Here is a 57,671-nt window from a genome sequence, read left to right on the forward strand (position 1 = left end):
TTCTTGACTCAAGCATTAATGCAGTACGATCTTCAAAGTTAAGATGATGGTATGACAATTTTATATACTCCATAAACCCTTTAAATTAATTAGGTGGTTTATGTCGCACTTCAAGTTTTACTCTGCCGGTTCTTGGTAATTTCGCTGTTAATACACCATTTTGTAGTTCTCGAACATAGAACCAATCCTCATGTAACGAGGAATTGTAGTTGTATAAGTGCGCTATAGTTGGGTGGTTTTTTAAGAAAGACTCAAAGCCATTTTTAATATGTAATCCACCAGTTAAAATTGACTTTGTTTGACCATTTCCAATCGGTTGAGTGGCAAACTCACCATCAATAATATGTTTTAAAGCTCTCTTAGATAAATAATATTTTTTCCCGTTTACTGCATCAAATTCTAAAGTCATAGTTAATATAAAGGGCTGAATAATCAGCCCTTTATACTACAAATTTGATTAAATTAACAACACATTAAAGCGCTGCAATTTGCTCCATATTCGCTTTAATTTTCGCTAACTGGTCAGCAAACTCAGCAAGTTTCACTTTCTCACCTTCAACTACAGCCGCAGGTGCTTTAGCCACAAAACCTTCATTAGAAAGTTTGCCTGCAATGACGTCATGTTGCTTTTGCACTTTGTCCAAGTCTTTCTGTAAACGACCTAATTCTGCTTTCGGGTCAATTAAACCTTTCATAGGAACAAAGACAGACGCATGTCCAACCACAGAGGAAGAAGACAATGGAGGTTGTTCGCCATTCGCCAAGAACGTAATGCTTTCAACTTTCGCCAAGGCTTTAAACAACGCTTCAATACGTGTGATCTGTGCTTTCTCAGCTTCCGTTGTGTTTTGTAGAAGCACTGGTAATAGACGTGCATTACCTAAGCCCATTTCACCACGGATGTTACGTACCGCACCAATCAAACCTTGAAGCCATTGCATATCTGCTTCAGCCTGTTCGTTTACACGCTCAGGGTTAGCAACAGGGTATTGCGCCAGCATGATCGTTTCAGCAGAAATACCAAGTTTCGGTGCAAGCGTCTGCCAAATTTCTTCAGTCAAATACGGCATGATTGGGTGTGCAAGACGTAAAGAGGCTTCCATCACCGCAAGAAGTACACGACGAACTTCAGCTTTACGCTCAACCGATACATTTTCATCGTTCAGAACAGGTTTGGTCAGTTCGACATACCAGTCACAGTATTCATTCCAAATGAACTCGTAAATTGCTTGTGCAGCCAAGTCTAAACGGTAAGTTGCAAAGGCTTGTTGTACCGCAGCTTCGGCTTTTTGCAGACGGCTTACGATCCACTGTTCAGGCAATTCCCAAAGGTCTTGACGAACTTCAGTGCCAATCACTTGCTCTTCACAGTTCATCATCACGAAACGGGTTGCGTTCCAGATTTTGTTGGCAAAGTTACGGTAGCCTTCAACACGCTTCATGTCGAACTTAATGTCACGACCGGTGTTGGCAAGTGCGCAGAATGTGAAACGAACTGCGTCCGTACCATAGGCTTGAATGCCTTCTGGGAACTCTTTACGGGTTGATTTTTCAATCTTCGCCGCTTGTTTCGGGTTCATTAGACCTGTAGTACGTTTTTGTACCAAAGTCTCAAGGTCAACACCGTCAATCAAGTCAAGAGGATCAAGTACGTTGCCCTTAGACTTCGACATTTTTTGACCTTCGCCATCACGGACTAAACCGTGAACATAGACCGTTTTAAACGGAACTTGTGGCGTGCCATCTTCATTTTTCATGAAGTGCATCGTAAACATAATCATACGAGCAACCCAGAAGAAGATGATGTCAAAACCAGTCACCAATACATCCGTTGGGTGGAAGGTATTGAGGAAATAGTTTTCCGCATCGATCGAAGCATCGCCAGTCCAACCAAGAGTTGAGAAGGTCCACAGCGCAGAAGAGAACCATGTATCGAGTACGTCTTCGTCTTGGCTAAGCGTAACATCAGCAGGGATGTTATTTTTCGCACGGACTTCAGCTTCGTCACGACCGACATAGATGTTGCCTTCAGCATCGTACCAAGCAGGGATACGGTGACCCCACCAAAGTTGGCGAGAGATACACCAGTCTTGAATGTTGTTCATCCATGCCATGTACATGTTGCTGTACTGCTCAGGGACAAACTTGATGCGACCGTCTTGAACCGCTTCAATGGCAGGTTGCGCCAATGGTGCAATTTTTACATACCATTGGTCTGTCAATAATGGCTCAACGATCACACCTGAACGATCACCACGAGGTGGTTTCAAGGTGTAAGGTTGAATTTGATCTAACCAACCTTCAGCTTCAGCTTGTTCAACCAGTTTTTTACGTGCTTCAAAACGCTCTAAACCAATATAGTCCGCAGGGGCTGGGATGGTTTTCGAGATTTGCTCACCCGCTTTCGCGATATATTCAAACTCAGCCAACACTTCTGCATTTTTATTGAAGATATTGATAATTGGCAATTCACAACGCTTACCGACTTCATAGTCGTTAAAGTCGTGCGCAGGCGTAATTTTCACACAGCCTGTACCGAACTCTTTATCGACATATTCGTCTTTAACGATTGGAACAGCACGACCTGTAATTGGTAGAATAATGTTCTGACCCACAAGGTGCGTATAGCGTTCATCATCCAGTGCCACAGCAACAGCAGTATCACCGAGCAAGGTTTCAGGACGAGTGGTTGCGACAACAATGTGGTCTTTACCATCATGGGTACGTAAGTTTTTATCTTCAAAGAAGTATTTGAAGTGCCACAGTGAACCTGCTTCTTCTTTATCCGACTCAACTTCGAGGTCAGAAAGCGCAGTTTGCAGTTTTGGATCCCAGTTTACCAGACGTTTGCCACGGTAAATCAAGCCGTCTTCGTGCAGTTTAACGAACACTTCTTTGACCGCATTGGATAAACCTTCATCCATCGTGAAGCGTTCACGCGACCAGTCGACTGATGAACCTAAACGACGGATTTGACGGGTGATGGTGTCGCCTGATTGCTCTTTCCATTCCCAGATTTTTTCGATGAATTTTTCACGACCAAGGTCATGGCGGCTGACACCTTGAGCACCCAACTGACGCTCAACCACCATTTGCGTGGCAATACCCGCATGGTCTGTACCCGGTTGCCATAAGGTGTTTTTACCTGACATACGGTTGTAGCGGGTTAAGGCATCCATAATGGCATTGTTAAAACCATGACCCATGTGCAAGCTACCGGTGACGTTTGGCGGCGGAATCATGATACAAAATGACTCACCTTTTTCAGAGGGCTTGAAATAGCCACGCTCTTCCCAAGTTTGGTACCATTTTTTCTCGATCTCGGTCGGATCGTAAGTTGTAGCGATATTTTGCGCTGAATCAGTCATAGTTCAAACAGTTCAAAAGTAGATAAAAAATTGCATCTATTGTAGCAAAGAAATCGCAAATGGGGGCATGTAAAGCAAATGCGTTGATCTAGCAATTGCGACATGATGCAGAGCGCTTTATGATGTGTCTAACCTAGAGTGCGCTTTGTTCGCAGTAAAAATCAAAAAAAGGGGGGATCATTATGACTTATCAAATATCATTAAAATTAAAACCTGAAACTCACCAACGCTTTGCTCACATTCATCAACAGCTTAATGCTGGCGAAAGCCAAAGTCTTGCCAAACCCTTGGGTGAGGTTTTAGCGGATATTTCATGTGAAGTGATTGATCAAGTCTTTGGCGATCTTGCACGCTTGTCTACCTCAGGCGATGGGGAGTCTGAGAAAATTATTCAGCACATTGTGGACACGATGCGTAAGTATATGCCGTGGTCCGTGTCTTTTTTTTCAAATGACCGTTTAATTCCAATGGTGAATTATCTAGAGCAAATGATGTATGACACCGAGAGCACACATTTTTTAAGCTATCCGGTCGAAAAAACCTTAGTCACCGAACTTTTGGGTTGTGCGGAACAGATGGAAAAGGGCAATAACAGTTATGTTGCTCCAGCTTTGAAGGTGTTTACGCAAATAGTCGATCAAGGGGTGACCAGTCTGGTTCGCGAACCCAAAAAGATGCTTAAATTTAATCTGGTGGTCGATAAAACACTGAATGGGGTAATTAACTTGACGACCCAGTTGGGCTATAAACGTTTTGATAAATTAGGGCGTATCTATGATGCGCAGATGATGAGTCAATATTTCGATCATTTCCTGACTTTTTTAAATGATCAATCTGCAAATAAAACTTCGGTATGAGGCAATAAGGACATGGCACAGTTAAACAGTTTAGACGCTAAAGTGGTATGGATTACGGGGGCATCTTCAGGGTTAGGAGAAGCACTAGCCAAAGAATGTGCTTTACAGGGGGCAGAGGTGGTCCTCACGGCAAGACGTTTTGACGAACTCGAAAAAGTTCGTGTCGGGCTGCTCAATCCAGATCAACATATTTCCATTTGTGCCGATATTACCGACGAAGCTCAAGTTCGTCATGCCTATGAGCAAGTGCTACAGAAAAAAGGTCGGATTGACTGGTTAATTAATAATGCGGGTTTAAGCCAACGTGCCTTGATTGCTGACACCAGCATGCAGACTGAACGTGCGATTATGGAAGTGGATTATTTCTCACAAGTGTTTTTAACCAAAACCGTTCTGCCGACATTTTTAGCGCAAAAATCTGGCCGTATTGCTTTTGTTTCGAGTGTTGCGGGGTTGTTGGGGACGCAGTACCGCGCCAGCTATTCAGCAGCCAAGGCTGCCATTCATATGTGGGCAAATAGCCTGCGTGCCGAAGTGGCCAATGAGGGTGTGGACGTATCGGTGATTTTCCCAGGCTTTGTTAAAACCAATGTTTCGTTTAATGCTTTAAATGGCGAGGGTAAACCACAGGGTCATCAAGACGAAGCGATTGAAAATGGTTTAGAACCCGATATTTTTGCGCAAACGGTGGTGAGTGCTTTGCTTAAAGGTGAAGAATACATCGTAGTCGGTGGACGTAAGGAGAAAATGGGTGTTCTGGTGTCTCGTTTATCGCCTACAACGTTGTATAAAATGATTCGTAAGATGAAAGTGAAGTAAATTTAAAAAGGCAGGAGGAACGTCACTTCCACCTGCCTTGTGGGATCATGATGTTCCCATATCCCATCCCCCCATGCATTGATAGGGGAGCCGCACTGCACTACTTACTGATTTTATTTAAATAGTTTAAGAACATTCCGCATTTTTCCCACGCACTTGCCAAGACATACAACGCACACCACCGCTCATATGACAGACATTAGCAGACTGTACTGGAACAACAGTACGTTTGGTTATGCTACGAATTTGCTGTAACGCGACAGCATCCTCTTTAATGCCAAACTGTGGGAAGTAAATCCGTTCAGGCGTCACCAGCATATTGGTGTATAAGCCACATGCAGAACCAAATTTTTCATCGTAGATTTCGCTGCCATCATAAGGGGGGATGATTTCACGAATTTTAACATTCGGAATGCTGCGCTTTAAATCGGCTTTAAGTTGCTTGGCATAGTCGGGATGGGTAAGCGTTAATCACCAAGGTATTTTGGTCGACAAAGCTGACCACACCATCGGCATGTTCCAAGCCCCCTTGTTCATCGGCCTCAATGAAGGCAATCTGCTTTGCACCTGTTAGAGCCATGAGTTTCTTACGGGCTTCGCTTTCGGTGAGCTTGTTATCCGCTAGGAATTTGGTGCTGAGGACGAGATTGCCATAACCATTTTCAACCCAGTTTCCGCCATCATTCAATAGCTTGCTTTGAGTAAACTGTAAGCCTGCTTTTTGACTATAGTATTTAAACTCATCTTGCACTTCATCAGAAATGGTCTGACCTTTTTTAGCGCCACCTTGTCCTGCGGCAGTGTAGCGGAACATGACGGGTTGAGCTGGATTAGCGCTGCTGAAGTCGTGCATCCAAATGTCATGCATCGGTGCGATTGCCACATGCTTTTTGCCCAAGGCTTTGACATAGTCGGGGTAGAGGCCTTTGTCCGTCAGAACAACGACATTGTCTCCATTTTTAATAATTTTTTTTGCATAATCGACGTGAAAATCAAAAATACTATCAATCATTTTTGCATAGTAAGCATCATTACTTTGAGGCGATGCCAGTACAATTAATTCAGCTTTGGCTACAAGTGGAATCATGCTGAGTACAGCCATACTTATTTTCAGGGTTAAAGATTTCATTATCTGTGACCTATTTATAGTGTAGGTAATGTCCATTTTTATTGTGTTCAGTGGAGAGAATTATGCTCTAGTGAGCAATCTGCCATCCGAATGTACGATAGAAGGTGAGGGAGCATGAGCTATTTTGAATGTTCATGCTGTTTGAGTTTAGTGAATGGATGATTGGTCAATAGTCGCTGTTTAAGGACTTTGAATGGCGGTCCCATAAGCAAAGACTTCGACCATACCACCTTGCATGCCCATTTCGGTAGTCGCCAGTCTTATGCAAGCGATATGCGTTGCGCCGTGTTTTTCCGCTTCAAGTTTGAGTCGGACAATCGCTTCGCGACGGGCACGATCGACGACACTTTCATAGCTGGTGAGTCTACCCCCAAAAAAGTTTTGCACGGTCGCCAATACATATTTGAAATAGTCATGAGAAATCACAACATTGCTGCTGATCATGTGCCCAGACTGTTCGAAGCTTACTTTGCGTAAATTACCCACGGTAATGTAGGCAAGACGCTTCTCATTCTGTTCAAGCTCCGCCAAATGTTTACGTTCATTGTAGCGACCAAAGCCAAAACCGACGCTAAAGAGCACCGCAAAGATCAGCAGTTGGAAAACTAAACTTTCCATTGCTTAGGCCTGTGTTGGAAATGGATCGGGGAGATGGTTGTGTAACGGTGTGACACGGACTGCAGTGCCATAAACAAATAACTCAGAGGCACCTTGGGCAATATTTGAGGTTGAAAAACGAATACCTACAATGGCATTGGCCCCTAAGCCTTGTGCTTTTGCAATCATACGATTCATGGCTTCTTGGCGGGATTCTTCTAAAAGCTCAGTATAGGCAGTGAGTTCACCACCGACAATATTTTTTAACCCTGCCAAAAAGTCGCGCCCGACATGTTTACTTCGAACCGTACTGCCATAGACCACATCCAGTTGTTGAGAAATGGTATGTCCAGGAACAGACTCAAGGTTACTTAAAAGCATAATGTTCAATATTCAAATGATTTGATTATCTTTGAAGATAGGAAAAAGCCCAGCAAAAAGCAATAAAAAAGCCCACCGGAGTGAGCTTTTCATAGTGCAAACTTTAGTTTGCTGTTTTGTTGTATTTCACATCTGAAGATGAAGGTTGTTTCACCACTTGATCAGACGTATTGGCTTTTACGCCGCCACCGAGGGTTTTATACACTTCAACTTGGTTGTTTAAGTTTGCTTGTTCAAGCAATAACAACCCTTGTTCCGCCGAGTACGATGTACGCTGTGCATCAAGTACAGTCAGGTAGTTATCGATACCTGCACGAAAACGGGCCGTTGAAAGCTTATAGGTGGTGTTGGTTGCATCTACCAGACGACGTTGCGCTGCTAGACGGTCACCAATATTTTCACGTACTGCCAAGGCATCATTCACTTCACGGAAAGCGGTTTGAATGGTTTTTTCATAATCTGACAACGCAATTTTTTGGTCAGTTTCTGAAATCTTCACATTGGCACGACGTGTACCCCAGTCAAAGATTGGAATATCCAAGCTTGGGCCAAGTGACCATACAAAGGCACCTGATTTAAACAAATCGCTTAAATCTGTCGATGCATAACCTGCCGTACCCGTTAAGCTGATAGTTGGGTACAACTGTGCTTTTGCCGCACCAATGTTGGCACCCGCAGCAGACAATTGATATTCCGCAGCACGGACATCAGGACGGTTATTTAACAAGTCGCTTGGCAAGCCCGCTGTCAACGCCGTACTTTGGGTAATGCGTTTCACAGGTTGAGGAGACAATAAATTTGCAGGAACAGGCTGACCCACCAGTAGGTTGAGTAAGTTCTGTGCTTGTGCAAGTTGAGTCTTGTAGTTCGCAACGTCATTACGCGCAGTTTCAACCGAAATTTGTGCTTGACGTACAGGGACTTCGCTGTCGATACCCACATCAAAACGTTTTTTGTTTAGATTGTACGACTCAAGCTGCGCTTTTAAGGTTTGGTCTGCCAGTTTTAAATTGGCATTAGCAAACGAATAGCTCAGCCATGCTTGCGCAACCTGACCAATCAACGAAATTTGTGTTGCATCACGTGCACTTTGAGTCGCTAAATAGCTGTCTAAAGCATTGTCTTTTAAGCTACGAACACGACCCCAAAAGTCTAACTCATACGCAGTTACGCCAAGGCCAACATTATAGGTTGTCATGGGTTTGTTGCTGCTGAGTGTATCTTGGCGAAGCACACTACCACTTGCACCAATGGTTGGCAGTTGGTTGTTTTCGCTAATTTGATACGCTTGCTGAGCACGTTGAATATTTAAAGTCGCCGTACGGAGGTCACGGTTATTGGCTAGTGCTAACTCGATGACTTGGATTAAACGCTGATCAGCAAAAAAGCCTTTATAGCCTTGTTCTGCAACAGATGGACCTGTCGTTGAACCAATATATCCTGTTGGGATATCCGCTTGAGCGACGGGTTCTGGACCACGCATGCTTTGACATGCAGTCAAAGCAAGCGCAAGTGCAGATACCGCAATGCTACGACCTGAAATAGACCATACTTTTTGCATCACGATGTTTGCTCCTGATTATTTTGTTTCTTAGGTTTGTATTTGAAAATACTACGAATCCAAACAAAGAATACTGGAATGAAGAAAATACCCAACAGTGTAGAACTAATTACACCACCAAGGACACCAAAGCCGACCGAGTGTTGGCTACCTGCACCAGCACCTGTTGAAAGGGCAAGCGGAAGGACACCAAAACCGAATGCAAGGGTGGTCATGATAATTGGGCGTAAACGCATTTTTGCAGCATGAAGGGTTGCATCAAACAAGTCTTCACCTTGTTCTTGCAACTCTTTTGCAAACTCTACGATCAAGATCGCATTTTTCGCAGAAAGACCAATTACGGCAACAATTGCAACTTGGAAGTAGATGTTAAACGATAAGTTTGGATCGCCCTTAATGATCATACCTAACCATGTCAATGCAAATGCACCAAGAATACCGAGTGGTACAACTAGCAATACTGAAACAGGGATAGACCAGCTTTCATACAATGCGGCAAGACATAAGAAGACGATAAGCATCGAAAGAACAAGGAGCGGACCTGTTTGATTGCCCGAATCACGTTCTTCTAAAGATAAACCTGTCCATTCATAGTCGAAACCTTGTAAGCCCATAGACGGTAACTTGCCAATAATTTCTTCCATCGCGAGCATCGCATCACCCGAACTTACGCCCGGTGCTGGAGTACCTTGAATGTTTACAGAAGATACACCGTTATAACGCTCTAGACGTGGTGAACCATAAGTCCATTCGCCTGTTGCAAATGCTGAGAAAGGAACCATTGTGCCGCTACTATTACGTACATACCACTTGTTCAAGTCTTCAGGCATCATACGTGCATTTGCTTCGCCTTGCACATAGACTTTTTTCACACGACCACGGTCTACGAAGTCATTAATATATGAACCACCCCAAGCCATGCTCATGGTTGTATTGATATCCGCAATACTGACACCCATTGCGCCTGCTTGTGCTTGGTCAATACTAATTTGATACTGAGGTGTATCTTCTTGACCATTGGGACGCACACCTGTAAGGCGTTTATCCTGTGCTGCCATACCTAAAATCGCATTACGTGCAGCAATCAGTTTTTCATGACCTTGACCACTCGCATCTTTTAATTGGATGTCAAAACCAGCAGATACACCTAATTCAGGCATTGCAGGTAACTGTAATGGCATGATGTAAGATGCGTCTTTCACAATCATATTCAATGCCATACCACGTTGGATGATGGCACCAATTTGCGACTCAGGTGTCGTACGCTCACTCCAGTCCTTCAGCTTGATAAAGGCAAGACCTGCGTTTTGACCAACACCTGTGAATGAGAAACCAGAAACAGTAAAGATAGACTCTACATGTTCTTTTTCTTTATTCATGAAATAGTCTGTCATTGTGGTGATGACTTTATCGGTACGTTCAAGGCTTGCGCTTGGTGGAAGCTGAACTAAAGTCATGACGACGCCTTGGTCTTCGTCAGGCAAGAATGAGGATGGTAAAGCTTTATATAGGCCAACTAAGCCTGCAATCACCAGTAAATAAACCACACCAGAAAATACTTTATGATGGGTCATACGGTTGACACCACCTTGGTATTTTACGGATAGCTTTTCAAAGCTGCTGTTAAACCAACGGAAGAAACGCGCAAAAATATTATTACTTTCTGCTTTATTCGGATCGTGTTGTTTTAACAAGGTTGCACACAGGGCAGGAGTGAATGTTAATGCCACGATCAGTGACAAAATCATTGCGGTAACTAGCGTAATCGAGAACTGACGGTAAATAACACCCGTTGTGCCTGCAAAGAATGCCATCGGTACGAATACCGCAGTTAATACACTGGTAATACCGACCAAGGCACCAGAAATCTGTTGCATTGATTTTTCGGTCGCAGCTACAGGGTCGAGGTGTTCTTCTTGCATTACCCGTTCGACGTTTTCCACCACAACAATCGCATCATCGACCAGAAGACCAATCCCTAAGACCATCGCAAACATGGTGAGCGTGTTGATTGAGAAACCGAAGATGTTAATGACAGCAAATGTGCCCAATACAACCACTGGAACAGCCAATGTTGGAATAATCGTGGCACGCCAGTTCTGTAAGAATAAGAACATGACAATGAATACCAACACGACAGCTTCAATCAACGTGTGTACAACACTTTCAATCGACAGCTTAATAAACGGTGTGGTGTCATAAGCCAGTTGATCTTTTAAACCATTTGGGTAGTTTTTACGAAGTTCACTCAGGCGCTTTTCTACAGCCGCTGCTGTATCTAGTGCATTTGCACCAGTTGCCAGTTTAATCGCAACACCGCCAGCAGCCTTACCATTAAATTTAGAGTCGAACTGATAGTTATCTGAACCGAGTTCAACACGAGCAACATCGCCTAAGCGAACTTGAGCACCTGAGGCTGTATTTTTCAAAAATATATTTCTAAACTGCTCAGGCGTCTGCAACATACTTTGCGCATTGACCGTAGCATTCAGAACTTGTCCCTGAATTGATGGAGCACCACCGAGTTGACCCACAGCAACTTGTGAGTTTTGCGCATTAATGGCAGTTGCAACATCACTTGGAGTAATTTGTAAGCTGGTCATTTTCGCTGGATCAAGCCAAATACGCATCGCGTATGAACCACCAAAAACTTGGACTTCACCCACACCTACAACACGGCTCAGCGGTTCAGAAATGTTTGAGTTTACATAGTCTTTAATGTCGGCAGCAGATAAGCTTCCATCTGGAGAGTAAAATGCAAGAACTTGCATAAAGCTCGCACCAGACTTGGTGACTTTTAGACCTTGACGTTGTACATCTTCAGGTAAAAGCGCCGTTGCCGATTGTAGTTTATTCTGTACTTGAACTTGAGCAATATCAGGATCGATGCCTTGTTCAAAGTTTAAGTTAATAGACGCTTGACCGTTACCCGCACTGTTTGAAGAGATATAACGTAGACCATCCAGACCATTCATTTGTTGTTCAATGATCTGAGTGACTGTGTTTTCAACAGTCTGTGCAGAAGCACCCGGATAAGTTGCAGAGATTGTCACCGAGGGCGGTGAAATCGTCGGATATTGGGCAACCGGCATTTTTGTCAGCGTGATAATACCCGCCAACATAATCACCAGTGCAATCACCCACGCAAAAATGGGGCGATGAATAAAAAATTGAGCCATTCAGTCTACCCCTTATGCGTTTGAAGTAGCTTTTTGTTCAGTTTTCGCACCAGCTTCTGTCTTTTTAGCATCCGTTGTTGGAGCTTGAGGTGCTGCTGCTTTAGGTTGATACGGTTTCGCAACAACTTTCTGTTCAGCTTTAACTTTCGCTATTCCGTCAACAATAACTTTTTCACCTGTTTTAAGGCCTTCAGTTACAATCCAGTCTTGGCCTTGAATACCAACTGTAGTGATTTGACGAGGCTCTACTACGCCTTTGTCATTCACAATCATTGCCATCGCTTGACCTGTTGGTGTGCGAGTCACTGCAATTTGCGGCACTAACATCGCATTCGGGATTACGCCTTGAACGATTTGTGCATTGGCAAACATACCAGGAAGCAACAAGTGATTCGGGTTCGGGAACACCGCACGAATCGTCACTGTCCCTGTATCTGGGTTGACACTGGCATCAGAGAACGCTAAGCGGCCTTCGATTGGATAGTCACTGCCATCTTCAAGTTTCAGTTTCACACGGGTGTTGTTACTGCTGTCTAAGCTACCTTTACTCAATTGTTGACGTAAACGAAGAAGTTCAGAACTAGATTGGTTGATATCAACATAGATTGGGTCTAAACGTTGAATTGTCACCAATGGCTCTGTTTGGTTTGCAGTCACCAAAGCACCCGCAGTAACTGTAGAGCGGTTGGTTTGACCTGAAATTGGTGAGCGTATGGTTGAATAACCTAAGTCCACTTCAGCATTTTTAACTTGAGCACGTGCTGCGGCCACTTGTGCCTCAGCAACCTTTACTTGACCCACTAAGTCGTCATAGTCCTGTTTCGCAACAGCGTTGCTTGAAACCAGTTGCTGATAACGATTTAGTTTGGTTCTGAGTGTGCTTAAATTCGCTTCTTGTTGTAATAATGCTGCTTTGGCATTATCAAATGTTGCGCGGTTGGTACGAGCATCAAGTTCATAAAGTGCTTGACCTTCACGTACATAACTGCCTTCCGCAAACAAACGTTTTAGAATGATTCCACTCGTTTGTGGGCGAACTTCAGAGATTTCAAATGCCGTGGTTCTGCCAGATAACTCTACAGATTGTTCTACATTTTGTGGTTGTGCAACAATGACACCGACTTCAGTAGGTGGCGTTTGTTGAGAAGCGCCAGCTTGCTGCGCATCTTTTGGGTCTTTGCTACAACCAACAAGTGCAATACTCGTTGCTAATGCGCAAGCGGTAAGGGCTGGGGCCCAAAGCTTTGCCGACATCATTGTTCCACCTCGATTAGATTCTTATCTAAAAATAATGTGTATTTAATTGGGTATATCTGCCGCACAAGATGTAAAGCAGTGAAATCCAGATAATACTAATGCTCCAACCTGCGAGAACGTCGGACGGAAAATGTACTCCAAGATAGACCCTTGAAATTCCCATCATCAGCATCCATAAAAGAGCAATGCATACAACATAACGATGTGCAGGAAATGGTCGACTTAAGAAAATGGCAAGACACGCCAAAGTGGCAGCATACATACTGTGCGCACTCGGAAAGGAAGCACCATAGCTCGTTACTAGGTGAAACATTTCTGGTGGGCGTGGTCTTGAAATTAGAAATTTAAGTAGCCAAGCAGAAGCAATACTTCCAACAACGCCTAAACCAATAAAAACAACATCTCTATACTTTTTATACCATGCACGATGGAAACACCATAGAGTGGTTAGAAATAATACAAACGGCATGCCACCGAGTGCTGATAAAAGTATTGCAAGTTTATCTATAGGCTCAGTTCTTAATGTGCTGAAATATTCGACCATCGCCAGATCTAAATCGGTGAGTGGTTGAGTGCTTAGAGCTAATACACTGATTATAAATAAAATAATACCGATAAAAAGCAACAAGTAAGGCATGCTGGAACTCGTGTCATTTCAACCGATTTAAGCGCGGTTATTTACTGGGTTAAAGTGTACTCATCAGTACACTTTAATTCAAGTGTTGATTAATCATGTATAAAATTTTGTTTACAGTGTAACAAGAGCTCAAAATCGGTACAAAATCATTTTGTATGGTGTTTTGTATTGTTCGAACTTTCCTCAACTTCAAGAGGTACTTTCGGTGGCCAAAAGAAGTCACTTGGTCGCGTTAGAAAATGGGTTAAAACCAATTTTGCTAACGGTTTCCACTGTTCAAAACGGACCCGACGTGCGCGTAAAGCCACAATAATCGTGAGGGTAAAACTAACAAATAAGTTCGTCAGACCAATAGCGAGTACCCCGAGGAAAGATACAATAATCAAGCCAATCTCAGGACTACCATTAATATTCATCAGGCCTTGAATGAAGTTTGCTGAAGCAAAGGCAATATGGCGAATATCTAGGGGTAAACCAAAAATATAACCAATGGTTCCCATACTTCCTAACATAATCCCGAACAGAAAATTACCCGCCAACGCACCTAAGTTACGCTCTATATAGCCTGCAAATTTGTCGAGTCGTTCTTGTCGCATGATGGTTTTGAGACGGGGGTGTGCTTTTAAGCGAGGACCAACTTTGCGGTAGACTGCCATATTATCGAAATATCCCGCCAGCAGACCTGACAAAAATAAACACACGCCAGCAATAGCAGCATGGGGAATGGCTAAAGAGGTAAATGGATTCAGGTCGTGTAGTGTTTTGCTGGCTTTTGCATGTGTCATCAGAGGTTCGTGTAGCCCCGTTGCCCAAGCCCATGCAATAAAGGCTGCAACGGGTATGGCAATCGAGATATTTCCCAAAATAGCAATGAACTGGGTACGGATAATATTGATAATCAATGCTGCTAATTCAGCAATTTGCGCTGTTTTTGAACCTTTGCGCTGTTGTACCGTTGCCGCGAGTGCCGCTGCTGTCATCGCTGGTTGCTTTGTTGCTACGGTAAAGTGCAACACATGGATCAACATAAACCCCAATGAGTAGTTCATGCTGTAAACAAAGGCTTGCATGAGCGGTGCCATGATCATCCGTGCAGACAAGATTTTCAGGGTGGCCATGGTAGCAATGATGACACCTGCACCCGCTGCGGACTTATACATGGCTAAAAAGCCTTGTTTGTCTGTACTTACATAGTGTTCGCCCGTTTTACTGGCATTTTCAGTCACCTGTAAAGCAATCAATTCACTATTGGTCGTCAATAAAGAGCGCACACTCCGTTCACTATAAATCGCAGCGGTAATGTCGACCAAGAGCAGACTCACCGCTTCATAGTGTGCTTCGCCTTCTTCTACAATTAAATTGAGCAACAGTTCGACGCGGTCTAAGCATTGCTCAAGTAAGGAAATCAGATAAGTTAAACTGACACTGACCCCAATACGTTTGGTCGCACGACGAATTTTCAATACCACATCACGACACTGCTCAATCATGACCAGTGCTTGAGAGGCGTCGGGTGGGGCAACCACACTCGAGGTTTCAGCTTCTTGATGTGCCTTTTTATACTGTTGAATGAACTCGATAATTTCGCGGTTCTGCACTAAAAAAGGCGATTCATATTCGGTCAGCTCAGGATGCGCATTAATAAACTCCGGATATAAACCAATACCACTAATCCGATAAGACAGCACCGTAATGGCTTTAATCACTTCACTGCGAATTTTGACTTTTTCTTTTTGATTGGCATGCCCGTGATTGAGCAGGTTCAACAGTTGTAGCCAGTCACTGTCTCGGATGTTATCGAGCCAATATTTATCACTTCGGTTGCGGAAAACGCGACGGACTAAATCTTGTAGTTGAGTTTTGTCATTAATCAGCGGGAGAAAATGTGCCCCTAAACGCTGCGACAATTGATTCCAAAACCCATCTAAAGACAAGATGCCTGTATCGGCATAAAGACTGGTTTGTTTATATTGGGAAATAAGCCGCAGCACAAAGCTTTGTAAGGTCGATGCGGCATCGGGAGTGATGAGTAATGCTTGAATGAGCGCTTGAAATTTTTGATGGATTTCATCGGTTTGATACGCATCTATTGGACGAATACGCTCCACCAACTCAATTAAAAGTTGATCATTTAAAACAGCTTGAGGTTGCTCAAGCTGTTGCTGCATTTGAGAGAAAAGATCATTAAATTTTATATGCATAGGCAAGTTAAAAACATTTTAAAGCATCATTTGTTATTGAATTCGATGTAAAGCCAGTTGGGTTAGATTGACCAGTGCTTGACGATATTGGCTGTCAGGTAAAGCCTGTAATGCTTGAAGTGCGGCTTCGGTTTCTTCATGCGCCCGTTGTCGACAGTAATCTAGTGCGCCAGAACTGTTTACGATAGCAATGACTTGATCAAGATCTGTTGTTCCACCTGTCGCAATACTTCGACGAACAATGTCATGTTCTTCACCCGTTGTATTTTTCAATGCTGAGATTAACGGCAAAGTCGGTTTGCCTTCCATTAAATCATCGCCAATATTTTTACCTAATGTTTCAGCATCTGAGGTGTAATCCAAAATATCATCAATGATTTGAAAGGCATTGCCAAAGTGGCCTGCAAATAAACGTAGTGGTTCACGGTACTGCGGTGTGCCTGAAAGAATGGCAGCCCCTTCAGTTGCCAGTTCAAATAAACGTGACGTTTTACCGTGAATAATATCTAAATAAGTTTGTTCTGTGGTTTCAGGTTGGTGCTGTGCTTGAAGTTGTAGCACTTCACCTTCGGCAATTTCACAAGTCCCTGTAGAAAAATCTTTGAGTAAGGTCATATCGCCAAGATCGACCAACAGGTCAAAAGCACGTGAAATCAGAAAGTCACCCACCAGTACAGCGGTCTGATTGTTCCAAGTCGCGTTGGCCGTTGGGCGACCACGTCGTAAGCCAGATTCATCGACCACATCATCATGGACTAAGGTTGCGGTATGCAGCATTTCAATGATGGCAGCAAGTTTGCGCTGGCGCTCCAAATCTTCTGCACCACAGGCTTTAGCAGCCAATAAACACATAATGGGACGCATGCGTTTACCACCTGCTTCAACCACATGTTTACTCACCGCCATGACTAATGCCACTTTAGAGGTAATGCCTTCATTAATAAATGTGTCCATCGTGGCAAAGTCTTGAGCTACAGGGGCGAGAATATCTTGCTTAAAGTCGATGGTCATTTGAAGAGCGGCCTCATCTATATAAAGTGATAAAAATCAGCATTACCAGTATTGTGTAAATAGGGATACCTGTCTAAATGATTCATTTCAATCATAAATAAGACTCGCTAGTGTGCGAGGTTATATTTTACGAAAGACAGTTCCTTATTTCCCCAATGTATAAGCGTACTGCATTTGTAGGCTTATTTACATTTTAAAAAATCAATTCATCCATACTATAGCGGATTGATTTTAAAAATCTATTTCATTGTAAGCAAAGTCAAGCAAGAGTTGAACTGTAATTTGTTGATTGAGTTTTTCTCGATTATTAAATAATCGTTAATTTAGTCTAATAAGTTCGGCAAATCTCTTGTTGTTTGAGTCAATATCACTTAAAATCCTTGCCCTTGATTAACCCCAGTGGCGTTCGTATTAAGATCGATATCTTCCTTTATCGGCACGACGACACGGGCATGTTTGGAGTACATTATGTACGCAGTAATCCAAAGCGGTGGTAAACAGCACCGTGTTGTAGAGGGTGAAACCCTTAAAGTTGAATTGTTGAAAGCTGAAACTGGCGCAACTATTACGTTTGATGACGTATTAATGCTAGTAAATGGCGACAGCATTCAAATCGGTGCTCCAGTTGTTGCTGGTGCTACTGTAACTGCTGAAGTAGTTAGCCATGGTCGTCACGACAAAATCCGTATTGTAAAAATGCGTCGTCGTAAACACTACCGTAAACAACAAGGTCACCGTCAATGGTTCACTGAGTTGAAAATTACAGCTATTTCAGGCTAATCACGAGGAGTAATGAGACATGGCAACTAAAAAAGCCGGTGGTTCGACTAAGAACGGTCGTGATTCGAACCCTAAAATGCTTGGTGTTAAAATTTACGGTGGTCAATCTGTGACTGCTGGTAACATCATCGTTCGTCAACGTGGTACAGAATTCCACGCAGGTCAAAACGTTGGTATGGGCCGTGACCATACTTTGTTTGCAACCGCTGACGGCGTAGTAAAATTCGAAGTGAAAGGTCAGTTTGGCCGTCGCTACGTAACTGTTGAAGCGTAAGTTTTAATAGTAAAAAAACCCACAGTTTTGTGGGTTTTTTTTCGTCTATTCATATGGTTAGCTTATTTTTCTTGTGTTTTTGTATTTTGAGATAAAGCACTAAATAACAATAAATAGTGATGTGCATCACAAAAAATAGGAGTGTAATAAAAAAACAAAACTAAAAGAAAGGCAGACAGATATGAACAAAATAGATACAAATGTCTTGGGCAATCCAGACAGCCAGATAACGAAAGTCTCTGGTCAGAACTTAAAACAATAACATACTCATATTAGTACTGCAGTTTCTGCTGCAATGAATCTACAAACACTTAAGCCAAACCATTGTCTACAAATAAGCCAAACCATTGTCTACAAAGGTTTGCTATGAACGTGCTTGTTTTAAGTGCGATTTTAATGACAGCGAATACAAATGTTTTTGCAAGTTCGTGTAATTCTAATCAAGACACAGGTAGTTGTCCCGGAAGTGGAATACCAGGACCCGCAGGACCTGCAGGGGCTGATGGTGATAGTGCTTATCAGGTAGCTGTGAACAACGGTTTTATAGATACAGAGGAGGCATGGTTAGAGAGTTTGCAAGGAACAAATGGTGTGGATGGCATTAACGGAACCAACGGACTTGATGGTGTGAAAGGAGATACTGGAGCAACAGGTGCAACTGGAGCGACAGGATATAATGCTTATCAAGTTGCGCAGGTTAATGGTTTTGACGGTACCATTACTGAATGGCTCGCGAGCTTAAAAGGCGATATGGGTAATACAGGGATGACAGGTGCAACAGGTTTTAGTGCTTATGATGTTGCAGTTGGTAATGGCTTTGAGGGTAGCATTACTCAATGGTTGGCCAGCCTTAAAGGTACAAACGGTACTAATGGTATTTCTAAAGAAGTGATGGATGCTGCTGACACCTACATCCTGAATGAAGCAAAAACTTATGTGAACCAAGTTGGGCAACAAACTCTCAACCAAGCAAATGCTTATACCGATAGCCGTGTAAATGCCTTGAACAGAGACATGCGAAAACTTGAAGATCGAACCTATGCAGCAGTAGCATCAAGTATCACAATAGCATCTTTACCGCAACTGACAGATGCTGGCTACAATATGTTTAGTGCCGGCGTGGGTACATGGGAAGGTGAGCAAGGTTATGCTTTTGGTCTCAGCGGTGTGACTGAAAGTAACAAATATGTATACAAAGTAGCTGTGACAACCAATAGTGAAGGTGATTTCGGTGCAGGTGCAGCAATTGGTTGGCAATGGAAATGACAGTGATAATTCTTAACCTCAGTTAGAAAAGCCTCTGCACATTCAGAGGCTTTTCTATATGTAAAGAGCACATCTGATCTTCATCATGATGGATATTTCACAACATTAAGCACCAATAAATATACAAATCTTCTTATATTCTCAATTATTAGCCATAAAATTTGATTTAAGATAGCTCATCTAACAAATTGCGACTGCGCAAATTATAAAAGGTGAGATTATGAAAATGCTTCGTAAGACTTTATGTGCAATGACAGTAGGTGTAGTAACACTTGGCCCTGTTATGAGCAGTACAGTATTTGCAGCTCCGGTTGCAGCATCGGAGCAACAAGCGACGACGAGTTTAGTGAAACAGTTGAGTGGTATTCAAAGTATCAGTTCTAACTTTGAGCAAACCACCAAAGTCACAAATTCATCTAAAGCACCGAAGAAACAAGGTTTATCTGCCCAGCACATGAATCAGACCTTTAAAGGGGTGATGAAAGTTGAGCGTCCAGGGAAATTCTATTGGGAAACCACAAGCCCTGCGAAACAAACTATTGTAACTTCGGGTAAAACGGTATGGATTTATGATCCAGACTTACAGCAAGCGGTTCGTCAAACTTTAGATGAACAGGTGGCGAATACACCTGCACTATTATTGTCGGGGAATACGGAACAGATTCGTAAGTCATACCGTATTACGCAACCAAATCAGAGCAAAACCTATTATACCTTGTACCCAAAAAGCGATGATGGTGCATTTCAAAGCTTAACGATTAGTTTTGGTGCGAAAAATGCACCAACGCTAATGATCTTAGAGGATTCTTTGGGACAAACAACCTATGTACGTTTTAATAACACCAAGGTAAATACCAATATTCCAGCTTCAACCTTTAATTTTACTCCGCCTAAAGGCACAGACATTATTGACCAATAAAATGAGTCTGTTGTTTAAAACTACCTTCGGGTGGTTTTTTATTAGATCAAGTTCAGTTACATAACGTGGTGGGAAGTTATGGCTGTGCTTTGTATAGTCTGTGCTATTGAATACTTAACTGTGGGTAAATCATGATATTACTTCATAACAATAAAATTGGATCTGTCTTCGCAATGATGTTGTGCGTTGGATTGCTCAGCGCATGCCAGCCACAAAATGACAGTAACGCTGCAAAAAATGAAGAGACAGCTAAACCAGCTCAAGTCGTAAAGACCTTGCCACTGATTGAGGCGAAAGTTCGACCATTACAATTGGCGCGTTCTATTGCTTGTGATGAAGAAGGGTGCACCAAATACCAGTTGTACAGCTTGGACACCAATGTCCCATGGATCAATCAATATTTTGATGAGCGGATGAAAAAAGCCAATCCTGTGGCGTTTGAAAGCTCAAAGCAAGCAAAGCCACAAATCGAAGAAAACATGCTCAGTGAAACTTTGTCTGATGTCCGTTATGTGGCGCAGCGTGGAAAATATGCTGATTTTGTTTTGATGTCTTATCACTACCCAGCGCGTGCCGCACATGGCATGTATCACAACGAATACATCACCTTAGATTTGGCAACGAAAAAACGGGTTGCGCTGAATGACATTGTGGTGGACAAGACAGAGTCTCAATTATTAGATGCATTGTATAGTGCCAATAGCATGTGGCTGTCCGATCATAATATTTCACGCGAGCAATTGAAGCTGACCGATAATTATTATATGAGTGCCAAAGGTGTGGTGTTTGTCTATCCCTTATACGAATTAGCGTCTTATGCAGAAGGGATGTCTGAATTGGTTTTACCGTATCAACAAGCCAACGGCTTAATTAAGGCGGAATATTTGCCGAGTTTTGTCGATTATGCAGCTGAACGAGAAAAAGCGAGCAAAGAAAAGCCATGAAAATTGCTGTAATAAGCCACAGCTAGTGATCGCGTGACTGTATTTTTCGGCTTGAAGCGCTTACACTATAGCCAGTTTTTTTCTTTGCAAAAGATTGGCTATGATCGACCCGAAATTACTCAGAAATAATATTGAGGCTGTAAATTTAGCCTTAGCAAAACGTGGTGTACAACTGAATGTTGAAGAATGGGCATCACTAGAAGCTCGCCGTAAAGAGATTCAATCCAAAACTGAATCTCTTCAGGCTGAACGTAATTCGGGTGCAAAACAAGTTGGCCAAATTAAAAAAGCTGGTGGTGATGCATCTGAAATTATGACGCGCATGTCAGCGATTGGTGATGAAATCAAAGCCGCGGAAGTCGCTTTGTCTGAATTACAAGCTGAACTTGAAGCAAAATCACTCAGCATTCCAAACTTGCCAGATGAGTCTGTTCCTGAAGGAAAAGACGAAAGCGATAACGTGGAAATCCTCACATGGGGTACGCCGCGTACGTTTGACTTCGAAATTAAAGATCATACTGACTTAGGTGAGTGGATGGGCGGTCTTGAGTTTGAAACTGCGACCAAATTGACAGGTTCTCGTTTCAGTGTGCTCAAAGGGCCACTTGCCCGTCTACAACGTGCGATTACCCAGTTCATGTTGAATACGCATACTTTGGAAAATGGTTATACCGAAGCTTACGTGCCGTATTTAGTTAATGCTGACTCACTCCGTGGTACAGGCCAATTGCCTAAATTTGAAGAAGATTTATTCAAATTACAAGGTGAAAAAGAGTATTACCTCATTCCAACTGCGGAAGTTCCTGTAACCAACTTCGTGCGTGATGAAATTATTGATGCAGACCGTTTACCATTAAAATATGCAGCGCATACGCCATGTTTCCGTAGTGAAGCAGGTTCATATGGTCGTGATACGCGTGGCTTGATTCGTCAACACCAATTCGACAAAGTTGAAATGGTGCAAATTGTTAAACCAGAAGACTCAATGCAAGCGCTTGAAGAGCTTACAGGTCATGCTGAAGGGATCTTGAAAGCACTTGGTTTACCGTACCGTAAGATCATTCTTTGTGGTGGTGATATGGGCTTTGGTGCAACTAAAACTTACGACCTTGAAGTTTGGGTACCAAGTCAAAATACGTACCGCGAAATTTCTTCATGTTCAAACATGGGTGACTTCCAAGCGCGTCGTATGAAAGCACGCTACCGTGCAGACCAAAAGAAAACTGAATTTGTACATACGCTGAATGGTTCAGGTTTGGCTGTGGGCCGTACTTTACTTGCGGTCATGGAAAACTACCAACGTGCTGATGGTTCGATTGAAATTCCGACCGTGCTTCGTCCTTATATGGGCGGCGCTGAGTACATTGACTAATAAAGTCGATGTACTGCACAGTTTTGTGCACAATAATTGCTTTAAGACAGTCAGATAAAACTCATTGAGGTCGTGTGTGGATATTTTTCCAATCTCTTTAAAGTTGCAACAGCAACCTTGTCTGATTGTCGGTGGTGGGCATATTGCTTACCGTAAGGCAGTGTTGTTACATAAAGCAGGAGCGGTGATTCATATCATTGCTCCTGATATTGATGCAAATTTATTGCAACTGGTTGAAGAAAGCCAAGGGCAATATATCCAAGCGTTATATCCTGCGCAGATTCAACTCAATGACTATCGTTTAGTGATTGCTGCAACAGATGATTATGCGGTGAATACTCAAGTCTTTGAGGACTGTGAAGCGCTGAAAATACTGGTCAACAGTGTGGATGATCCACCGCATTGCCGCTTTATGGTTCCTGCCATTGTCGACCGTTCGCCTTTGGTGATTTCAGTTGCCAGCAATGGGACATCTCCCGTGTTATCTCGCCAAATTCGTACCCAGCTTGAAACCAGTATTCCACATGGCATGGGTAAGCTGGCTGAGTTTTCAGGAAAATGGCGTGCAGCGGTGAAAGCGAAGATTTCCAATCCTGACGAGCGCCGTGTTTTTTGGGAAGACTTATATGCAAGTCCCCTGAAAGAACAGGTTTTTCATGACAATCTTACAGAAGCAGATCGTTTAATCGAGCAAGCTCTGTTGGAGTGGAAAACGCCGAAAGGTGAGGTATATTTGGTTGGTGCAGGTCCAGGTGATCCTGAGTTGCTGACCCTCAAAGCATTGCGTTTGATGCAACAAGCCGATGTGGTGATTTATGATCGTTTGGTTTCTCCTGCGATTATGGAACTCTGCCGTCGCGATGCAACAAAAATTTATGTGGGTAAAGCCCGTTCTAACCATGCTGTACCGCAAGAAGGCATCAATGCCTTACTAGTGGAATATGCCTCAAAAGGTCAACGTGTTTGCCGTTTAAAAGGCGGCGATCCTTTCATCTTTGGTCGTGGTGGTGAAGAAATTCAAGAACTTTTTGCCGCGGGTGTACCATTTCAAGTGGTGCCAGGGATTACTGCCGCTTCAGGGTGTTCGGCTTATGCAGGCATTCCGTTGACACATCGCGATTATGCACAAAGCGTGCGTTTCCTTACGGGGCATTTAAAAGAAGGTTCGCCTGAGTTACCGTGGGATGAGTTGGTTTATCAAAATCAAACACTTGTGCTGTACATGGGCTTGGTTGGTTTAGAAAAAATTTGTGAAAAGTTAATTGAGCATGGGCAGCGCCCAGACATGCCCGTTGCTTTGATCTCGAAAGGTACCACGCCAGAACAAAAAGTGCTGGTCGGAACCTTAGCGGATATTGCATCAAAAGTTGAAAAAAATCATATTCAAGCGCCTACATTGACCATTATTGGTGATGTAGTAAGCTTGCGTGAACAATTACAGTGGCAAGATTAACTTTTGCCATATTGAAAGAGTAGAGAAAAGCTGTGATCCATGTTGTTTTATACGAGCCCGAAATTCCTGCAAACACAGGCAATATCATTCGTTTATGTGCCAATACTGGAGCGCAGCTGCATTTGGTTAAGCCTCTCGGCTTTGAACTGGATGATAAAAAACTTAAACGTGCAGGTTTGGACTACCACGAGTGGGCGCGCATGCAAATTTGGGAAACATTCGATGAGTGTTTAGCAAATTTAGCCCTAAAAGGTGTCGATATAAACGCGATTTATCCTCTAACCACCAAAGGAACGGAAACGCCGCATACTTCGGATTTGAATCGCCCCGTGGCTTTACTCATGGGACCTGAGACGCGTGGTCTGCCTGAGCAGATTCGTATGTTGTTTCCAAAAGAGCATTGGATTCGTCTACCTATGGCTGAAAACTCGCGCAGTTTGAATTTATCCAATGCGACCGCCGTGATTGTGTATGAAGCATGGCGTCAGCAGGGTTTTAAGCCTTTAGCCTAATCAAATTGCTGTAACAGAGCCCGCTTAAGCGGGCTCTGTTTTTTCTAGCTTTTGATCGAATCCAGCTCTGGATTTTAAAACTTTAAGCATATTGGCTTCGACCCAATCTTTCATTTGATAGGTATTTTGAGCAAAGTCTTTGCCAATCTCGGTTAACGCATATTCCACGCGAATCACATTGTCTTCATGAATGGTTCGCGTCAAAAAACCATCGCGCTCTAAGATCTTTAATTTTTGTGACAGCACTTTAGGGGAAATACCTAAAACATTTTTCTTGAGCTCATTAAAATGTTGCGACTCTTGATCCAGCGTATACACAATCAATAAAATCCACTTGTCTGCAAATTTTTCAAAAAAAAGACGAGCAGGACAATCTGGATGAAAAATATTAAATTTCATTGGCTTATTCATTTTTAACCATGCTCCTTTTACGTTCTATCTTCATTTGAAACAATCAATCAGACCAGTTACCAGGTGGTAACTAATTGATACTAGGTTTCATAAGTGTATCATGAATACAGACTTAATGCAGCGCTGTCATCAGACTACGCTTTCGCAAGATATTGGCAATTGGATGGATCACATGATGAAAGTTTCAGAGGCTGTTGTTTTTATTACGGGTGCAAATCGTGGTTTAGGACTTGCCATCGCTCGAGAGGCACGTCGTCAGGGTGCTAGGAAGATCTATGTGGGTATGCGCCAGATCGGTAACTTTCAGGAAGAAGGGCTTACCCCGATTCAACTCGATGTAAATGATGAAGCATCTATTCAGCAGGCAGCAGAACAGTGCGCAGATACCACGATTCTTGTGAATAATGCGGGCATTGCGCTTTTGAATGAGCATCCTATCGATGCCAGTATTATCACGACTACGCAAAAGATTTTGGAAACCAATTTGTTGGGCTTGATGCGAGTGACGCAAATTTTTGCTCCGATCTTGCAAAAGAACCAACAGGCTTATGTGGTCAACATTCTATCGGATGTGTCATGGGAGCCAAGCACTGTTTTGACCAGTTATGCCATTTCCAAGGCAGCAGCATGGTCCTATACCAACTCAAGTCGTCAGTGGTTGTCTCAATTTAATATTCAGGTCATGGGAGTGCATGTGGGTTTTATTGACACCGATCTGACTCGTTCATTACCCATTCCGAAGATTGCGCCAGAAACAGTAGCTCAAGAAATCTTTCAAGGCATCGAGCAAAATGCGTATGAAGTTTTGGTCGGTGAAAAGACCCAGCAGTTGAAGCAGGGCCTAAGCGATGAAGTTGCAAGTTATTTGAAACTTAAGCCCGATCAGGCAAGTGTTTAAGATATTTCATACTGTTTATTTTTAATGGTTTACGTGGCACAGCATCATGATTGACGCAGCGATGCCAATCAACTAATTCAAAAGAGGAAACTAAAATGTCGAATATTTCAGTGGTTTTTTATTCAGGTTATGGTCATACCAAAGTGATTGCACAAACTTTTGCGCAAGAAATTGGTGCAAATCTGGTGGAGATTGACCCAAATGGAGACATTCCAGAGCAAGATTGGCTGACACTGGATCAATCTGATGCAATTGTATTTGGTGCACCAACTTATATGGGCACTGCGCCGTGGCAATTTAAAAAGTTTGCCGATGCATCTTCAAAAAAATGGTTTACTCGCGCATGGCAAGATAAAATTTTCGGTGGCTTTACCAATAGCGCAAGCTTAAATGGTGATAAGCAAGTGACCTTAATTCAACTACAAACACTTGCATCGCAGCATGGCGGTATTTGGGTAAGCTTGGGTTTATTGCCTGCCAATAGTAAAGCGGCAACCCGTCAAGATGTAAATAATTTGGGTGGTTCTGTAGGCTTGTTGGTGCAATCACCAGCGGATGCAAGTACGGATGAAATCCCAGCCGGGGATCTCGAAACCACAAAAGCCTATGCACAGCGTATTGCTAAAATGACTAAACAATTTAAGGGCTAGTTTTTTAGCTCTAGTTTAAAAAAGAAAAAGACGCACTTGGCGTCTTTTTCTTTTTGAATGAAAGATTAGAGCGGATCGTCAAATTCATTATGTTGTGGTGCAGGTTGCTTAAAGCCTTTGGTTTTATAACCTAAGTATAAAATACCAAACATTGCCCACCATAAACCGAATTTCAACGCGGTTTCTTCAATCTCTAGCCACATGGCAAAGATACTGAGGAATCCACACATTGGAATTATCACAAAGCTAAAGATATCTTTAATATTCTTTGTGCGGCCATCACGCAGTGCATATCTTGAAATCACCGATAAGTTTACAAAGGTAAATGCAGTTAATGCACCGAAGCTGATCATCGAAATAACGATGTCTAAGTCCATGAAACCAGCTGTTAATGCCACAGCACCTACAATTAGGATGTTATAAGATGGTGTGAAGCTTTTCGGACTAATATGACCAAAAATCTTCTTGTTAATCACACCATCGCGGCCCATCACATACATTAAGCGTGAAACGCCTGCATGTGCCGAAATACCCGATGCCATAACAGTTACAATTGCGAAGTACAACACCACCGTTTTAAACGCAACGCCACCGACGGCTTGTAAAATGTCAGGCTGTGTTGCAGCAACATCTTCAAAGTAAGTCTTTGGATCGTTCGGGAAGTAAATCTGCATGAAGTAGGTGCTGATAATAAAGATCACACCAGCCAAGAGTGCCGTTAAGAAAATCGCTTTAGGTAGTGTTTTCTCGGTATCTTTTGTTTCTTCTGCCAGCGAGCTGAGCGAGTCAAAACCTGTGAATGAGAAGCACAGCAAAGTTGCACCTGTAATCAGGGCACCCAGTGAAGTAAGCTCATTCCAAAATGGCTCTAAACTCCATAACTGATATTTCGCATTGACCAAAGTACCATCTGCGTTGACGCCACCAGCAAGTAAGCTGTAAACCATCCACGTGAAGTAAGCAATCACACCTAACTGTACAAAAACGATCAAACCATTAAAGTTTGCAACGAAGCGTGCACCACGTAAGTTGACCGCGGTCATAAATGCAGTTAAACCAACCACCCAGACCCAATGGTTTACATCAGGGAATAAGGCTTCAAGGTAAATCACGGCAAGAATGATGTTGACCATTGGAGACAATAAATAGTCTAACCATGATGACCAACCGACCATAAATCCGACATTCGGATGGATGGACTTTTGCGCATAGGTATAGGCTGAACCCGAGGAAGGGTAGCGACGAATCATGTGACCATAACTGATCGACGTGAATAAAATTGCAATTAAAGCAATGATATATGACGTTGGCACATGATAATGACTTTCTTCTGATACTAAACCGAAAGTATCAAATAATGTCATTGGTTGAATATAAGCTAAACCAATAATAATGATGTGCCAGAGACCTAGCGTTTTTTGCAGTTTAGCTGCCGATTGAGTCCCAGAAATATTAGTCAACGGCGTTATCCTCTTAATCGTTGATCAAGGATCAGTCATGTTTAATAAGGATCGTTTGAGACGAACGATCCCCCCTGTGTTTAATTTCAAAAGTGCGCCAATCTACATTAATTTGGCCGCTTTTGTCAGTAACTTTTTCAGATTTTTTAGCAGTTTTTATGCCAATAGGTATAAGGAAAGTATTATTCCTTATGGCAAATAAAAGCCCGATGTTTAAAAAAGCATCAGGCTAAGATTGTCGCTATATTGGCTGATTTTTTATGAATTACCAAGCTTTTTCTAAAATTGCTTTTAAATCTTTTAAGCTGGCTTCTTTCGGATTATAAATGATCGAACCATCGTTGAGGGCCTTTTCTGCGACCTCATCCAGTTGTTCTAAGGTTACTTTTCCTGTTTCACTCAAGGTACGGGGTAACTTGGTTAGGGTAAATAAGCGATCACGCATGGTGAGTAATGTGCTGATGGCTTTGTCTGCACGTAAGTGGGCAGGAGTCTGCGCATAAATGTCTGGCCCTGCAAGCGGTAACAGGAGCTCTGCAATCTTGTCACCATTCACTTCCTTGTTAAATTCAAGGACATAAGGGAGGAACAGGTTCATGCATAGTCCATGCGGCAAGTGTGCTACGGCACCTAAGGCATGTCCAAGTGAGTGAACAAGGCCCACCATCGAGTTTGAAAATGCAATGCCAGCCATGGTCGAAGCTTGAGCCAATTCTAAGCGGCTGTTGGCATCACTTGGATTATCCAGCACATTAAACAAGTGATTGCTGACTTTCTTAATTGCAGCCGTAGCATAGGCATCTGAAATCGGATTGTGTGCCATGCATGTATAGGCTTCGACGGCATGAGTCATGGCATCCATTGCGGTCATCGCGGTTAAGTGCGGTGGCAGGGTTTGGGTCATGCGTGGATCGAGAATCGCAGCATGCGGCATTAAATAGTACGATGCGAAAGGTAGTTTGACATTTTTCTCTGGATCAGACACCACTGCAACCATGGTAACTTCAGAACCTGTACCTGATGTGGTTGGAATCACAAAAAAGGGTTTGAGTGGTTTAGGTAGGTTGTGTGCCCCAGAGTATTTGAGTAAGTCATCACCACCTTCAGATACCAAAATATTGGTGGCTTTCGAGGTGTCAATCACCGATCCGCCACCGACAGCAATAATTGCATCGCACTGATGTTCACGATATAAATTGGCCGCTTTACGCACCGTCTCTAAGCTCGAATCGGGTGGAACATCATCAAAAATTGCACCAATCACCGCATCGGTAGACTCAAAAGCCGCTTCAATGGGTGCAAGTAAATTGTTGGCACGAACACCTTTGTCGGTAATGATTAAAGGTCGGGTTGCGCCTAATGTTGCCAGTTCAAACGGAATGTGTTCTAAAGCAGCATGACCAGCGATCACTTTTACAGGACAGAAAAATTCGTAATAAGGCTTCGCCATGTTATGCACTCCGTTTTAAATATGATTGGGCTACTTTGAGATAAATATTTGCAGCACCAGTGAGTTTTTCTTTTAAGCCCAATTCAGTTGGGTATTCTTTGACTGCAAGTTCTGCAACCATTTTTGGCAAAATCAAGGATTCCATTTTATTTAGACAGCGGACGAGGCGAATTGCATAGGAAATATCGCCATCTGCGATCATACGATCATGTGCAAATGCTTGTGCTGTACTTTCTTGAAATGAAAATACTAAAAAGGCATGACTTAAATGTTTAAAAGTAATCGTTAAATCTGCTTTTAGGCTGCCAGGTGTCAGCAGTTCAAGTTGATGGTCTTCGGTCACTTTGGCTAAAAAAGCCGGGCCGTTTGGAAAGACATTCATCGATAAGGTGAAATTGGCTGGAAATTTGGCAACTTCTTGCTGAATTTCACTATCGACTTGGCTGGCCATGACCAATCCTCGGCCAATCACATCCATCATAAGTTTGACATAGGTCAATTGCAGAGCGGGTTTCACTGAATTTACGTTAATCACTCGCTGTTGTCCTTTCTAAAAATAATTATTAGTTTAGAGTAAATACTCTAATTTATTTTTCCATGAAAAGCAAAGCCTTTATATATGCTGTACTTGAACTTCTTTAAAGTAACCGCTGTGCTGTAAAGTTTCAATAATGTCAGCACATAAGTTTTCAAAATGCGGGTAGTCTGATTTGAGGTCTGAGATACGTACCATTTCTAAGCCCGCATAGCCGCACGGATTAATGGTCTGAAACCCAAATAAGTCACAGTCAATATTTAAGGATAAACCGTGATAACTGCGCCCTTTACGAATTTTAAAACCCAATGAGCCAATCTTGCGTCCATCGACATATACGCCGGGTGCATCAGGTTTGGCATAGGCTTCAATCTCATATTTTTTGAGTAACTCAATCATCAGATTTTCAGCATAAGACACCAAGGTGCGGACGTTCCAGCCAAGTCGGTTGAGGTCAAACATAAAATAGGCAACCAACTGACCGGGACCATGCCAAGTGACTTGCCCCCCGCGATCCGTTTGTACCACAGGAATGTTGCTGCTCATGAGGATATGTTCAGGTTTTCCAGCTTGACCTTGGGTGAGCACGTCATGATGTTGCAAAATCCAAAGTTCATCTGGTGTGTCTGCATCTCGTTGTTCAGTCAGTGCTTTCATTTCTACAAAGCGGTCAGCATATGAAGTTAAATTATCAAACTGGCGAATAATGAGTTGTGGTTTGAGAACGGCATCTGACACGGCACTTGCGTCCTTATAAAACAAAAAGTATGTCTGAAATTATAAAGAAAAGATCTAGAGCGTAGGGGGATTTCTTCAGTGAATAAGCTGAATTCAATAGATCAAAAATTTAGGCACAAAAAAACACGCTCGTAAGCGTGTCTCATTGATACATCATTTGAATTACAGCGCCGTTTTAATTAACGGACAAGCCGCAAGGTCTGCATACAGTTGATGAACTTGTTCTAATTCTTCAAAACGCAATTGAGCAGTTAAAGAATGGTATTTACCTGTGCGTGATGGCTGGACTTGGATCGATTCACCATCAAACTCAGGGAAATGTTTGACTAAAATCTCAACCACTGCAACATGTAACTCAGTGCTGGCAAAGCCAATGAGTTTGATCGGGTAGTCCATAGGGAATACCCAAAGATGTTCTTGTAATTCACGTGATGGTGTACGGTCTAACATAGTCATGAGCGTCAGTCCCCCTTATTTCAAACGCCTGCGAAACTGCAGGCGTTAGGTGTTGCTCTTAAATACTTAATGGAGACTCGAGATTAAATTTCAAGTCTCCAATGTATCGGTATCAATTAGTCGTTTTCTAGGAATGAACGTAAGTGTTCAGAACGAGAAGGGTGACGTAATTTACGTAGTGCTTTCGCTTCAATCTGACGAATACGTTCGCGCGTCACGTCAAACTGTTTACCTACTTCTTCCAAAGTATGGTCCGTTGGCATGTCGATACCAAAACGCATTTTCAAGACTTTCGCTTCACGTTCAGTCAAGTTTTCAAGCACTTCACGAGTTGCTTCTTTTAAGCCTTCAGACGTTGCAGCATCGACAGGTGAAGTGATGTTGCTGTCTTCAATGAAGTCACCCAAATGCGAATCTTCATCATCGCCAATCGGTGTTTCCATCGAAATTGGTTCTTTAGCGATTTTCAGCACTTTACGCACTTTGACTTCGTCCATTTCCAAACGTTCACCGAGTTCTTCAGGTGTTGGTTCACGGCCCATTTCTTGCAGAAGTTGGCGTGATACACGGTTGATCTTGTTAATGGTTTCGATCATGTGTACTGGAATACGAATGGTGCGTGCTTGGTCGGCAATTGAACGAGTAATGGCCTGACGAATCCACCATGTTGCATAAGTCGAGAACTTATAACCACGACGGTATTCAAACTTGTCTACCGCTTTCATCAAACCAATGTTACCTTCTTGGATCAAGTCCAAGAATTGTAAGCCACGGTTGGTGTATTTTTTCGCAATCGAAATGACCAAACGTAAGTTCGCTTCAACCATTTCTTTTTTCGCGCGGCGTGCTTTCGCTTCGCCTACAGCCATACGTTTTGAAATCTCTTTGATGCCTTTAACATCAAGGTCCAAATCTTTTTCTATGTCTGCGATTTTTTGTTGGAACGCTAAAACGTCAGGGCGTACTTTTTCAAGATAGCCTTTTTGGTCTGGCGAAGCTTTCGCAATTTGTTCATCTAACCAAGCAAAGTTTGACTCTTGACCTGGGAAAGAGGTACGGAATTGAGTACGATCCATACGACCACGACGTACTGCATAGCGCATTACTTCACGTTCAGAGGTACGGATTTGTTCATGTGTACCACGAATCATTTCAGAAATAATGTCAAATAAACGTGGTGTAAATTTGAACATCATAAACACAGTTGCAAGTGACTCTAAAGCGTCTTCTGCTTCTTTGCTTGAACGACCATGTTTCTCGATGATGGTTCGGGTGTTTTTCCAAGCAGCAGTCAGTTCGTCAAAGCGCGCTTTGGCAATTTCAGGATCTGGGCCAGATTCACCTTCAGAATCATCATCACTTTCAGACTCTTCTTCTTCCTCGTCGTCATCCAATTTCACATCTTTGGTCGACTTGGTTGAAGAATCATCTTCTTCATCAATTTCAGACTCTTCTTCAAGAACTTCTGGAATCGCTTCATCCGTTTCAGGGTCTAAATAACCTGAAAGGATGTCCGCAAGGCGACGTTCACCTGCTTCATAATCTTTGTATTCTTGTAATACCACTTCAACCGCATTTGGCCAGTAAGCAATCGAGTGAAGAACGTCACGAATCCCTTCTTCAATACGTTTTGCAATACTGATTTCGCCTTCGCGCGTTAACAGTTCAACAGTACCCATTTCACGCATATACATGCGGACAGGGTCAGTGGTACGACCAGGCTCATTTTCTACAGAGGCAAGAACAGCAGCGGCTTCTTCTTCAGCAACTTCATCGGCAGCTTCATTACCACCTTCAAACATTGCATCATCAGATTCAGGTGCACGTTCGTGCACAGGAATACCGACGTCTTGAAGCATTTGAATAATGTCTTCAATCTGTTCGCTTTCAGTGATCGAGTCTGGGAGATGATCGTTAACCTCAGCGTAAGTTAGGTAACCTTGCTCTTTGCCTCGGCTAATCAGAGCCGCTACTTGTGAAGTAGGGGAAGTCATATCGCTCATCTTTGCTTACTCTTCGTTGAATCTGTGGCAGTGGAAAACTGTGCGTCTAGGCACAATTCGCTTCATAAACTTATTTGTAAATAACTGCGTATTCCATCAGGGATAGTCAGCCAAAAGCTGCCTGATAAAATATTAAAAATATAAATTCAGTGATTTAGATGGGGGTGAATTTGTTGTTTTCAAGTTCATCCCTAGCGTGCTCAAGTTCAAAACCTAAATTTGAAATCTGAAAGATTTGAATTTTATGTGACCATTTAAAGTCGTAAACTACAAAGACGCAGGGTGGATTATATCATGCCATAAAAATTGGTTAGAAATAAAGACTAAAAATCAAATTAATTGCTCTAAATGCAAATAAAACTTGACAAGGTTCTGGAACCCATATAAATAGCGGCTAAGACCCTTCACATTTTTTCACTATGAGGTAGTTTTAGTGTCTTCTACAGATTTTGAACTAGATGATAACTACGCTGATGATGATGTTAATTTTGATGAGTCATCAAGTAAAATTAGTGCGAAAGAATCATTAGAAAAACGTCGCCTGATTGATGACCTTCTTGCACAGCGCCGTTTGGAACGTGAGCTTAAAGATTTTGATTACGACATCGACGATGACGACGATTTTGACGACGAAGAAGACTAAAATCAGATGTAGCATCGTGTCTGAAAATGCTATGCTAATGCCCTAATCAGTTTCTGAATTTGGATTTGAAATGAGTGCTTTAGATTTAGACTTATTGAGTGAATATCTAGATGGTGACCAAAATGAGTATGGTCTAGATTTTGCAGCGACTCATGGTTTCTTGTGTGCAATTGCAGTTGGTCCTACTTTTGCAAAATGGTTGGATGAACTTTTTGATAATAATCAAAAGAAAGTGCCTGCCGAGATCATCGCGCAAGTGAAAGCTTGGCTTGAGTCTATTCGTCAAAACCTTGCCAATGAAGAAGGGATTGAATTTCCTTTTGAAATTGAAGAGGCAGATGTTGAGTCAAGTCTAGGGGATTGGAGCGTTGGTTTTGTCGATGCAATGTTCCTCAATGAAGATGCATGGTTCATGCCTGAGTTTGAAGAGCAATTGGTCGATCTTACTTTACCAATTATGGTATTTAGTGGGATTGATGAAGAAGATCCGCAAATGGAAACTTTCCGTCGTAACGGTCAGTTAATGGATGAGCTTGCAGAAGAAATTCCAGAGAACTTAAACGAACTTTATCTCATGTATCATACGCCAGCATAATTGTTCTTGTGTCGTGACATCAGCGAAGCAGGCATTGGCAAGCAAATAAAAAAACGTCTCTAGAGGACGTTTTTTTATGCCCAAATTTTAGGGTTTAAACGCAGGTACCACTCATGCTTAATTTGTGAGAAATAAGCAAAGTCCTAAAGTTGCGAAGTACGGTACCGATGACACGGTTAATGCTCACTTGTTTACGTAAAATTTTATTTCGGATCACTGGGGTAGAGCAGAATAGTGAAATGAGCAAGAACCACAGTAGATGACTGACCGAGATAAACATGCCATAACCGATTAAATGTGTTAGACCATGATTGCCTCGCAGTAACTGTGCAAAGATGCTCATCACAAATAGCGTAGTTTTGGGATTTAAGCTGTTGCCAAGAAAACCTTGTATAAATGCTTGCCGTGGATGCAGTAAAGTATGATTGGCATGGTCACTAGCTGTTGGGTAAATGTTTTGTACCCGATATACATCAGGTACAGCGCACCAATATACTGAATGATATGCAATAGGTTCGGAATGTAGTGCTTTAAGAAACTGAGCCCCAGTACGCTATAGCTAATGTGTATCCATACAGCACAGGCAATACCATATGCGGTATAGATCCCTTGTTTACGCCCATACAGATAACTATTTCGGCTGACCAAGGCGAAGTCAGCACCAGGACTGATGACTGCAAGTAGGGTGATAACTACAATCGCTATAATTTCATTCACTCATTGATCCTTGTTCGGATTGAATTAAAGGATTTATATATTTTTCATATATTTGCTATAGTGAAAATCGATTTTAATTCTTTCCTATCGATGAGTTTTTGGAATGATTGAGCGTGTGTCACTGAATTCTCTTAAGTTTTTTTATTATGTCGCCCGTTATGACAGTGTAACCATCGCTGCTGAAAAACTCTTTGTCACTCAAGGGGCGGTCAGTAAGCAGTTAAAAAATTTGGAAGAGGCACTGGGGCGTCGTTTATTTATTCGTGACGGCAAAAAGTTACAGCTGACGGGGGATGGTCTAACACTGTTTGATTGTTGTGAGCAGGTCTTTCCTCAGATTGACCAATGTCTCGTACAGATGGCAAAAGAAAAGAAGAATGAGAAGAAGGCCTTAATCTTATCCTGTGAACCGACCATCGCCATGAAATGGCTGATTCCGCGCTTGGTTCAATTTAAGCTACGTTACCCTGAGATTGATATCAGTTTGTTAACAGCGGGTGGAGAAGCGGATTTTAAAGTGCAAAACATTGACTTGGCTCTCAGACGTAATGATTTTGACTGGGGCAAGGCCATTTATAGTGAAAAAATGGCGGATGAGCATATGGTTTGTGTATCGCGTCATAAGCATTTAGCCCCGATGTCTCAGCTGTTTATTTCAAGCTCAAGACCTAAAATTTGGACACAATTTAAGGATGCATATAAAGCGCAGTTTAAGCACTTTCAAAGAGTAGCGTTGGAACATTTCTATTTGTGTATAGAGGCTTCTTTAGCAGGGTTGGGTGCAACAGTAGTTTCAGCTTATATGGTTGAAAAAGAGCTCGATTTTCAAATGTTAGACATGCTTACCCCGATTGTGCAAGATGGCTCTGCTTATTATTTACTTTCCGCATCTCCTTTTGAGGATGATCCGCATAAAGTCATTTTTAAAGATTGGTTGATTGAAGAAATGAGAGCCAGCCAAACAAAGTTAATGGTACTTTCCGCCCAAAAGCACTAATCACGTGCGGCATTTGATTGTTATCTATCAAGCATAAAAAAAACACCTCAAATGAGGTGCTTTTTTATGGTAACTTTTTAAAACAATAGTCTGCGTACCAACCATAGGCAATATGAAAAATAGCGCCATGAATCGCGACCATACACAGCATAACGACAGCGGTGAGTCCAATACCAGCATTATCGACTGATTTCATAATCGCTTCAGCATTGGGGTTCATTAGCACTAAAAATAGTACAAAGAAACTACCAATGATAATTGCGACAGCACTTGAGCCCCAAACCAGTTGAATTTTTTCATGATTGTTTGGAACACGGTGTTCTTTTTTCACAAAGTGTCCGACACTAATCAGTGCACAAGCCACTAATGTCGGAATTAAGGTTAAACCTCCAAGGTTTAGACCAAAGACCAGTACAGTGATTAACAGCACCAAAGCAATGCTATATACCGCCGCAAAATGCAGTAAATAGTGTTTCATGTATTTCCCCAAAATAAATAAATTAGCTGCGTGTTTTACGCAAATGCCTGCGATATAAAAACCAAAGGATAATCACAGCGACAATGGCAATAATGACATAACCGACTTTGCTAAAAATTTGATGCATCAGTGCTTGGTTTTCACCAAAGTAATAGCCAACTGTTGCTAAAAATGTTGTCCAGATAATTGTACCGAGTCCACTATAAAACATGAACTTCCAAAAGGGCATACGGCTCATCCCCGCAGGGATGCTAATCAGTGAACGCACTGCAGGAATCATACGACCAAAAAATACAATACGGTGACCATACTGCTCAAACCAATCTAAGGATTTTTTCACATCGGCAGATTTGATAAACAGATATTTACCATAGCGGTCGACCCATCTGAAAATATGCTCTTGTTTAAATTGATAGCCGATCCAATACAGCACTGCTGCGGCAAAGAGTGAACCAATACATCCTGCAATAATGACCCCAATTAAAACCAACTCGCCTTGTGATGCGGCATAACCTGCCGAAGGCATGATAATTTCAGAAGGAATGGGCGGAAAAACATTATCAAGAAACATGAGTAAGGCTATTCCCCAATAACCCAATTGTTCCATGACGGAGATGATCCATGCAGTGAGGTTCATATAGACCATAAAAATAAATGCGATAAGTTATCTTAAGGACTTATCGCATGTGGGTAAAGAATTGAAATGTATTGTTTTCTATTCATCGAAACGGGTATGGGTTAGCGTGTGAATATAGACTTTACGTAAGCTATAGGCCAGCGCAACTGGGATTAAACTGAGCAATGTATAATTTAAAAGATTTGAGCTTAGATGGTAACCAATGCCGAGCGCGATACTTGAACCAATCAACATGCCCAAAACCACGATAAATAAATGCGTGCGCTGTTCAAGCTTGGCTTTGATTTGGTTGAAGCTGGTACTGTGATATTGCTCGATCCGGTTTGCTGCGGCATTGCGAATCAGTGTGCGATGGCGTGGCATGATTATTTTATGCATGGCAATCATCCTATTTTCGTCGTTTAGGTATCTCATTTTTATTGTTATGTGGAGACCTTCAGGGCACCACTTTAGCTTATTATTTATACAGTATGACTCAGATTGAGTTCAATATTGTGACAAAATTGTTAAATATTTTTAAAAAACGCGAACTGCATAAAAGAATAAGCCCTCAAATGAGGGCTTATTCTTGACTTAAATCATCTGAATGATTTTAAAGGCGTTTACGTTTAGCCGCAGCAATTTGTGACTGGCGCATACGGAAGCCTTCTTTTTGTTTTTCTGTGGTGTTGTCGATACAGTATTTGCATGACACACCATGTTCATAGCTAGGTTCTTCTGCTTCAGCAGGAAGAAGTGGCCAACCACAAGCATGACACTTAATGTTAAGGCCTTCCTCAACACCATGAGTGACAGCAGTACGACCATCAAAAACGAAACATTCGCCTTCCCACATGCTTTGTTCAGCAGGGGTTTCTTCTAAGTATTTTAAGATGCCGCCTTTTAAGTGATAAACCTCGTTGAAACCTTCTTGAAGAAGAAGAGAGGTCGATTTTTCACAGCGGATACCACCTGTACAGAACATCGCAATTTTTTTATCTTTGTGCTGTTCAAGGTTTTGTTTAACGTATTCTGGAAATTCGCGGAAGCTTTCTGTTTTCGGGTCAATAGCACCCTTAAATGTTCCGGCTTTGTATTCATAGTCATTACGAGTATCGATCAAAATGACGTCATCACGAGCAATCAGGTCATTCCATTCTTTCGGGTCAAGGTAGTGACCGACTAAATCACGTGGCTTTACTTCAACGCCTAAAGTCACGATCTCTTTTTTAAGTTTGATCTTCATTTTACGAAATGGTTTGTCTGCACTGTCAGACTCTTTATATTCCATTTCGTTAAAACCTTCATTCAGAAGGAATTGTTGAATCATATCGATCGCGGCACGGTCGCCTGCAACTGTACCATTAATACCTTCGCCCGCTACAATCAGAGTACCACACAGGTTGATGGTTTTTACCAAGTCTAAAAGACGTTGTTGAAGATCAGCAGGATCTTGAACTTCTTTGAATTGATAAAGTGCGGCAACAACCCAACCAGTCGTCGCTTGCTGTTCTACAGGTGCAAGCTGTTCTACAGTAGCGTTCATGGAGTACTCCAATGTATTTTGATAGATAATTTTAAGGCGCACATTTTACATGGAATTGAATCAAGATGCGAGATAAGTAAACATTTTAAATGGCTTCTCAAGTGGTAGGGGAGCGTGTATATTCAGTTGCCAAAGACAAAATCCGTTTTGTTTTGGTGCGTTTATTAACAGGAGTATGTTTTGAGTACAGATCGTCGAATTGCCTCTTTGACCCCATGTGCAGGGCGTTGTTCAACGGTATTTGGTGATTCTGTGTGTCGTGGTTGTCGTCGTTTTAATCATGAAGTGATTCAGTGGAACACCTACACTTCGGAGCAGCATCGTTCAGTTTGGCAACGCTTAGATGCACAACTAGATCAAATTTTAGTGCCTATGTTACCTTTTGCTGATGTGCAGCAGGTAGAAGCTTTTGTTTTATCTAAACGCGTTCGTTTACGTCCCGATGCATCAAAAGGGCGGAAGCTTTATCATGCGTTAAAAGTATGTGAAAAAAATAAGAACTTTACCGAAGAAAGTGGTTTAGGCATTCAAGCGCAGCAAGTGAAACCGATTTGGCAAGAGTTTGAACGCCGTGTTCTTGCACTTGCTACAGCCAGTTATGATTTGGCATTTTTGCGTGCTGACGCAATTCGACAACATCTCATCCATATGGAAGAGGACGAATAAGTCCTCTTGGTTTGATATAGAAAAAGAATACTCCGCATACCTAAGCTATTTGCGAGAGTGACTGGGGGAAAGGGTTTTTTCGATGGTGAATGTATTTGAGCTGGTGTTGTACTGTACGGCTGTGGTGGTCATGATTGCAACACCTGGCCCAGTGATGTTGTTGGTTGCCAGTGCAGGTCTAAAAGGTGGGTATAAACAAGCCTTAAAAACCATTTTTGGGACGAATTTAGCCTCTTTGGTTCTTATTATATTGTCTGTACTCATCTTAAAAGGCTTTTTAAACATTGCAGAGCATTGGTTAAATGCGATCAAGATTTTAGGCTGTGTATATATTGCCTATCTTGGTTTTCAAATTTTAAAAGAAGCCATTGCACAAGAAACAGAAACATCGCCTGTGCAACTAAAGCCGGTGCAGGGGGGCTTTAAGCAAGGTTTCTTAGTGGGTATTTCGAATCCGAAGGATATTATTTTCTTTGCCTCATTTTTCCCACAATTCATTGGGGTAACCAGTGATGTCGATATCAGCCTTGTACTGTTGACCATTCTCTGGATTATTCTAGACTTCAGCACGTTGTCTTTGGTTTATTTGGGTTTTAATAAACTATCGCAGTCCGCTTTGTACAATAAGTTGTTAGGCGTTTGTGGTGCGATATTGGTCAGCATTGCACTCTACGGTATCTATACTGTGTTTGCTTGATGCTGATGGTGCTGCATCAAAAAGCCTCCAACATGGAGGCTTTTTGATCGGGAGCCTAAAAATTAGACTCCGTGTTTAATGCGATACTGCACCAATTCTTCAATGGTGATCACAGTCAACTGATGCGTTTGTGCATATGCCAACACTTGAATGCCAGAGGCCATAGTCCCATCGGCATTGGTCAGTTCACACAAGACACCTGCTGGCTTCAAGCCTGCTAAACGTGCTAAATCAATAGTACCTTCGGTATGACCACGACGGGTGAGTACACCGCCTTGGCGCGCACGAAGAGGGAATATATGACCAGGGCGGTTTAAGTCGCTGGCAATTGCCCCATCTTTAATCGCTGCTTTAACTGTGGTAGTGCGGTCTTGTGCAGATACACCTGTAGTCACGCCTGTTGCGGCTTCAATGGTCACAGTGAATGCTGTTTTAAACTGACTTGAGTTATCTGACACCATAGGCACAAGGTCTAAGTGATCGGCCAGTTCATCGGTCAGGCATAAACAGACAATGCCAGAGCCATCACGAATCATGCGTGCCATCGTTTCGACAGTGAGAGTTTCGGCAGCCACAATGAGGTCGGCTTCGTTTTCGCGGTCAAAGTCATCCATCACCAAAACAGGTTTGCCTTGGCGGATATCTTCTAAAGCTTGTTGGATACGTTGTTCAGCTGGAGAAAGGGCTGAAAAGAAAATTTCGGGTTGAATCAAACTAGACATTGAAACGCTCGCGTAAAATTGAAGTACGGTTGAACATTTCAGGACTTTGAAAAATTGGCGTAGCAATAAATCCTCACAGGTTTGCACCTGAGATTCTATTGGTCACGTCGTCTTCTTTCATCCGGACTATACCGTCGGCTTTGGAATTGAACCAAATCTGCGAGCCAAATAGATGATTTCTGCTTGGCTGGCTCGTGGGCTGATTCAGTCTGAGTCATTCAACTGAACTTACCACCGGTGGGGAATTGCACCCCGCCCTGAAGCGATGTAACTCCATTATAGTGCTAAATATTTAGAAAAACAGGGGGCGTTTTAGAATGATCAGTTTTATACATAGAACAATTTTTGCTATAGCTTTGCTAAAGATCAACAATCTCTTTGCATGATTTAACTTAGTATAGGTATAAGGTTTCAAAATGAATGCCCAAAATAAAGGGCATAACTTAAATGAGTATAGCCTTTCTAGGTTGAATCCTTTTAAATAATGAAGATAAAAATAAGAGTGAGGAATTGGGATTGATCAAAATTCAACAATATGATTATCCTTGGAATGCTGAATCCTTCATAAAGCATCTGCAAGTTTTTGGTTTTACCCTCATCGCGGTCAGTATGTTGTATTTGGTTGCTGCTAATTGGTTTATGTTGCCACAGAATATTCAGCTGGCTATTCCTCAGTTGTTATTGTTATTTAGTGCGGTTTGCAGCTTGTGGCTGACAAAACATGATTTTCTAGTGCAATGTTTACATAGTATCTGTGGTTTGATGATTGGTTTAAGTCTGGCTGTGATTGGTCAAATTTATCAAACGGGTGCTGACAGCTATTTATTATTTCTATTTTGGTCTGTGCTGCTTTTACCGTGGTTATATCATCCGAATATCGGTGTATTTTTCCTTTTATGTATTACCAGCCAATTGGCATTGTTTCTATTTTTTATCCAAACCTTTTGGGGAGATCAATATCCAGATCTTTTCTTAATCAGTATTCATGCATTTGCACTGATTCAATTCTATTTCTGCAATAAATATTATTCGAAACTCCGTTACTTATTCTTGCTGTGGTTTGCCATTCTCTCGGTTTGGCATATGGCGATGTACCTCTATGCGGATAAAAGCATTCTTTATTTCACAGTGTCTTTTCTCTTGTTGGGCATTTCACTGGCTTACTATTATCAAAATAAAGATCAGTTGTGTAGTGCACTTTCAGCCGTTGGCTTGGGCATTAGCTTTACCATGATCATTGTGAAGGCGGTGACGGAGTGGTTTGGTCAGAATGAAATTTTTGAATTATTTTTTATCGCACTGATTATTTTTGCGTGGTTTGCTTTCATCACTTACATGTTGATTAAATTTATTCCGCATAGTCGGTTCAATGCTATTCCACTTGCTGTGGGAGCTTGGATTGCGGGTATCGTCTTTGCAACGCTGATGTTGACCTTTTGGGGAAATTTCTCTTTGCTTATGGGCCTTGTTTTTGTGGCTTTGGCGGCTTACTTGTTGAAAGCTAAAAAAAGCTTGTTTTTAAGACAATTTGCTTATTGTCTCTGGGTTGCAGGACAAATTGCGGTGATTTTTCACACCGTTGATTTGATGAATCAAATTATACCTATTCTATTTTTACAATTGGTGATGCTTGCACTCGCCTATTTTATGCGTACACATTGGTTCTTTGTTTTTGTTCAAATTTTGGGTTTATATGCAGCAGGTGTGGCGTGTATTTGGGATATTAATGCACATCTCAGTTGGCGTAATATTGTTGAAAATTTTGTTTATCTAGCACTTTGGAATTATGTTTTTTATCTGGGAATTTTGGTCATAAAATTCATACAGCCAACTGAATATCAACGCAGTTTATTACTTTCTGCACTTGGGATTATTCTATTTTCTATGGGTTTTTATACTTTATTTGGGAAATACGAATTAGCGAAAATTGAGCACATTCCTATATTGGCTTTTGGCCTACCGATTTTATGGTTTGTACTTTTTGTCTTTTTACATATTCAAAAGCAGTTTCATTTATTTGCGCATTTTATTTTGACTGCTTTGGCAGTAGGGCTGATTTTTTATGGTCATTTCGATATTTTTATTTGTTTGGCCATCATTTCATGGGCATTAAAAACACAAGATAAAGTGATCTATGGATTTGCGTTGGCAACTTTCGCTTTAATTTTAGGATTTTTATATTATTCCCTTGACGTGACCTTTCTAATTAAAAGTTTAAGTATGTTCTTGTCAGGTCTGATGTTGCTCTTGCTGACATTGAGCTTGATGCTATTTAAGCAAAAAGAGGAGTTCGACATATGAAGAGAATGATTACTCTTGCTTTGGCATTACTCAGCATCGCGGTATTTTTAGGCTTAATTTTTAAAAATGAATGGCACTTAAACAATAGTCAAACCATGTATGTGCGTTTGCAACCTGTAGACCCGCGTTCGATTATTCAGGGGGATTATATGGCGCTGAATTATCAACTTTATTTTGCGCCTCAGCATTTGAGTCCAGAAAGTACCAGCCAAGCCAACAGCAATCAAGAAGATCAGATTTTTTCAGGTCATTATTTTGATGAAGTGATTAAGAACAAATCTTCGGTGCTCACTTATGTTGAACTCGATTCACAGAGGCGCGTGATACATAGCTATTTTGAGTTGCCGAAAAATGTTCGTACAGCTCGACTGATTTTACAAAACCCGAATAATCGCTATAGCGGGCTTTATCCTGCGTCGAGAAGTTTTTTGTTTGCAGAAGGTTTAGCGGATTGTTATCAGCAGGCAGAATATGCTGAGTTTAAAGTCGATGAGCAGGGCAATGCGATACTCACGGCATTGAAAGGTGATCAGCTACAAGATTTAGGCTGCGAGAGCAAACGAGATTGGTTGAGCGGGTTTCGTGCTACTCAGAATTGATCCAATTGCATTATTCTGCTCATAAAAAAATCCGCACGCAGCGGATTTTTTAATCTATTGGGCTTAAGCCACTTGTACCGGAATACAGTTTGCCATGTGACTTACAGTATTGTCTGGATTTGCATAAACTAAACGTGGTTTATGTGCATTTGCTTCAGCTTCTGTAAAATCACCAAATGTCGCAATAATCATTAAATCGCCTACATCGGCCTGATGTGCTGCACCACCATTGACTGAAATGATGCCAGAACCTTCTTCACCACGAATTGCATAGGTACTGAAACGCTTACCATTAGTCACGTTCCACATGTGAATTTCTTCATATTCGCGGATACCGGCTAAATCCAATAAAAGACCATCGATTGCACATGAACCTTCATAATGAAGTTCAGCTTGAGTAACAACACAACGGTGGATTTTTGCTTTTAATAAACGAGATAGCATGGCTAGCGTCTCCTGAGTGGACCTAAGATCGTTATCTTATGGTTGAATCAATCTGAACTTGCTGGATAAGCAATCAGGCAAGCGCATTTTGCCTTTAAAATGACAGTATGGCAAGCAGCATGGTTCAACATTTTTTTGACTTATCAGTTTGGTTTGTAAGCATTGATTTGATTCATGGCAGGCTGAATCTCACCATTCACTAGCATTTTAGTGCGAGCCAATGCGTGATGGATTGCGTCATCCATTAAATTTTGTTCATTGCTTGGTGCTTTGCTTAAGACATGTCCTGAAACACGTTCTTTTGAACCGGGGTGACCAATACCAATGCGTAAGCGATGGAAGTTTGGACCGATATGAGGGACTATGTCACGTAAACCATTATGACCACCATGACCACCACCTGTTTTTAGGCGAATGACACCAGGGTTCATATCCAGTTCATCGTGAGCAATCAGTATTGCTTCTGGAGCAATATTGTAGAATTTTGCGAAGGGAACAACACTTTTACCAACAAGGTTCATAAAGGTTGTGGGTAATAGCAGACGGACGTCTTGACCTTCGATATTACCACGCCCACTCATTCCATTGAATTTTGGGTCTTTTTTAAGCGTAATGCCATATTGTTCTGCAAGGCGTTCAACAAACCAAAAGCCTGCATTATGGCGGGTTTGGGCATACTCAGAACCTGGGTTGCCCAAACCAACAATCAGTGAAATATTTGACACTAATTACACCAATAACACTTATGCGCGAACGAAGTCAGCGTGCATAGGCGTGTTTTTAGCTGGGTGACGTTGTAACGCTTTGATTTTAACGCTTTCAACTTTGTCGCCAACTTTGATTTCAACAACTTCTTCGAAGAAAGCGTTGTTTTCTAAAGCTTTAACAAGCTCACGAAGTTCTAAAGTAACAGCTACAGGTTCAGCAGTACCACCGTAGATGATAGCTGGAACTTGAGCAGCGTGACGAAGGCGGCGGCTCGCACCTTTCCCTTGGTTAGCTGCTTCACGCGCTTGAGCGTTTAATACGAAGTTTGCCATGATAGACATCCTTAATTTAAGTTTTAAATAAACTAGATCTGCGACCGACCTAGTGAGACAAAGCCCTGCACTGGGCAGGGCTTTTAAAATTCAGCGCTATATTATAGATAAGAATCAAACATTGCGCTAATAGATTCTTCGTTGTTAATACGACGAATTGTTTCAGCAACCATACTCGCAACTGAAACTTGGCGAATCTTACCAAGAGCTTGAGCTTCTTCAGAAAGAGGAATGGTGTCTGTAACAACCAATTCATCAATCACAGAGTTTTTCAAGTTTTCGATAGCTTTACCTGATAAAACAGGGTGAGTTGCATAAGCAACCACTTTGCGCGCACCAAATGTTTTCAATGCATCAGCAGCTTTACATAACGTACCTGCAGTATCCACCATGTCATCTACGATGACGCAGTCACGGCCTTTAACATCACCAATCAAGTGCATGACTTGTGATTCGTTTGCCTTTTGACGACGTTTGTCGATGATAGCAAGGTCAATATCGCCCATTTGCTTAGCAACAGCACGTGCACGAACGACACCGCCAACGTCAGGAGAAACCACCATGAGGTTATCATGTGACTGTTGACGAAGGTCAGCTAAAAGCGCTGGTGTACCGTAGATGTTGTCTACAGGGATATCGAAGAAACCTTGGATTTGGTCAGCGTGAAGGTCGATCATTACCACACGGTCAATTCCTACAGTTGTCAGCATATCTGCGACAACTTTTGCAGTAATTGGAACACGTGATGAACGAGGACGACGGTCTTGACGCGCATAACCGAAATAAGGAATCACTGCGGTAATACGACCAGCACTTGCACGACGCAAAGCATCAGCCATAACGAGGATTTCCATTAGGTTATCATTCGTTGGGGCACAAGTAGGTTGTACGATAAATACGTCTTTACCACGAACATTTTCAGTAATTTCGACAGCAATTTCACCGTCAGAAAATTGACCAATAGATGCAGCACCTAAAGGGATGTGCAAGTGGCTTACGACTTTTTGGGCGAATTGTGGATGTGCAGATCCACTAAAAACGACAAGATTGGGCATGAAGCACCCTTGGCGGTTGGCAATTTAGGAATTAGATGGCAGGGGTAGCTGGATTCGAACCAACGGATGCCGATATCAAAAACCGGTGCCTTACCACTTGGCGATACCCCTAATGCGGCAGAACTTTAATATTTTTGCGTCTTTCTGTCAAGGTAAATTAACAGTAGAACAGCAAAGTGTTGTTCTGTCTTTTTTGGAAAATGGCAGGGGTAGCTGGATTCGAACCAACGGATGCCGATATCAAAAACCGGTGCCTTACCACTTGGCGATACCCCTAAATTTGATTACTGTAAAATGGCAGGGGTAGCTGGATTCGAACCAACGGATGCCGATATCAAAAACCGGTGCCTTACCACTTGGCGATACCCCTAGTACAGTCATCTACAGGTGAAATAAAATGGCAGGGGTAGCTGGATTCGAACCAACGGATGCCGATATCAAAAACCGGTGCCTTACCACTTGGCGATACCCCTATCAGGTAACGTGGAAATGTCTTATTGGTGATTCATTCAAGCTGTTGACCAAGTAAGCTTTACATGGTGCATTTGCAAGAACATCATCAATGTTCATATCACTCGTTACTTCAGCAAAAACACAAGCACCTGTACCTGTAAGTTTTGCAACACCGAACTGGTCGAGATATTGCATCGCTTCATCTACTTCTGGATATAAACTTCTCGCCAAAGGCTCAAAATTATTTCCAAAATCAGATGGCTTTAACTGATAGGCGCAAAATTTAGAGCTCTTCGTGTTTCTTGTCAATGTTTTTTGTGAAAAAAGCAATTGAGTGCTGATAAAACAATCAGGTTTTAACACAATGTATTGTTTTTGATCTAAGTCTATGAATGTTAAGTGCTCACCTATGCCTTCAGCCCATGCATTGCGACCATGGACAAAGATGGGAACGTCTGCGCCTAACTGAACACCCAAGTCGGCTAATTGTTCAGTATTTAGCCCGCACTGCCACAGTTGATTGACCACGATTAGTGTCGTCGCGGCATCCGATGAACCACCACCTAAGCCTGCACCCATCGGAATATTTTTTTCAAGATGAATGGATAAACCAATAGCTGTTTGTGCATACGGCTGAAGTATCTGTGTCGCTTTATAAATCAAATTTTGACTCAAATCGACACTGTTTAAGCCTTCAATATGAATCTCTTGATCTGTACGGAGTTCAAACTCTAACCAATCACACAGATCGATCAACTGGAAAATACTTTGCAGTTCATGGTAGCCGTTTTCACGACGACCCGTAATGTGTAAAAACAAATTCAGTTTTGATGGGGCAGGGACACGGATCATAACGAGATAACTAGCGGTTTTGAATGACCATTGTAATACGGTTTTCTGCACCATTTTCAAGTGCTTGTTTTAAAATCAGCCGATTTGGCATATGGGCTTGCTCGTTATAGCTCAGCTCAACGCTCCAACCATCTTCAATGATCTGTACTGCGCGTTTGGCACTGTCACGTTGGATTTGTGCTTGAACTGTTGCGGGTTTGGCTTGAACCCAATTGACTAAATGGGTGATGGGCGCCTGCCAACCAGTTGCTGTTTTTAAAAGTTCTTCAGGAGTTTCAGCTTGGATGAGGCCAGTTTTAGCACTATTCAGGCTAACTTCACCTGGACGACCGGTAATTTGCGTCTTACCAACGCCTAAAATTCCACTGAGCTCAATATCAAACTCTTGTTGCTGTTGTACCCATGTGAAAAAAGCACTGCCTGTCTGTTCAGGCGTACGCACCCCAATTTTACCTTGTAAGCTAAAGTGTTGATCAGATTCGGTTTGTATGGTGTTTGGGTCAAGCTGTGGTTTGGTAAATTGTTGACAGCCTGTTAGTGCCAAGCTACTTGCAGCAAGTAAGCTTAAGCTCAGATTTGAGAAAATACGCATAAAAACTATGAGCTCTTTTTCAGTTGTTGGGGTAACAATAAAGTATTTAGTTGATCCAATTGAGGATCATTTGGGTGTTTTTGTTTGAGTTGTTGTAACACAGTGGAGAATTTTTGCAGATCACCGAGCATATAGACTGAACGCGCATAACGCACGCCAATGTTGACACTACCACTGATAAGGTAGGCTTTTTCTAAGACTTTGGCTGAAGTGCTAAAGTCATTTTGTAAGTAACAAATAAAGCCTAAGGTATCTAAGATGGAGGCTTGTTCAGGGGCATATTCTAAAGCATGTTCAACAAATCTACGTGCATCATCTAAGCGTCTGTTTTGCAAGGCTAAAGTGTATGCATAAGCATTGAGATAGGTTGGGCTATTGGGTTCGATACTTAACAGTTGATTCAGCAACTTTTCAAGTTTGTCTTTATCCGTGTGTGCATCCAGCATTAGCACTTCAGAATAGATCAGTTCAGGATCATCCGGTAAGTTTTTAATCGCCTCATCTAACAGTCGCATGGCTGCGGCTTTGTTATTCATGCGCTTTAAAATATCGGCTTGCGCCTGATACAAGAAGCTTGCATGTTGTGGGTAGTTCACCCGTTCTTGGGTTAAGAAGCGTAAAGCATCATTGGGTTTGTTTTGCTGAGTATAGATACTGATGAGGCTACGACGCGATACGGTATACAGACTACCATCGACTAGACGGTAGTAGGCCTTGGCTGTTTCAAAATGCTGTTTTCGTTCAGCATTCACTGCTAGATAGTAATAGGCTTCATTTTGATATTCAGCCGAATTACGTAGTTCAACCAGATATTTTTCAGCTTTTTCGTACTTCTTTAAATCAATACTGGTTAACCCCGCAATAAACAAGGCTTCTTCTTGGTTAGGCCATTTTTTAATCAGGCTCTCAAGCTTGGTTAAGGCCTCATTCGACGCATTAATTTTAATCAGATATTTGGCTTCTGCTAAACGGATATCGACATTGTCGCGGTGTTTACGACTCGATTTCGCATACCAATTACGGGTTTCTTCCTCTTGACCGAGTGCGCTGAGTAAGTTGGCTTTCATCAGGATGTAGCCTGTGACTTTTCCGCGCTTTTTTAGGGCTTTATTAATGGTGGTCAGGGCTTGTTCAAGCTGGCCATTTTGAGCCTCTAAACCTGCAATCAATGCCAAAATAGAGGGATTGTTCCGCTCCTTACTCGAACGTAACGCTTGAATGAGAATTTCTTGATCTTCAGGTTCTTCAGGGGCAATTCCCGCAAGGATTTGCTCTAAATCAGCATTGGCATCAATATTGAGAATCTTATCGAGCGTTTCAGCCGCAAGCTCATATTCATGTGCTTTGAGTGCAATATGCGACAAATAAAATAATGCTGGAACATCGGTGGGCTCTTGTACCACCCAATGCGTTGCAATGTCGAGTGCGGCATGCAAATCATTTTGTTCAAGGGCAATATTTAAAGCGCGCTGTTTAATGGTGGTGGAATTACTTTTAATCGCCAGCACAGTATAGTTGTGCAAGGCAGTCGCGCTGTCTTGGTAAGCCAGTGCAAATTCGGCAATCATACTTTGTTGAATTGCATCATAATTAGATAGCGAAAAATCTCCAGCTGCTCTAAGATGAGCACTAGATGCCATGCTACCGACGAGTAAGAATGTGGTAGAATATTGCTTAATTCTCGCGCCGCTCAGTCGGCAATGTGTTTGACGCAATTTTTCTTGATCCAAGTAATGCTTTTTATGACACCGTTATTGCACAATAGCATAAATTTAGCGAAATGATGATCTGATATGTCTTTCTTTGCATTGGGTGTCAACCATCAAACCGCCTCCGTAGAATTGCGTGAGCAAATTGCATTTAACCCTGAAAAGTTAACGCAACTGCTTGAGCAACAAGGCCAAAACCAAGACTTAAATGAAATGGTGGTGGTGTCTACGTGTAACAGAACAGAAGTGTATGCCATGTCTGAAAACTCAGATATGGTATTGAACTGGCTCGCCCAAGCAAATGGCATAGATGTTAAACAATTGTTGAATCATGTATACCGTTATGAAAATGCGCAGGCTGTGACTCACTTAATGCGTGTTGCAAGCGGTTTAGATTCACTCATGCTTGGTGAACCGCAAATTTTGGGGCAGGTTAAATCTGCACTATCTCTAGCGAAGACGGCTCATACTGTTTCTCCTCATTTAAACCGAATTTTTGAATATGCTTTCTATGCGGCGAAACGCGTCCGCTCTGAAACGGCTGTAGGTACTCACGCCGTATCGATGGGCTACGCGGTGGCTCAGCTTGCATTACAAGTGTTTAGTAAGCCTGAGAAGTTGACGGTCATGGTGGTCGCTGCGGGCGAAATGAATAGCTTAGTGGCGAAACATTTGGCTGAAATGGGAGTCGCAAAAATCCTCATTTGTAACCGTACTCGTGAACGGGCTGAAACTTTGGCTCAAGAAATAGCCCATCGTGTAGATGTTGAAATCATTGAATTTGATCAGTTGGCCAATAACTTAGCGCGTGCAGATGTCATTTCCAGTTGTACGGGTAGTTTACATCAAGTGATTCATTATCCAGATGTCAAAGCGGCCTTAAAAAAGCGTCGTTATCAACAAATGTTGATGGTGGATTTGGCTGTTCCGCGTGATATCGACCCGAAAGTGGAAAGTTTGGATGGCGTCTATTTATATGGCGTAGATGATTTGCAGTCGGTGATTGATGAAAACCTTGCTCAGCGTCGTCAGGCAGCGGTTGAAGCAGAGGTGATGGTCAACCAATTAGCAACCGAGTTGGTGACCCAGCAGAAGGTTAATCTCGCAGGTGAAACAATCTATGCTTACCGTCAGCAAGGTGAACAGTTAAGACAAGAAGAATTAGATCTAGCGCTGGCACGGATTGCGAAAGGAGAAAAGCCTGAAAGGGTGATGCAAGAGTTTGCACATCGTTTGACGCAGAAGTTGCTACATCCAACCTCGATTATGCTGCGTGAAGCAGCCAAATCAGAAGACCCGAGTCATTTTGAACAAATGCAAACGTGTTTAAATGAGACTGTTACTAAACGTCGTAAAACTAAAAAGTAAATCTAAATATAAAAATGCAATAGGTTTAAGTAATCAGTCTTAAGCCTATTTTTTTGGTCAGTTCAAAGAGTTTATGTTTTAAATTTCGTGTCTCAATTAATGAATTTGGGGCTTTAAGTTTAAGTTTTAAATATTTTTCTTCAAGCGAAAGGGCATATTCACTGGCCAGTTTATCCGCCAGTTCTGGTGTTTTGGTTAGTTCTTCAATATTGGTGCGCTGCATAATATCGGCAATCGCATTGGCATAACGGCTACACGCGCCCAAAACATAATAGGTTGCCAGTTCTTGGTCATCAGGTAAATCATCAAAAATACCATCTAAGACTTGTAGCACATGCGCTAAAAGTTCATCTTCAGGTAAATAGGCGCGTAGAGTTTCAAAGTGAATATACAAAAACGGATGATGGATCAGAACGGCGAGGGCGAAGTCTTCATCTTTGGTGCGAATATTAAAAGACAACGAGGCATCGTTGCTGACTTGAGGTGTCCAGCGACGACCAAAACCGAGTTTTTCTTTGAAGGATTGATTCAGCAAATAACGGAAAGAGCCTGTTTTGGGCAATAAGTCCGTCAGTTGACGTAACTCACTCATGACCTGACTTTTACCTTCAGGGCTACTAATGTCATGGTTCTGCGTCAGATGTGCAAAAACAAAGTCTGACAGCAATGGGGCCTGTTGAAGCAGTTTATTAAAGTTTTCAATACCTTCGCGACGAATCAGTGAGTCAGGGTCATGATCATTCGGTAAAACAAAAAACTTCAGCTCGCGACCATCATTGAGCAAAGGTAATGCAATTTCTAAAGTACGGCGAGCCGCTTTTTGTCCAGCCACGTCACCATCAAAGGCAATGGTAATACGGTTGTTTTGTTTAAACAGAATATTTAAGTGTTCGGTGTTACTGGCCGTTCCTAAGGTCGCCACAGCACCTGCAATCCCATACTGCTGTAGCGCAATCACATCCATATAGCCTTCGACCATCAGCCAGTCTTGGGCTTTTTGTTTACGGCCTTCATATAAACCATAAAGCAATTGATTTTTATGAAATACCTCAGAGTCTGGTGAGTTGATGTATTTGGGCTTAATTTCGTCATTTAGAGCACGACCACCGAAGCCCACGACACGACCTTTGGCATCACGAATCGGAAATATGACGCGATCCCGTAACAAGTCAAAGTCACGACCATTGTCACTGGTACGAATCAGTCCGAGTAGCTTTAAGCCTTCGATATCTTGCGGGAAGGCTTTTTCTAAGTGTTGCCAGTCCTCAGGTGCATAACCTAAACGCCAATACGCAATAGTATCTCGGCTGAGTCCACGCTGTTTAAAGTACTGCTGAGCAGCACGACTATGCGGTAGTTGTTGTTCATAGTATTGCGCAATATTTTCTAACAGGTCGTATAAGTTACCTTCCTGAACGGGGGCAGTGTTGAAGCCCTCGAAGGTATCAAAATCAGCGTAACCTTCTTGGTACTCCATGGACTGAAATTCAGCAAAAGGATCATGCTCAATCTGAAACTCAGGTTGTGCTAGAGCTGGCTCAGTTTTCTTGGCTTCAGTGGCATCGACCTGTGGTTTTTGGACAGGTTTAGCTTCACGCTTATACACCAGTTTTTTTGAGTCACGGTTGTCTTTGGGAAGTTCGATGCCTGTTTGACTCGACAAATCCTTCATCACATCAATAAAGCTACGACTGTCGATGTCCATTAAAAAACGAATGGCATTACCATTGGCCTGACAACCAAAACAGTGGAAATACTGTTTGTCACGATACACGTGAAAAGATGGTGATTTTTCTTGATGGAACGGACAACAGCCTGAATAGGTGCGACCTGACTTTTTAAGTTTCACACGTTGACCAATCAGGTCGACAATGTCGGTCCGATCTAAAATTTGGTCAATGGTGTGTTGAGGAATAGCCATGTCGAATCGTCAGTCGCTGATGTTTTGAACCGTGAAAAGAAGCAGAGATGGAGGTTTTAAAATGCAAAAAACCATCGAATCTAGATTGTTTTGTATACCTTTTAAGCGTTTTGATCAAGCGGAAATCGCACAAAACAAAAGGGCAAGTATGATAACTTGCCCTTTCTAAAATAGCGAATATTTCAGAGGAATTATTCGGTTTCAGTATTGATGTTTTGATTTGTTTCAGGGCGATCGAGTAAACCGAAGCTGACACGATTGGTAAAGCTGCGTTCTGCTGTTTGTTTGGGTTGTTCGATTTTTTCTTCAGAACTGTTTTGTTCTTCACGACCAAACACACCTAAAGTCGCACGGTTGACCCAACTTGCTTCTTTACGTGCAGCGCGTAAGTTCACTTCACCATTCGATTTCACTAAATTTGGATAATTTAGTTTCAAGACATCGGTATATTGTTGCGCAGTTTGCTTGTCGCCCAATTGGTCATACGAATAAGCAACAGTTGCTAAAGCCTCAGGCACTTGAGGGCTTTGTGGATAATGTTCAATCACCCATTGAGCACGCTCTAGTGCTGCGACCCATGCTTTACGTTTGATATTAAAGCGTGCTGCATTCATTTCGCTTTCAGCCAACTCATTACTGATAAACTTCATGCGTTGTGCAGCATCTACAGCATAAGTGCTTGAAGGGTAACGACGAATAAAGTCTACGAAGTTTTGATACGCCACTTTAAGATAGCTCACATCGCGATGTGCTTGCTTTAAAGAAGTATAACGAATCAAACCATCATAGTTTTGTTCCATATTGGCTACGCCACGTACATAGTAGGCATAGTCCACGTTTGGATGCTGAGGGTTCAAACGAATGAAACGATCAGCCAGTGCAATCGCACCTTCATAATCTTTCTGCTGAAATTTCACATAGAGCAGCTCAAGTTGAGCTTGTTGTGCATATTCACCTGTAGGGTAATAGGTATCTAATGCTTCTAAGTGTTTTGCAGCGTCGGTATATTGACCACTTTGCAGTGCTTTTTCTGCTTTTTGAATATAAACCTGTTCACTCGATTGTGGACCGGTATCTACCACTTCTTTCTTGGGATTGCTGCTACAGCCTACCATTGCAGATGCAATGCCAATCGTTAGAGCAAGCATTGTCATTTTATAATGTGGTAGCGACATAAAAATTCCTCTGTTAATACGGGCAATGAGCTACAATTGCGCTATTAAATCACTTTTATTTGAATGATCAAATGGCTCAAGCACAATCTTCCGATCCAAATTTCCCTGAAACCGATTTCAATTTACTTGAAGATTCTGAGGATGCAGATAACCATACTTCAAGCTCTACTGCAACACGTTTATCGTTGCAATTTCAATTGGATGAAACTTATCTCGGACAACGTATAGACCAAGTTGCAGCAACGATTTGGAGCGACTTTTCGCGTGAAAAACTCAAACAGTGGCTAAAAGAAGGCCATTTGTTGGTAAATGGTAACAGTGTCAAACCGAAATATAAATGTGAAGGATTTGAACTGTTAACCCTTGACGTTGAGTTAGAAGCTCAAACTCGTAGTCTGCCTGAAGATATTCCACTGGATATTGTCTATGAAGATGACGACATTATTGTTGTTAATAAACCTGTTGGTATGGTGGTTCACCCAGGTGCGGGCAACTCATCAGGTACGTTGGTAAATGCATTATTGCATCACTATCCAAAATCGGCAGAACTGACTCGTGCGGGTTTGGTGCATCGTATTGATAAAGATACTTCTGGTTTGTTGGTCGTTGCGAAAAACTTAGAAGCACAATTTTCACTCAGCAAGCAATTGGCGAAAAAAACGGTTTACCGTGTTTATGACCTGATTGTGTATGGCAATGTGATTGCTGGTGGCACGGTGGATGAACCGATTAAACGTCACCCTGTAGATCGTGTCAAAATGGCGGTATTGCCAGGCGGTAAAGATGCTGTAACACACTACAACGTGAAAGAGCGCTTCCAACATTTCACCCGCATCCAAGCTCGTCTTGAAACTGGACGTACGCATCAGATTCGTGTGCATTTTAGTTATATTGGTTTTGGTTTAGTTGGCGATCCTGTGTATATGCCGCGTGTGCGCGTGCCCGCAGGTGCAACAGAACTTTTAGATGAGACTTTACGTGGTTTCAGACGCCAAGCCTTGCATGCAGCAGAGCTAGGTTTGAAACACCCACGTACAGGTGAAGAAATGTTGTTTAAAGCGCCGTGGCCAGCAGACTTGGCGACCTTGGTTGATGTACTTCGTACGGAAAACAAAGCCTATTAAGTTATAGATGAATCATCATAAGGACAGTATATGCAATTTGTTCAAGGACTTCCGGCAGGTGTTTTTGTGGGGCAAACCCGTGTGCATCATGATCGTGCTTTAGAGACTACTCAAACTGAACTGCAAGGCTTTAACTTGGCTTTGCACGTACAGGATGATGCTGCACGTGTGCAACAGCATCGTATGATCTTGCTCGAAGAGTTTGCAGGCTATGGGGTCGATAAAATCACATGGATGACACAAACCCATAGCACCATTTGCCGTGTAGTGAATGAGCAAATTGACTTTGATGCTCAAGAAGGGGATGGTTTGGTGACGCAGCGCCCGAAGCATGCCCTGATGATGATGACAGCCGATTGTTTGCCAGTGGTTGTAGGCAATGTAGATGGAACTGAAGTGGCCAATTTGCATGCAGGTTGGCGTGGGTTGGCGCATGGTATTATTGAAAATACCATTGCCAGTATGAACACTCAGCCGACATGGGCTTGGTTGGGCGCGGCCATTAGCCAACCTTGTTTTGAAATTGGGGCGGAAGTAAAAGAAGCCTTTTGTTCAAAGTATGCTGAGCTTGAGTCTGCATTTCAAACAGGTGAGCAAGCTGGAAAGTATTATGCTGACTTATATGCAATCGCAAAATTCATTCTAAAACAGCACGGTATTGAAGTAGTCTCTGGTGGTGATCAGTGTTCATTTAGCCAGTCTGATGAATATTTTTCGTATCGCCGTCATGCCAAAACTGGGCGTATGGCGACATTCGTGTTTATGCAATAGTTTGGCTTTTGATGAAGTGCTTGGCTGTTTTAATCCTTGCACTTACTCCCCACTCAGCGAGTGGAAGTGTTAAACTTAGCTCAATTCTTTGCTCTTAAAAACTACCATGTCTGTACCTGATCTTGTTTCTGCTACACCTGTTCATGTGTGTGTGGTTTATCATAGCGCCTATGGTCATACGGCGAAAGTCGCTCAGTATATTGCACAAGGTGCAGAGCAGGCGGGTGCTGATGTGCATTTGATTTCGGTTGCTGCAGTACAGTGGGACTTGTTAGATCAGGCCGATATTATTGTGATGGGTTGCCCAACGTATATGGGCAGTCTTACATCAGCGCTTAAACAGTTTATGGAAGATTCTTCTAAGCGTTGGTTAGCACGGGCTTGGCAAGGAAAACTGGCTGCAGGCTTCACCAATGGCGGTGGCTTAAGTGGCGATAAACTGGCGGTATTACAACAGATTAATTTATTTGCTATGCAGCATGGTATGTTGTGGGCGGGTTTACCGTTTATGCCGACAGGACGTAGCCAACACGATATTAATCGGATGTCGAGCTTTTTAGGTTTGATGACTCAGTCAGACAACGCCAGTATTGAAATAACCCCACCCGAAGGTGACTTGGAAACTGCTCGAAAGTTCGGAAAATATTTGGTCGAGCTAAAAGCTGATTATTAATAAAAAACCTCCACATGGGAGGTTTTTTTTATTTATGCATAATACGGGCTTTATCACGTTGCCAGTCACGGTCTTTTTCCGTGGCACGTTTGTCATGTAGCTGTTTGCCTTTCACTAAAGCGATTTCTAATTTCGCACGTGGCCCTTTCCAATAAGCCACAAGTGGAACGCACGAATAACCTTTCTGATTCACTGCGCCGAGTAACTTATCGAGTTCACGGCGATTCAACAGTAACTTACGGGTACGGGTCGCTTCAGGAACAATGTGCGTAGATGCACTGAGTAAAGGCTGAATCTGAGCACCGAACAGGAAAGCTTCGCCATTTTTAAAGGTGATATAACTCTCAGACAGCGTCATACGACCTGCACGTAATGATTTCACTTCCCAGCCTTGCAGTGACAGGCCAGCTTCAAATTTTTCTTCAATAAAATAGTCGTGACGTGCACGTTTATTCTGTGCAATCGTCCCGCTGGTATTTTTTTTAACTACAGTTGCTTTCGCCATAATCAATTACTTCCAACAATGTACCTATTGTGCCTTAAAGCAGGGTTAAGGTGAAGTTTTTTCAAATTTATGGAGTTTCTTCACCTATAAAACAAGTTTTTGCTAAAATATGGCTCTACAAAATCAACAGAGTAAAAATGGATGTCTAAAACTCGCGTCATTTACCCGGGGACTTTTGATCCAATTACCAATGGTCATATTGATTTGGTTACACGTGCATCACGTATGTTTGATGAAGTGGTGGTAGCCATTGCCATTGGTCATCATAAAAACCCTCTCTTTAGTTTAGAAGAG

56 protein-coding genes, 4 tRNA genes, 2 pseudogenes and 1 riboswitch (1 of these 63 running past the window's edge) are annotated in these 57,671 nt (G+C 42.3%); of the genes and pseudogenes, 24 read left to right on the forward strand and 38 right to left on the reverse strand.

The genetic code is table 11. The features are described 5' to 3' along the window. Window positions 1-85: 85 nt before the first annotated feature. Together MF4640_RS07190 and MF4640_RS07195 are read right to left on the reverse strand one after the other, a co-directional pair. On the reverse strand, window positions 86-409 hold the full coding sequence (locus tag MF4640_RS07190; RefSeq protein WP_078389114.1) for a hypothetical protein: 324 nt from the start codon (window positions 407-409) through the stop codon (window positions 86-88). Window positions 410-473: 64 nt separating this feature from the next. Next, a complete protein-coding gene (locus MF4640_RS07195; protein WP_078389115.1) occupies window positions 474-3,368 on the reverse strand; it encodes a valine--tRNA ligase in 2,895 nt (964 codons plus the stop codon). Between the two features lie 182 nt (window positions 3,369-3,550). Here MF4640_RS07195 and MF4640_RS07200 point away from each other — a divergent pair, with 182 nt between their 5' ends. Beyond that, the gene (locus MF4640_RS07200) at window positions 3,551-4,225 is read left to right on the forward strand and encodes a hypothetical protein (protein WP_078389116.1); all 675 of its coding nucleotides are present in this window, start codon (window positions 3,551-3,553) and stop codon (window positions 4,223-4,225) included. 12 nt (window positions 4,226-4,237) lie between these two features. Then, window positions 4,238-5,044, forward strand: a complete 807-nt coding sequence (locus MF4640_RS07205; RefSeq protein ID WP_078389117.1) for an SDR family NAD(P)-dependent oxidoreductase — start codon at window positions 4,238-4,240, stop codon at window positions 5,042-5,044. A 100-nt stretch (window positions 5,045-5,144) separates the two neighbouring features. Here the strand turns inward: MF4640_RS07205 and MF4640_RS07210 are convergent. The 9 genes and pseudogenes from MF4640_RS07210 to sdsA form a co-directional block, all read right to left on the reverse strand. Continuing rightward, window positions 5,145-6,173 (reverse strand): annotated as a pseudogene (locus tag MF4640_RS07210) (agmatine deiminase family protein). 180 nt (window positions 6,174-6,353) lie between these two features. Next, window positions 6,354-6,791, reverse strand: a complete 438-nt coding sequence (locus MF4640_RS07215) for a YbjQ family protein (RefSeq protein ID WP_078389118.1) — start codon at window positions 6,789-6,791, stop codon at window positions 6,354-6,356. A gap of 3 nt (window positions 6,792-6,794) precedes the next feature. Further along, window positions 6,795-7,151, reverse strand: coding sequence for a YbjQ family protein (locus tag MF4640_RS07220; RefSeq protein ID WP_078389119.1), 357 nt, complete (start codon window positions 7,149-7,151; stop codon window positions 6,795-6,797). 103 nt (window positions 7,152-7,254) lie between these two features. Then, window positions 7,255-8,712 carry a multidrug efflux RND transporter AdeIJK outer membrane channel subunit AdeK gene (gene adeK / locus MF4640_RS07225; RefSeq protein WP_078389120.1) on the reverse strand — a complete coding sequence of 486 codons (1,458 nt, stop codon included), beginning with the start codon at window positions 8,710-8,712 and terminating at the stop codon, window positions 7,255-7,257. Beyond that, complete coding sequence (gene adeJ, locus MF4640_RS07230) at window positions 8,712-11,891, reverse strand: multidrug efflux RND transporter permease subunit AdeJ (protein WP_078389121.1); 3,180 nt, start codon at window positions 11,889-11,891, stop codon at window positions 8,712-8,714. Before adeJ ends, adeK begins: the two co-directional genes overlap by 1 nt. A 12-nt stretch (window positions 11,892-11,903) precedes the next feature. Then, window positions 11,904-13,148, reverse strand: a complete 1,245-nt coding sequence (locus tag MF4640_RS07235; protein WP_078389122.1) for an efflux RND transporter periplasmic adaptor subunit — start codon at window positions 13,146-13,148, stop codon at window positions 11,904-11,906. A gap of 25 nt (window positions 13,149-13,173) precedes the next feature. Then, window positions 13,174-13,785, reverse strand: coding sequence for a phosphatase PAP2 family protein (locus MF4640_RS07240; protein WP_078389123.1), 612 nt, complete (start codon window positions 13,783-13,785; stop codon window positions 13,174-13,176). A gap of 146 nt (window positions 13,786-13,931) precedes the next feature. After that, the gene (locus tag MF4640_RS07245; RefSeq protein WP_078389124.1) at window positions 13,932-15,986 is read right to left on the reverse strand and encodes a site-specific recombinase; all 2,055 of its coding nucleotides are present in this window, start codon (window positions 15,984-15,986) and stop codon (window positions 13,932-13,934) included. Window positions 15,987-16,019: 33 nt separating this feature from the next. Further along, window positions 16,020-16,997 (reverse strand): All-trans-nonaprenyl-diphosphate synthase, encoded by a 978-nt coding sequence (gene sdsA / locus MF4640_RS07250; RefSeq protein ID WP_078389125.1) that lies wholly within the window; start codon window positions 16,995-16,997, stop codon window positions 16,020-16,022. A gap of 468 nt (window positions 16,998-17,465) precedes the next feature. Between sdsA and rplU the strand changes: the two genes are divergently transcribed. The 8 genes from rplU (at window position 17,466) to MF4640_RS07290 (ending at window position 24,517) form a co-directional block, all read left to right on the forward strand. Beyond that, entirely contained in the window at window positions 17,466-17,777 is a 312-nt protein-coding gene (rplU, locus tag MF4640_RS07255; protein ID WP_004695441.1) for a 50S ribosomal protein L21, read from the forward strand. Window positions 17,778-17,796: 19 nt separating this feature from the next. Further along, window positions 17,797-18,051 carry a 50S ribosomal protein L27 gene (gene rpmA / locus MF4640_RS07260; RefSeq protein WP_004695443.1) on the forward strand — a complete coding sequence of 85 codons (255 nt, stop codon included), beginning with the start codon at window positions 17,797-17,799 and terminating at the stop codon, window positions 18,049-18,051. Between the two features lie 366 nt (window positions 18,052-18,417). After that, a complete protein-coding gene (locus MF4640_RS07265) occupies window positions 18,418-19,317 on the forward strand; it encodes a YadA-like family protein (protein ID WP_227518631.1) in 900 nt (299 codons plus the stop codon). Between the two features lie 220 nt (window positions 19,318-19,537). Then, window positions 19,538-20,236 (forward strand): outer membrane lipoprotein chaperone LolA, encoded by a 699-nt coding sequence (lolA, locus tag MF4640_RS07270; protein ID WP_010327331.1) that lies wholly within the window; start codon window positions 19,538-19,540, stop codon window positions 20,234-20,236. 131 nt (window positions 20,237-20,367) lie between these two features. Then, a complete protein-coding gene (locus MF4640_RS07275; protein WP_202970029.1) occupies window positions 20,368-21,180 on the forward strand; it encodes an RsiV family protein in 813 nt (270 codons plus the stop codon). Between the two features lie 100 nt (window positions 21,181-21,280). Continuing rightward, complete coding sequence (serS, locus tag MF4640_RS07280; RefSeq protein ID WP_004695457.1) at window positions 21,281-22,552, forward strand: serine--tRNA ligase; 1,272 nt, start codon at window positions 21,281-21,283, stop codon at window positions 22,550-22,552. Between the two features lie 76 nt (window positions 22,553-22,628). Further along, window positions 22,629-24,005 carry a siroheme synthase CysG gene (cysG, locus tag MF4640_RS07285; protein ID WP_078389126.1) on the forward strand — a complete coding sequence of 459 codons (1,377 nt, stop codon included), beginning with the start codon at window positions 22,629-22,631 and terminating at the stop codon, window positions 24,003-24,005. 32 nt (window positions 24,006-24,037) lie between these two features. Further along, window positions 24,038-24,517 (forward strand): tRNA (cytidine(34)-2'-O)-methyltransferase, encoded by a 480-nt coding sequence (locus MF4640_RS07290; RefSeq protein ID WP_004982845.1) that lies wholly within the window; start codon window positions 24,038-24,040, stop codon window positions 24,515-24,517. A 24-nt stretch (window positions 24,518-24,541) separates the two neighbouring features. Here the strand turns inward: MF4640_RS07290 and MF4640_RS07295 are convergent, their stop codons facing one another. Next, window positions 24,542-24,928 (reverse strand): winged helix-turn-helix transcriptional regulator, encoded by a 387-nt coding sequence (locus MF4640_RS07295; protein ID WP_004982843.1) that lies wholly within the window; start codon window positions 24,926-24,928, stop codon window positions 24,542-24,544. 115 nt (window positions 24,929-25,043) lie between these two features. Here MF4640_RS07295 and MF4640_RS07300 point away from each other — a divergent pair, with 115 nt between their 5' ends. Beyond that, window positions 25,044-25,826: an SDR family NAD(P)-dependent oxidoreductase gene (locus MF4640_RS07300; protein ID WP_051064962.1), complete on the forward strand. Its 783-nt coding sequence runs from the start codon at window positions 25,044-25,046 to the stop codon at window positions 25,824-25,826. A 95-nt stretch (window positions 25,827-25,921) separates the two neighbouring features. Further along, window positions 25,922-26,476, forward strand: a complete 555-nt coding sequence (locus MF4640_RS07305) for a flavodoxin family protein (RefSeq protein ID WP_078389127.1) — start codon at window positions 25,922-25,924, stop codon at window positions 26,474-26,476. A gap of 65 nt (window positions 26,477-26,541) precedes the next feature. Here MF4640_RS07305 and MF4640_RS07310 read toward each other — a convergent pair whose 3' ends face one another. The 6 genes from MF4640_RS07310 to rpoD form a co-directional block, all read right to left on the reverse strand. Continuing rightward, entirely contained in the window at window positions 26,542-27,936 is a 1,395-nt protein-coding gene (locus tag MF4640_RS07310) for an APC family permease (protein WP_004695470.1), read from the reverse strand. A 265-nt stretch (window positions 27,937-28,201) separates the two neighbouring features. Next, complete coding sequence (locus tag MF4640_RS07315; protein ID WP_078389128.1) at window positions 28,202-29,386, reverse strand: iron-containing alcohol dehydrogenase; 1,185 nt, start codon at window positions 29,384-29,386, stop codon at window positions 28,202-28,204. 1 nt (window position 29,387) lies between these two features. Continuing rightward, window positions 29,388-29,867 (reverse strand): hypothetical protein, encoded by a 480-nt coding sequence (locus MF4640_RS07320; RefSeq protein WP_373863461.1) that lies wholly within the window; start codon window positions 29,865-29,867, stop codon window positions 29,388-29,390. Between the two features lie 132 nt (window positions 29,868-29,999). Further along, complete coding sequence (gene lipB / locus MF4640_RS07325) at window positions 30,000-30,659, reverse strand: lipoyl(octanoyl) transferase LipB (RefSeq protein WP_078389129.1); 660 nt, start codon at window positions 30,657-30,659, stop codon at window positions 30,000-30,002. A 162-nt stretch (window positions 30,660-30,821) separates the two neighbouring features. Next, window positions 30,822-31,109: a YbeD family protein gene (locus MF4640_RS07330; RefSeq protein ID WP_010327321.1), complete on the reverse strand. Its 288-nt coding sequence runs from the start codon at window positions 31,107-31,109 to the stop codon at window positions 30,822-30,824. 122 nt (window positions 31,110-31,231) lie between these two features. Next, window positions 31,232-33,118: an RNA polymerase sigma factor RpoD gene (gene rpoD, locus MF4640_RS07335; protein ID WP_005400380.1), complete on the reverse strand. Its 1,887-nt coding sequence runs from the start codon at window positions 33,116-33,118 to the stop codon at window positions 31,232-31,234. Window positions 33,119-33,551: 433 nt separating this feature from the next. Here rpoD and MF4640_RS07340 point away from each other — a divergent pair, with 433 nt between their 5' ends. Both MF4640_RS07340 and MF4640_RS07345 read left to right on the forward strand, forming a co-directional pair. After that, a complete protein-coding gene (locus MF4640_RS07340) occupies window positions 33,552-33,761 on the forward strand; it encodes a PA3496 family putative envelope integrity protein (RefSeq protein ID WP_004982817.1) in 210 nt (69 codons plus the stop codon). Between the two features lie 70 nt (window positions 33,762-33,831). Continuing rightward, window positions 33,832-34,356, forward strand: coding sequence for a YecA family protein (locus MF4640_RS07345; protein WP_078389130.1), 525 nt, complete (start codon window positions 33,832-33,834; stop codon window positions 34,354-34,356). A gap of 117 nt (window positions 34,357-34,473) precedes the next feature. Here the strand turns inward: MF4640_RS07345 and MF4640_RS07350 are convergent. Continuing rightward, a pseudogene (locus MF4640_RS07350) lies at window positions 34,474-35,073 on the reverse strand (LysE family translocator). Window positions 35,074-35,176: 103 nt separating this feature from the next. Here MF4640_RS07350 and MF4640_RS07355 point away from each other — a divergent pair. Beyond that, complete coding sequence (locus MF4640_RS07355) at window positions 35,177-36,070, forward strand: LysR family transcriptional regulator (RefSeq protein ID WP_078389131.1); 894 nt, start codon at window positions 35,177-35,179, stop codon at window positions 36,068-36,070. A gap of 64 nt (window positions 36,071-36,134) precedes the next feature. Here MF4640_RS07355 and MF4640_RS07360 read toward each other — a convergent pair whose 3' ends face one another. From MF4640_RS07360 to MF4640_RS07375, 4 genes are all read right to left on the reverse strand, one after another. Next, window positions 36,135-36,548, reverse strand: a complete 414-nt coding sequence (locus MF4640_RS07360; protein ID WP_004695488.1) for an ABZJ_00895 family protein — start codon at window positions 36,546-36,548, stop codon at window positions 36,135-36,137. A 22-nt stretch (window positions 36,549-36,570) separates the two neighbouring features. Then, the gene (locus MF4640_RS07365; protein ID WP_078389132.1) at window positions 36,571-37,185 is read right to left on the reverse strand and encodes a DedA family protein; all 615 of its coding nucleotides are present in this window, start codon (window positions 37,183-37,185) and stop codon (window positions 36,571-36,573) included. A gap of 78 nt (window positions 37,186-37,263) precedes the next feature. Then, window positions 37,264-37,563: a hypothetical protein gene (locus MF4640_RS07370; RefSeq protein WP_010327316.1), complete on the reverse strand. Its 300-nt coding sequence runs from the start codon at window positions 37,561-37,563 to the stop codon at window positions 37,264-37,266. A 214-nt stretch (window positions 37,564-37,777) separates the two neighbouring features. Then, window positions 37,778-38,710 carry a rhodanese-related sulfurtransferase gene (locus MF4640_RS07375; protein WP_078389133.1) on the reverse strand — a complete coding sequence of 311 codons (933 nt, stop codon included), beginning with the start codon at window positions 38,708-38,710 and terminating at the stop codon, window positions 37,778-37,780. Window positions 38,711-38,890: 180 nt separating this feature from the next. On the opposite strand from MF4640_RS07375, the gene MF4640_RS07380 reads away from it, so the two are divergent. Together MF4640_RS07380 and MF4640_RS07385 are read left to right on the forward strand one after the other, a co-directional pair. Then, on the forward strand, window positions 38,891-39,376 hold the full coding sequence (locus tag MF4640_RS07380) for a DUF1289 domain-containing protein (protein WP_078389134.1): 486 nt from the start codon (window positions 38,891-38,893) through the stop codon (window positions 39,374-39,376). A gap of 82 nt (window positions 39,377-39,458) precedes the next feature. Beyond that, window positions 39,459-40,073, forward strand: a complete 615-nt coding sequence (locus MF4640_RS07385; protein WP_078389135.1) for a LysE family translocator — start codon at window positions 39,459-39,461, stop codon at window positions 40,071-40,073. A 62-nt stretch (window positions 40,074-40,135) separates the two neighbouring features. On the opposite strand, the gene ribB is transcribed toward MF4640_RS07385, so the two are convergent. Beyond that, window positions 40,136-40,795 carry a 3,4-dihydroxy-2-butanone-4-phosphate synthase gene (gene ribB / locus MF4640_RS07390; RefSeq protein WP_078389136.1) on the reverse strand — a complete coding sequence of 220 codons (660 nt, stop codon included), beginning with the start codon at window positions 40,793-40,795 and terminating at the stop codon, window positions 40,136-40,138. 105 nt (window positions 40,796-40,900) lie between these two features. Further along, window positions 40,901-41,063: riboswitch (FMN riboswitch) on the reverse strand. Between the two features lie 248 nt (window positions 41,064-41,311). Between ribB and MF4640_RS07395 the strand changes: the two genes are divergently transcribed. Beyond that, entirely contained in the window at window positions 41,312-43,096 is a 1,785-nt protein-coding gene (locus tag MF4640_RS07395) for a DUF2157 domain-containing protein (RefSeq protein ID WP_078389137.1), read from the forward strand. Further along, the gene (locus MF4640_RS07400) at window positions 43,093-43,695 is read left to right on the forward strand and encodes a GDYXXLXY domain-containing protein (protein WP_078389138.1); all 603 of its coding nucleotides are present in this window, start codon (window positions 43,093-43,095) and stop codon (window positions 43,693-43,695) included. Before MF4640_RS07395 ends, MF4640_RS07400 begins: the two co-directional genes overlap by 4 nt. 63 nt (window positions 43,696-43,758) lie before the next feature. Here the strand turns inward: MF4640_RS07400 and panD are convergent, their stop codons facing one another. The 11 genes from panD to MF4640_RS07455 all read right to left on the reverse strand — a co-directional run bounded on the left by panD (window position 43,759) and on the right by MF4640_RS07455 (window position 49,846). Beyond that, window positions 43,759-44,139, reverse strand: a complete 381-nt coding sequence (gene panD, locus MF4640_RS07405; protein ID WP_004695506.1) for an aspartate 1-decarboxylase — start codon at window positions 44,137-44,139, stop codon at window positions 43,759-43,761. A 143-nt stretch (window positions 44,140-44,282) separates the two neighbouring features. Further along, on the reverse strand, window positions 44,283-44,864 hold the full coding sequence (gene pth, locus MF4640_RS07410; protein ID WP_004695508.1) for an aminoacyl-tRNA hydrolase: 582 nt from the start codon (window positions 44,862-44,864) through the stop codon (window positions 44,283-44,285). Between the two features lie 18 nt (window positions 44,865-44,882). Then, complete coding sequence (gene rplY, locus MF4640_RS07415; protein ID WP_078389139.1) at window positions 44,883-45,179, reverse strand: 50S ribosomal protein L25; 297 nt, start codon at window positions 45,177-45,179, stop codon at window positions 44,883-44,885. A gap of 101 nt (window positions 45,180-45,280) precedes the next feature. Next, window positions 45,281-46,234, reverse strand: a complete 954-nt coding sequence (locus tag MF4640_RS07420; protein ID WP_004695513.1) for a ribose-phosphate pyrophosphokinase — start codon at window positions 46,232-46,234, stop codon at window positions 45,281-45,283. A gap of 36 nt (window positions 46,235-46,270) precedes the next feature. Then, a tRNA-Gln gene (locus tag MF4640_RS07425) sits at window positions 46,271-46,345 on the reverse strand. 90 nt (window positions 46,346-46,435) lie between these two features. Beyond that, window positions 46,436-46,510, reverse strand: a tRNA-Gln gene (locus tag MF4640_RS07430). Window positions 46,511-46,529: 19 nt separating this feature from the next. Continuing rightward, window positions 46,530-46,604 (reverse strand) — tRNA-Gln (locus MF4640_RS07435). Between the two features lie 28 nt (window positions 46,605-46,632). Then, window positions 46,633-46,707: transfer RNA gene (locus MF4640_RS07440), tRNA-Gln, on the reverse strand. A 1-nt stretch (window position 46,708) separates the two neighbouring features. Then, window positions 46,709-47,539 (reverse strand): 4-(cytidine 5'-diphospho)-2-C-methyl-D-erythritol kinase, encoded by an 831-nt coding sequence (ispE, locus tag MF4640_RS07445; RefSeq protein WP_078389140.1) that lies wholly within the window; start codon window positions 47,537-47,539, stop codon window positions 46,709-46,711. Between the two features lie 10 nt (window positions 47,540-47,549). Then, on the reverse strand, window positions 47,550-48,131 hold the full coding sequence (lolB, locus tag MF4640_RS07450) for a lipoprotein insertase outer membrane protein LolB (protein ID WP_004695517.1): 582 nt from the start codon (window positions 48,129-48,131) through the stop codon (window positions 47,550-47,552). A gap of 5 nt (window positions 48,132-48,136) precedes the next feature. After that, on the reverse strand, window positions 48,137-49,846 hold the full coding sequence (locus MF4640_RS07455; RefSeq protein ID WP_078389155.1) for a hypothetical protein: 1,710 nt from the start codon (window positions 49,844-49,846) through the stop codon (window positions 48,137-48,139). A gap of 78 nt (window positions 49,847-49,924) precedes the next feature. Here MF4640_RS07455 and hemA point away from each other — a divergent pair, with 78 nt between their 5' ends. Next, on the forward strand, window positions 49,925-51,208 hold the full coding sequence (gene hemA / locus MF4640_RS07460; protein ID WP_078389141.1) for a glutamyl-tRNA reductase: 1,284 nt from the start codon (window positions 49,925-49,927) through the stop codon (window positions 51,206-51,208). Window positions 51,209-51,233: 25 nt separating this feature from the next. Here the strand turns inward: hemA and MF4640_RS07465 are convergent, their stop codons facing one another. Both MF4640_RS07465 and MF4640_RS07470 read right to left on the reverse strand, forming a co-directional pair. Beyond that, on the reverse strand, window positions 51,234-53,129 hold the full coding sequence (locus MF4640_RS07465) for a DNA primase (protein ID WP_078389142.1): 1,896 nt from the start codon (window positions 53,127-53,129) through the stop codon (window positions 51,234-51,236). A gap of 191 nt (window positions 53,130-53,320) precedes the next feature. Then, on the reverse strand, window positions 53,321-54,304 hold the full coding sequence (locus MF4640_RS07470; RefSeq protein WP_078389143.1) for an outer membrane protein assembly factor BamD: 984 nt from the start codon (window positions 54,302-54,304) through the stop codon (window positions 53,321-53,323). A 71-nt stretch (window positions 54,305-54,375) separates the two neighbouring features. On the opposite strand from MF4640_RS07470, the gene rluD reads away from it, so the two are divergent. The 3 genes from rluD (at window position 54,376) to MF4640_RS07485 (ending at window position 56,872) form a co-directional block, all read left to right on the forward strand. Beyond that, the gene (rluD, locus tag MF4640_RS07475) at window positions 54,376-55,428 is read left to right on the forward strand and encodes a 23S rRNA pseudouridine(1911/1915/1917) synthase RluD (RefSeq protein WP_078389144.1); all 1,053 of its coding nucleotides are present in this window, start codon (window positions 54,376-54,378) and stop codon (window positions 55,426-55,428) included. A gap of 30 nt (window positions 55,429-55,458) precedes the next feature. Continuing rightward, window positions 55,459-56,199: a peptidoglycan editing factor PgeF gene (gene pgeF / locus MF4640_RS07480; RefSeq protein WP_078389145.1), complete on the forward strand. Its 741-nt coding sequence runs from the start codon at window positions 55,459-55,461 to the stop codon at window positions 56,197-56,199. A gap of 106 nt (window positions 56,200-56,305) precedes the next feature. Continuing rightward, complete coding sequence (locus tag MF4640_RS07485) at window positions 56,306-56,872, forward strand: flavodoxin family protein (RefSeq protein ID WP_078389146.1); 567 nt, start codon at window positions 56,306-56,308, stop codon at window positions 56,870-56,872. A gap of 28 nt (window positions 56,873-56,900) precedes the next feature. On the opposite strand, the gene smpB is transcribed toward MF4640_RS07485, so the two are convergent. After that, the gene (gene smpB, locus MF4640_RS07490) at window positions 56,901-57,377 is read right to left on the reverse strand and encodes an SsrA-binding protein SmpB (RefSeq protein ID WP_004695532.1); all 477 of its coding nucleotides are present in this window, start codon (window positions 57,375-57,377) and stop codon (window positions 56,901-56,903) included. 141 nt (window positions 57,378-57,518) lie between these two features. On the opposite strand from smpB, the gene coaD reads away from it, so the two are divergent. Then, window positions 57,519-57,671, forward strand: the start of a protein-coding gene (gene coaD, locus MF4640_RS07495; protein ID WP_004695534.1) for a pantetheine-phosphate adenylyltransferase. 339 nt of this gene lie beyond the right edge of the window; 153 of the gene's 492 nt are visible here — the first part of the coding sequence; it begins with the start codon at window positions 57,519-57,521; its stop codon lies beyond the right edge, outside the window.

Origin of the sequence: Acinetobacter sp. MF4640, from assembly GCF_002018895.1 — a bacterium.
Lineage (GTDB): Bacteria > Pseudomonadota > Gammaproteobacteria > Pseudomonadales > Moraxellaceae > Acinetobacter > Acinetobacter johnsonii.

Bases quoted from the DNA above. Each gene is read 5' to 3' on its own strand.
- MF4640_RS07190 (WP_078389114.1), bottom strand. From the start codon at position 409: ATGACTTTAGAATTTGATGCAGTAAACGGGAAAAAATATTATTTATCT.
- MF4640_RS07195 (WP_078389115.1), bottom strand. From the start codon at position 3,368: ATGACTGATTCAGCGCAAAATATCGCTACAACTTACGATCCGACCGAG.
- MF4640_RS07200 (WP_078389116.1), top strand. From the start codon at position 3,551: ATGACTTATCAAATATCATTAAAATTAAAACCTGAAACTCACCAACGC.
- MF4640_RS07205 (WP_078389117.1), top strand. From the start codon at position 4,238: ATGGCACAGTTAAACAGTTTAGACGCTAAAGTGGTATGGATTACGGGG.
- MF4640_RS07215 (WP_078389118.1), bottom strand. From the start codon at position 6,791: ATGGAAAGTTTAGTTTTCCAACTGCTGATCTTTGCGGTGCTCTTTAGC.
- MF4640_RS07220 (WP_078389119.1), bottom strand. From the start codon at position 7,151: ATGCTTTTAAGTAACCTTGAGTCTGTTCCTGGACATACCATTTCTCAA.
- adeK (WP_078389120.1), bottom strand. From the start codon at position 8,712: ATGCAAAAAGTATGGTCTATTTCAGGTCGTAGCATTGCGGTATCTGCA.
- adeJ (WP_078389121.1), bottom strand. From the start codon at position 11,891: ATGGCTCAATTTTTTATTCATCGCCCCATTTTTGCGTGGGTGATTGCA.
- MF4640_RS07235 (WP_078389122.1), bottom strand. From the start codon at position 13,148: ATGATGTCGGCAAAGCTTTGGGCCCCAGCCCTTACCGCTTGCGCATTA.
- MF4640_RS07240 (WP_078389123.1), bottom strand. From the start codon at position 13,785: ATGCCTTACTTGTTGCTTTTTATCGGTATTATTTTATTTATAATCAGT.
- MF4640_RS07245 (WP_078389124.1), bottom strand. From the start codon at position 15,986: ATGCATATAAAATTTAATGATCTTTTCTCTCAAATGCAGCAACAGCTT.
- sdsA (WP_078389125.1), bottom strand. From the start codon at position 16,997: ATGACCATCGACTTTAAGCAAGATATTCTCGCCCCTGTAGCTCAAGAC.
- rplU (WP_004695441.1), top strand. From the start codon at position 17,466: ATGTACGCAGTAATCCAAAGCGGTGGTAAACAGCACCGTGTTGTAGAG.
- rpmA (WP_004695443.1), top strand. From the start codon at position 17,797: ATGGCAACTAAAAAAGCCGGTGGTTCGACTAAGAACGGTCGTGATTCG.
- MF4640_RS07265 (WP_227518631.1), top strand. From the start codon at position 18,418: ATGAACGTGCTTGTTTTAAGTGCGATTTTAATGACAGCGAATACAAAT.
- lolA (WP_010327331.1), top strand. From the start codon at position 19,538: ATGAAAATGCTTCGTAAGACTTTATGTGCAATGACAGTAGGTGTAGTA.
- MF4640_RS07275 (WP_202970029.1), top strand. From the start codon at position 20,368: ATGATATTACTTCATAACAATAAAATTGGATCTGTCTTCGCAATGATG.
- serS (WP_004695457.1), top strand. From the start codon at position 21,281: ATGATCGACCCGAAATTACTCAGAAATAATATTGAGGCTGTAAATTTA.
- MF4640_RS07295 (WP_004982843.1), bottom strand. From the start codon at position 24,928: ATGAATAAGCCAATGAAATTTAATATTTTTCATCCAGATTGTCCTGCT.
- MF4640_RS07300 (WP_051064962.1), top strand. From the start codon at position 25,044: ATGCAGCGCTGTCATCAGACTACGCTTTCGCAAGATATTGGCAATTGG.
- MF4640_RS07305 (WP_078389127.1), top strand. From the start codon at position 25,922: ATGTCGAATATTTCAGTGGTTTTTTATTCAGGTTATGGTCATACCAAA.
- MF4640_RS07315 (WP_078389128.1), bottom strand. From the start codon at position 29,386: ATGGCGAAGCCTTATTACGAATTTTTCTGTCCTGTAAAAGTGATCGCT.
- MF4640_RS07320 (WP_373863461.1), bottom strand. From the start codon at position 29,867: ATGATGGATGTGATTGGCCGAGGATTGGTCATGGCCAGCCAAGTCGAT.
- MF4640_RS07330 (WP_010327321.1), bottom strand. From the start codon at position 31,109: ATGTTAGACCGTACACCATCACGTGAATTACAAGAACATCTTTGGGTA.
- rpoD (WP_005400380.1), bottom strand. From the start codon at position 33,118: ATGAGCGATATGACTTCCCCTACTTCACAAGTAGCGGCTCTGATTAGC.
- MF4640_RS07345 (WP_078389130.1), top strand. From the start codon at position 33,832: ATGAGTGCTTTAGATTTAGACTTATTGAGTGAATATCTAGATGGTGAC.
- MF4640_RS07355 (WP_078389131.1), top strand. From the start codon at position 35,177: ATGATTGAGCGTGTGTCACTGAATTCTCTTAAGTTTTTTTATTATGTC.
- MF4640_RS07360 (WP_004695488.1), bottom strand. From the start codon at position 36,548: ATGAAACACTATTTACTGCATTTTGCGGCGGTATATAGCATTGCTTTG.
- MF4640_RS07365 (WP_078389132.1), bottom strand. From the start codon at position 37,185: ATGAACCTCACTGCATGGATCATCTCCGTCATGGAACAATTGGGTTAT.
- MF4640_RS07370 (WP_010327316.1), bottom strand. From the start codon at position 37,563: ATGCATAAAATAATCATGCCACGCCATCGCACACTGATTCGCAATGCC.
- MF4640_RS07375 (WP_078389133.1), bottom strand. From the start codon at position 38,710: ATGAACGCTACTGTAGAACAGCTTGCACCTGTAGAACAGCAAGCGACG.
- MF4640_RS07385 (WP_078389135.1), top strand. From the start codon at position 39,459: ATGGTGAATGTATTTGAGCTGGTGTTGTACTGTACGGCTGTGGTGGTC.
- ribB (WP_078389136.1), bottom strand. From the start codon at position 40,795: ATGTCTAGTTTGATTCAACCCGAAATTTTCTTTTCAGCCCTTTCTCCA.
- MF4640_RS07400 (WP_078389138.1), top strand. From the start codon at position 43,093: ATGAAGAGAATGATTACTCTTGCTTTGGCATTACTCAGCATCGCGGTA.
- panD (WP_004695506.1), bottom strand. From the start codon at position 44,139: ATGCTATCTCGTTTATTAAAAGCAAAAATCCACCGTTGTGTTGTTACT.
- rplY (WP_078389139.1), bottom strand. From the start codon at position 45,179: ATGGCAAACTTCGTATTAAACGCTCAAGCGCGTGAAGCAGCTAACCAA.
- MF4640_RS07420 (WP_004695513.1), bottom strand. From the start codon at position 46,234: ATGCCCAATCTTGTCGTTTTTAGTGGATCTGCACATCCACAATTCGCC.
- ispE (WP_078389140.1), bottom strand. From the start codon at position 47,539: ATGATCCGTGTCCCTGCCCCATCAAAACTGAATTTGTTTTTACACATT.
- lolB (WP_004695517.1), bottom strand. From the start codon at position 48,131: ATGCGTATTTTCTCAAATCTGAGCTTAAGCTTACTTGCTGCAAGTAGC.
- hemA (WP_078389141.1), top strand. From the start codon at position 49,925: ATGTCTTTCTTTGCATTGGGTGTCAACCATCAAACCGCCTCCGTAGAA.
- MF4640_RS07465 (WP_078389142.1), bottom strand. From the start codon at position 53,129: ATGGCTATTCCTCAACACACCATTGACCAAATTTTAGATCGGACCGAC.
- MF4640_RS07470 (WP_078389143.1), bottom strand. From the start codon at position 54,304: ATGTCGCTACCACATTATAAAATGACAATGCTTGCTCTAACGATTGGC.
- rluD (WP_078389144.1), top strand. From the start codon at position 54,376: ATGGCTCAAGCACAATCTTCCGATCCAAATTTCCCTGAAACCGATTTC.
- pgeF (WP_078389145.1), top strand. From the start codon at position 55,459: ATGCAATTTGTTCAAGGACTTCCGGCAGGTGTTTTTGTGGGGCAAACC.
- MF4640_RS07485 (WP_078389146.1), top strand. From the start codon at position 56,306: ATGTCTGTACCTGATCTTGTTTCTGCTACACCTGTTCATGTGTGTGTG.
- smpB (WP_004695532.1), bottom strand. From the start codon at position 57,377: ATGGCGAAAGCAACTGTAGTTAAAAAAAATACCAGCGGGACGATTGCA.